Raw genomic sequence first — 55712 nt, 5'->3', positions numbered from 1 at the left:
AAAGCGGCGATGGACTCCGGCGTGGCGACGCGTCCGATTCACGATTTCGACGCGTACGTCGATAAGCTCACCGAGTTCGTCTATAAAACGAACCTGTTCATGAAGCCGATCTTCTCCCAGGCGCGCGCCGACGCGAAGCGCGTGGTGCTGGCGGAAGGGGAAGAGGCGCGCGTGCTGCACGCCACCCAGGAGCTGATCACCTTAGGCCTGGCGAAGCCGATCCTGATTGGTCGTCCGAGCGTGATTGAGATGCGTATCCAGAAGCTGGGCCTGCAGATTAAGCCGGGCGTCGACTTTGAGATCGTTAACAACGAATCCGATCCGCGCTTCAAAGAGTACTGGAGCGAATACTACGCGATCATGAAGCGCCGGGGGATCACCCAGGAGCAGGCGCAGAAAGCGGTGATCAGCAACACGACGGTGATCGGCGCGATCATGGTGCATCGCGGCGAGGCGGACGCGCTGATCTGCGGCACAATCGGCGATTACCACGAGCACTTTAGCGTGGTGCAGGAGATCTTCGGCTATCGCGACGGCGTCCATACCGCCGGGGCGATGAACGCGCTGCTGCTGCCGAGCGGCAACACCTTTATTGCGGATACTTACGTTAACGACGATCCGACCCCGGACGAGCTGGCGGAAATCACGGTGATGGCCGCCGAGACCGTGCGTCGCTTTGGTATCGAGCCGAAGGTGGCGCTGCTGTCGCACTCTAACTTTGGTTCGTCTAAATCCGCGGCGGCCTGCAAAATGCGTCAGACGCTGGAGCTGGTGCGCGAGCGTGCGCCGGAGCTGATGATTGACGGGGAAATGCACGGCGATGCCGCGCTGGTGGAAAGCATCCGTAACGAACGTATGCCGGACAGCCCGCTGAAGGGATCGGCCAATATACTGATTATGCCGAACGTGGAAGCGGCGCGTATCAGCTATAACCTGCTGCGCGTCTCCAGCTCTGAAGGGGTGACCGTAGGACCGGTACTGATGGGCGTAGCGAAACCGGTGCATGTGTTAACGCCGATTGCCTCTGTGCGCCGTATCGTGAATATGGTGGCGCTGGCGGTGGTTGAGGCGCAGACGCAGCCGCTGTAATTTTTACCCTCACCCTAACCCTCCCCCAAAGGGAGAGGGGATAAGGGCTACACCCAATCCCGAACCTGAATAAACTCACGCAAGGCAGCCTCCGGGCTGCCTTCTTTTGGTTCGTAACAGTACTCCCAGCGCACCAGCGGCGGCATCGACATCAGAATCGACTCCGTGCGCCCGCCGGTCTGCAGGCCGAACAGCGTCCCGCGATCCCACACCAGGTTGAACTCCACGTAGCGCCCGCGGCGGTAAAGCTGGAACTCGCGCTCGCGCACGCCGTAATCGGTATTTTTACGACGCTCGACAATCGGCAGATAGGCGTCGGTGTAGCCTTCGCCTACCGCGCGCATAAAGCTGAACGCGGTATCAAAATCAGGCGCGTTGAGATCGTCAAAGAACAGCCCGCCGATGCCGCGCTGCTCGTCGCGGTGCATCAGGTAAAAGTAGTCATCGCACCACTTTTTGAATTTCGGGTAGACGTCTTCGCCAAACGGCAGGCAAAGGTCCCGCGCGGTGGTGTGCCAGTGCACGGCATCCTCTTCGAAGCCGTAGTAGGGCGTTAAATCGAAACCGCCGCCGAACCACCAGACCGGGTCGGCGCCCGGTTTTTCCGCAATGAAAAAGCGCACGTTGGCATGGCTGGTGGGCACGAACGGGTTGTGCGGGTGCACTACGAGCGAGACGCCCATCGCCTCGAAGCTGCGGCCCGCGAGTTCAGGACGATGCGCCGTCGCAGACGCGGGCATGGCGTCGCCGTGAACGTGGGAAAAATTCACGCCCGCCTGTTCGAAGATGCCGCCGTTACGCAGCACCCGGCTGCGCCCGCCGCCACCGGCCTCGCGTTGCCAGGTATCTTCCTGAAATTCACCGCCGTCTGCGGCGGCGAGTTTCTGGCAGATTTCATCCTGCAGCTGCAGCAGGAAGGTTTTGACCAGTTGAGCATCGGGTTTCATCAACGTTTCCTGGAGTGCGCTTTTTGGTTATCGAACCAGTTGAAGTAACTGATAATGCCGGAGGCGATGGCGTTGGCGATCTTCTGACGAAACGCCGTGGTGCCGAGGAGCCGCTCTTCTTCCGGGTTGGTAATAAAGGACGTTTCCACCAGCACGGACGGGATGGACGGCGATTTCAGGACCACGAACGCCGCCTGCTCGGTGCCTTTGCTGTGCAGACGATGCACCGGCTTAATCTTCTTCAGAATATGCGAGCCGAGCGTCAGGCTGTTTTTGATCGTATCCGTCTGCACGAGGTCGAACAGCACCTGCTGTAGCAGGTGGTCTTTGTCAGTGGCTTTCTTCCCGGCGACTTCATCCGCGCGGTTTTCGCGGTCGGAGAGGTATTTTGCCATGGCGCTACTGGCGCCACGGTTGGAAAGCGCAAACACCGAGGCTCCGGCCGCGGAAGGGTTGGTAAAGCCGTCGGCGTGGATCGACATAAACAGATCCGCACCGTGCTGGTGGGCGATCTCAACGCGGTCATACAGCGGAATAAAGGTGTCGCCAGAGCGCGTCAGACGGGCGTCAATGCCGTTGCTGCGTAAAATTGCGCGCACGTTTTTTGCAATTGCCAGCACGACGTGTTTTTCTTTCGACCCGTTTTTGCCTATAGCGCCGGTATCAATACCGCCGTGGCCCGGGTCGAGCATCACCAGGCGCTTCGCGCCCGGCTTTTTGGTTTTCGGTTTGCTGTGTCCGTTACTGGTTTTGAGCGTGCTCTCGTCTTTTGCCTGAGCCTGCTTTGCGATGCCCGTTAACGTTAAGGCCGCCAGCCCCGCTTTGAGAACCTGACGACGCGATGTGAGTGCTTTTAATGGTTTGAATGTGCTCATGCGGCCTGAATACTAAAAAATGGGGTCCTGGTGTTATATCGTATCGTGTTTCCCGTTACGACAGTCCATATTGATAATTGTTTTACTTTTCATTTCAATACGTGACAAAGTGACATTATGCCAAATTTTGGCGAGATTTTCCCCGGTTATTGGCGAAAGGCGAGCTTCGCGCCATAATCACTGTTTTTAAACCCGAAAAGGCGGTTAATACCATGGAGATACGCGTTTTTCGCCAGGAAGATTTCGAAGAGGTGATCACCCTTTGGGAGCGCTGCGATCTGCTGCGTCCGTGGAACGATCCGGAAATGGATATCGAACGTAAGGTGAATCACGACGTCAGTCTGTTTTTGGTCGCGGAAGTCAACGGCGAGGTTGTGGGGACGGTCATGGGCGGTTATGACGGCCACCGCGGCTCGGCCTATTATCTGGGCGTCCACCCCGAATACCGTGGCCGCGGCATCGCCAATGCGCTGCTGAACCGGCTCGAGAAGAAGCTGATCGCCCGTGGCTGCCCGAAAATCCAGATCATGGTGCGGGAAGATAACGACGTGGTGCTGGGCATGTATGAGCGCCTGGGCTACGAGCATTCCGACGTGCTGAGTTTAGGAAAGCGTCTGATCGAAGATGAAGAGTACTGAGATCCACCCGGCAGACTATGACGCGCAGGGCCGCGTCAGGCTGCCCTTTTTATTCTGGTGCGTTCTGCTGCTCCAGGCCCGGACCTGGGTGCTGTTTGTGATGGCCGCCGCGTCGCGCGGGCAGGGCGACACGCTGCTGAATCTCTTTTATCCCGATCATGACGCCTTCTGGCTCGGCTTGCTGCCGGGCGTACCGGCGGTGGTCGCTTTTTTATGCAGCGGACGACGGCATGCGATCCCCCGTTTTTGGGGCGCGCTTCGCTGGCTGCTGGTCCTCGCCCAGGTTGCGCTGCTCTTCTGGCAGCCGGTACTCTGGTGGTACGGTGAACCGCTGACGGGCACCGGCGTTGCGCTGGTGGTTGCCGATATTGTGGCCCTGCTGTGGCTGCTGACCAACCCGCGTCTTCGCGCCTGTTTTGCGCATCAGGATGATTAATCCGGCACTTTTTGCCGATGTCGCACTCCAACAAGCGTTGATTTAACAAGAAAGGACGTTTCAATGAAATCGCTGCGTTTATTTTTATGCGCTCTCCCGCTGGCGTTGACCGGCTGTTCGACGCTCTCCTCCATTAACTGGTCCGCCGCGTACCCGTGGAACTGGTTTGGCTCATCAACGGAAGTGACCGAGCAGGGCGTGGGGAAAATTACCGCCGCGACGGCGCTGGATCAGGACGCTATTCAGGATGCGCTCAGCGGCGATTACCGCCTGCGCAGCGGCATGAAAACGGAGAATGGCAATATTGTTCGCTATTACGAAGCGCTGAAGGGTGACAAGCTTGCTCTGGTGATCAACGGTGACAAAGGCACCGTAAACCGTATCGCTGTGATGGATGAAGATATTCCGACGGCGAGCGGTGTAAAAGTGGGTACGCCGTTCAGCGAACTTTATAAGCAGGCTTTTGGCAACTGCACCAGCCTGCCGTCTGACGACAAAGTCGCGGTGGAATGTAAGGCTGAAGGCAGCCAGCACATCAGCTATGTCTTCACCGGAACCTGGAGCGGTCCGGAAGGACTGATGCCGTCTGACGACACGCTCAAGAGCTGGAAAGTGAGCAAAATACTCTGGAAGCAGTAATTTGCGCCTGAACAAACCGCCTCGCTGAAATCCGGGTATAATAGCCGCCATCAATGCCACGCTGACGTGGCATCTTTATTTCAGGAGGAGCGATGTCTCAGGTTCAGAGTGGCATTTTGCCAGAACATTGCCGCGCGGCGATTTGGATTGAAGCCAATGTTAAAGGGGACGTGGATGCCCTGCGTGCGGCCAGTAAAGCGTTTGTTGATAAGCTGGCAACCTTCCAGGCCAAATTCCCGGAAGCCCACCTCGGCGCCGTTGTTGCCTTTGGCAATAACGTCTGGCGTCAGCTGAGCGGTGGCGAAGGGGCGGAAGAGCTGAAAGACTTCATCCCTTACGGCAAAGGTCTGGCTCCGGCGACCCAATACGACGTGCTGATCCATATTCTCTCCCTGCGTCACGACGTGAATTTCTCCGTTGCCCAGGAGGCAGTAGCGGCTTTTGGCGACAGCATTGAGGTGCAGGAAGAGGTTCACGGCTTCCGCTGGGTGGAAGAGCGCGATCTGAGCGGCTTCGTCGACGGCACCGAAAACCCGGCGGGTGAAGAGACGCGTCGCGACGTGGCGGTGATCAAAGACGGCGTGGACGCGGGCGGCAGCTACGTGTTCGTGCAGCGCTGGGAGCACAACCTCAAGCAGCTTAACCGCATGAGCGTGCACGATCAGGAGATGATGATTGGCCGCACTAAAGAAGCCAACGAAGAGATCGACGGCGACGACCGTCCAGTAACCTCTCACCTGTCCCGCGTTGATCTCAAAGAAGACGGCAAAGGGCTGAAGATTGTTCGCCAGAGCCTGCCTTACGGCACGGCAAGCGGCACGCACGGCCTCTACTTCTGCGCGTACTGCGCGCGCCTGTATAACATTGAGCAGCAGCTGCTGAGCATGTTCGGTGATACCGACGGCAAGCGCGACGCCATGCTGCGCTTCACCAAACCGGTGACCGGCGGCTATTACTTTGCGCCGTCCGTTGAGCGTCTGCTGGCGCTGTAATTTCCTTTCTCCCTCTCCCTGCGGGAGAGGGCTGGGGTGAAGGCATCAGGCCTCACCCTTATTCCCTTTTCTGCTTCTAAATCACCAAACGGTATATAAAACCGTTACTCCTTTCATCCCCGTTATAAATATTATGACTATAAGATAGTCATCACATTTATAAGGGTGCGCAATGGCCGTTACTGTACTGAAAAAAGGAACTCTGGCGCTGGCAGGTTTACTGCTGGTGGCACAGGCGCAGGCGACTGAACTGTTAAACAGTTCGTATGACGTTTCCCGCGAGCTGTTTGCCGCCCTTAATCCCCCGTTTGAACAGCAGTGGGCTAAAGACAATAACGGCGACAAGCTGACCATCAAGCAGTCCCACGCCGGATCGTCCAAGCAGGCGCTGGCGATTTTGCAGGGCCTGAAAGCGGATGTGGTGACCTACAACCAGGTGACTGACGTGCAGATCCTGCATGACAAAGGCAAGCTCATCCCGGCGGACTGGCAGAGTCGTCTGCCGAACAACAGCTCCCCGTTCTATTCCACCATGGGCTTCCTGGTGCGTAAGGGCAACCCGAAGAATATCCACGACTGGAGCGACCTGGTGCGTTCCGACGTGAAGCTGATTTTCCCGAACCCGAAAACCTCCGGTAACGCGCGCTACACCTATTTAGCCGCGTGGGGCGCGGCCGACAAGGCTGACGGTAATGATAAAGCCAAAACCGAGCAGTTCATGACCCAGTTCCTGAAAAACGTCGAAGTGTTTGATACCGGCGGCCGCGGGGCGACAACGACCTTCGCGGAGCGCGGTCTCGGCGACGTGCTGATCAGCTTTGAATCGGAAGTGAATAACATCCGCAAACAGTATGAAGCGCAGGGCTTCGAGGTCGTTATCCCGAAAACCAACATCCTGGCCGAGTTCCCGGTGGCGTGGGTGGATAAAAACGTGCAGGCAAACGGTACCGAGAAAGCGGCAAAAGCCTATCTCAACTACCTGTACAGCCCGCAGGCGCAGACCATCATTACCGATTACTACTACCGCGTGAACAACCCGGACGTAATGAACAAGCTGAAAGATAAGTTCCCGCAGACCGATTTGTTCCGCGTGGAAGATCATTTCGGCTCCTGGCCTGATGTGATGAAAACGCATTTTGCCAGCGGCGGTGAGTTAGACAAACTGCTGGCGGCGGGGCATAAGTAATGTTTGCAGTTTCGACAAAACGCGTGCTGCCGGGCTTTACCTTAAGCCTCGGGACAAGCCTGCTGTTCGTCTGCCTGATCCTGCTGTTGCCGCTCAGCGCGCTGGTGATGCAGCTTGCTCAGATGAGCTGGGCGCAGTACTGGGACGTGGTCACCAACCCGCAGGTGGTGGCGGCCTACAAGGTGACGCTGCTGTCGGCGTTTGTTGCCTCCATTTTTAACGGCGTGTTTGGCCTGCTGATGGCGTGGATCTTAACCCGCTATCGCTTCCCGGGCCGCACGCTGCTTGACGCCCTGATGGATCTGCCGTTTGCGCTGCCGACGGCGGTGGCGGGCTTAACCCTCGCGTCGCTCTTCTCTGTGAACGGGCTGTACGGCGAGTGGCTGGCGAAATTTGATATCAAAGTGACCTACACCTGGCTCGGTATCGCGGTGGCGATGGCCTTTACCAGCATCCCGTTTGTGGTCCGTACCGTGCAGCCGGTGCTGGAAGAGTTGGGTCCGGAATACGAAGAAGCGGCGGAAACGCTGGGTGCCACGCGCTGGCAGAGCTTCCGCAAGGTGGTTCTGCCGGAGCTCTCTCCGGCGCTGATGGCGGGCGTTGCGCTGTCGTTTACCCGCAGCCTCGGTGAGTTCGGCGCGGTGATTTTTATCGCCGGGAACATCGCCTGGAAAACGGAAGTCACCTCGCTGATGATTTTCATCCGTTTGCAGGAGTTTGATTATCCGGCGGCGAGCGCGATTGCCTCGGTGATCCTGGCGGCCTCGCTGCTGCTGCTGTACTCGATTAACACTCTGCAAAGTCGCTTTGGTCGACGTGTGGTAGGTCACTGATGGCGGAAGTTACGCAATTGAAGCGATACGATGCACCCCGCATCAACTGGGGTAAATGGTTTCTGATTGGGGCGGGCGTGCTGGTTTCCGCCCTCATTCTCGTCGTGCCGACGGTTTATATCTTCGTCCAGGCGTTCAGCAAAGGGCTGATGCCCGCGCTGGAAAATCTGGCGAACCCGGATATGCTGCATGCCATCTGGCTGACGGTGCTGATTGCGCTGATCACCGTGCCGGTGAACCTCGTGTTCGGGACCCTGCTGGCCTGGCTGGTAACCCGCTTTAACTTCCCGGGACGTCAGCTGCTGCTGACCCTGCTGGACATTCCTTTCGCCGTATCGCCGGTGGTGGCGGGTCTGGTGTACCTGCTCTTTTACGGCTCCAACGGTCCGTTGGGCGGCTGGCTGGACGAGCATAACCTGCAGATCATGTTCGCCTGGCCGGGCATGGTGCTGGTCACCATCTTCGTGACCTGTCCGTTTGTGGTGCGTGAGCTGGTGCCGGTGATGTTAAGCCAGGGGAGCAACGAAGACGAAGCGGCGGTGCTGCTGGGGGCTTCGGGCTGGCAAATGTTCCGCCGCGTGACGCTGCCGAACATTCGCTGGGCGCTGCTTTACGGCGTGGTGCTGACCAACGCCCGCGCGATCGGTGAGTTTGGTGCCGTGTCCGTCGTCTCCGGCTCCATCCGGGGTGAAACCCTGTCGCTGCCGCTCCAGATTGAGCTGCTGCAGCAGGACTACAACACCATCGGCTCGTTTACTGCCGCAGCGTTGCTGACGCTGATGGCCATTTTGACCCTGTTTTTGAAGAGTGTGGTGCAGTGGCGTTTAGAAAATCAGGAAAAACGTCAGCATCAGGAGGGAAATCATGAGCATTGAGATTGCCAATATTAAGAAGTCTTTTGGTCGCACCCAGGTGCTGAATGATATCTCGCTGGATATCCCTTCCGGACAAATGGTGGCGCTGCTGGGGCCGTCCGGCTCGGGCAAAACCACGCTGCTGCGTATTATCGCCGGGCTTGAGCATCAGACCAGCGGGCACATCCGCTTTCACGGCACCGACGTGAGCCGCCTGCACGCCCGCGATCGTAAAGTAGGATTTGTATTCCAGCATTACGCGCTGTTCCGCCACATGACCGTGTTCGACAACATTGCGTTTGGCCTGACCGTGCTGCCGCGTCGCGAACGTCCGGATACTGTAACCATTAAGGCCAAAGTGACCAAACTGCTGGAGATGGTGCAGCTGGCTCACCTGGCGGACCGTTTCCCGGCCCAGCTGTCCGGCGGGCAGAAACAGCGCGTGGCGCTGGCGCGCGCGCTGGCCGTTGAGCCGCAAATTCTGCTGCTGGATGAACCCTTCGGCGCGCTGGATGCGCAGGTGCGTAAAGAGCTGCGCCGCTGGCTGCGCCAGCTGCATGAGGAGCTGAAATTCACCAGCGTCTTCGTGACCCACGACCAGGAAGAGGCGATGGAAGTCGCGGATCGCGTGGTGGTCATGAGCCAGGGCAACATTGAGCAGGTTGACGAGCCGGAGCAGCTCTGGCGTGAACCGGCGACCCGCTTCGTGCTGGAGTTTATGGGCGAGGTAAACCGTCTTCAGGGTACTATTCGCGGTGGACAGTTCCACGTGGGCGCGCACCGCTGGCCGCTGGGCTATACCTCCGCGCATCAGGGGCCGGTCGATCTGTTCCTGCGTCCGTGGGAAGTGGACGTGAGCCGCCGAACCAGCCTGGATTCACCGCTGCCGGTGCAGGTGCTGGAAGCTAGCCCTAAAGGTCACTACACCCAATTGGTGGTACAGCCGCTGGGCTGGTATACCGAGCCGCTGACCGTGGTCATGCGCGACGACGTGCCGCCGCACCGGGGTGAGCGCCTGTTTGTCGGGCTGCAGCATGCCCGGATTTATCACGGGAAGGAGCGCATCGAGACGCGCGAGGATATTGCTCTGGCGGAGTCAGCCTGATAGGTTATTAGGATGTTTATCGCCCGGTGGCGCTGCGCTGACCGGGCCTACAGTTATCACTGCGTCTTGTAGGCCGGGATCGCTGCGCGCGCCCCGGCTTTTTTATTGAGTAAAAATCGTGAATACACTCGAACACACCATCGGCAACACTCCTCTGGTCAAGCTTCAGCGCATGGGGCCGGACAACGGCAGCGAAATCTGGGTCAAACTCGAAGGCAATAACCCGGCGGGGTCGGTGAAAGACCGAGCGGCGCTGTCGATGATTGTCCAGGCCGAAAAACGCGGAGAAATTAAGCCAGGCGACGTGCTCATAGAGGCCACCAGCGGCAACACCGGTATCGCCCTGGCGATGATTGCGGCGCTGAAAGGCTACCGCATGAAGCTGCTGATGCCGGACAACATGAGTCAGGAGCGCCGCGCGGCTATGCGAGCTTACGGTGCGGAGCTGATTCTGGTGACCAAAGAGCAGGGGATGGAAGGGGCGCGTGACTTAGCGCTGGAGATGGCTGAACGCGGTGAAGGTAAGTTGCTGGATCAGTTCAACAATCCGGACAACCCGTACGCGCACTACACCACCACCGGCCCGGAAATCTGGCAGCAAACCGACGGGCGTATCACCCATTTTGTCTCCAGCATGGGCACCACCGGCACCATTACCGGGGTATCGCGTTTTCTGCGCGAGCAGGTAAAAGCCGTCACCATCGTTGGCCTCCAGCCGGAAGAGGGGAGCAGCATTCCGGGCATTCGCCGCTGGCCGGCGGAGTATATGCCCGGCATCTTTAATGCGCAGCTGGTGGATCAGGTGCTGGATCTTCACCAGCGCGAGGCGGAAAATACCATGCGTGAGCTGGCCGTGCGCGAAGGTATCTTCTGCGGCGTCAGCTCGGGCGGCGCGGTAGCGGGTGCGATTCGGGTAGCGCAGGCAAACCCGGGTGCCGTAGTGGTGGCGATTATTTGCGATCGCGGCGATCGCTATCTGTCTACCGGCGTCTTTGGTGAAGAGAGTTATTCGCAGGGGGCGGGGATTTAAGCGTCATGGAGATGATTCTATTCCGGGATAACACCCGGGCGCAGCAAACCGACATTGTCGCCGTGCAGTCGCAGGTGGTTTACGGCAGCGTGGGGAACAGCATTGCGGTACCGAATATTCGTACCCACAGGCTGAACGTTACCGCCGTGCCGACGGTACTGTTTAGCAACACGCCGCACTACGACACGTTTTATGGTGGGGTGATCCCCGACGAGTGGTTCAGCGGCTATCTTAAGGCACTGGAAGAGCGCGAGATCCTGCGCGAGCTTAAGGCGGTCACCACCGGCTATATGGGCAGCGCCAGCCAGATCGTCCTGCTGGCTCAATGGCTGAAGGCGGTCAAAGCGCAGCATCCTGACCTGCTGGTGCTGGTCGACCCGGTTATCGGCGATATCGACAGCGGTATGTACGTGAAGCCTGAGATCCCGCAGGCGTATCGGGAGCACCTGCTGCCGCTGGCGCAGGGGATCACGCCAAACGTCTATGAGCTGGAAGTGTTAAGCGGCAAACCGTGCCGTACGCCTGAGAGCGCCATCTCTGCGGCGCAGGGACTGCTCTCCGACAGCCTGAAATGGGTGGCGATCACCAGCGCGCCGGTGGCCGATGACCCGGAAAACATCCACGTAGTGCTGGTGACGAATGAAGGCGTGACCGTCAGCGCGCATCCGCGCGTAGAAACCGATCTGAAAGGGACGGGCGACCTGTTCTGTTCAGAGCTGGTGAGCGGAATTGTAGAGGGGAAAACCGTTGCCGATGCTATCCGCATGGCCGGCGATCGGGTGACTGACGTGATGCTTTATACCCAGTCGAAAGGCTACGACGAGCTTATCCTCCCCGCATAAACAAAAATGGCGCCCGAAGGCGCCATTTTTCTGTGCGGCAAGAATTACTTCTTGATGCGGATAACCGGGGTTTCACCCACGGTGACGCTGCCAGACAGTTTGATCAGTTCTTTGATTTCGTCCATGTTGGAGATAACAACCGGCGTCAGGGTAGACTTGGCTTTTTCTTCCAGCAGTGGCAGATCGAATTCAATTACCGGGTCGCCAACTTTAACACGCTGGCCTTCTTCCGCGATACGTTTGAAGCCTTCGCCTTTCAGTTCAACGGTGTCGATACCGAAGTGAACGAACAGTTCGATACCGCTATCAGATTCGATAGAGAACGCATGGTTGGTTTCAAAAATTTTACCGATGGTGCCGTCAACTGGAGCAACCATTTTGTTGCCAGTTGGTTTGATAGCAATGCCATCACCAACGATTTTCTCAGCAAACACTACATCCGGCACGTCTTCGATGTTGACGATCTCACCGGAGAGCGGAGCAACAATCTCAATAGTTCCGGAGTCTTTCTTATCATCAGAAACCAGAGATTTCAGTTTATCGAACAAACCCATGATCTTCTCCTAAGCAGTAATTTGGGCCGCATCTCGTGGATTAGCAGATTGTTTTTTCTTCAATGAACTTGTTAACCAGCGTCATTAACTCGTCCGTTGTCGGTTGAGCAAGAGCCTGCTCTGCTAACACCTTCGCATCTTCGAAGTTCGTGTTACGGATAATCTTCTTAATGCGCGGGATGGAAATGGCGCTCATAGAGAATTCGTCCAGACCCATACCCAGCAACAGAAGTGTAGCACGTTCGTCGCCTGCAAGCTCACCACACATGCCAGTCCATTTACCTTCTGCATGAGAAGCATCAATAACTTGCTTGATCAAGTTCAGTACGGACGGTGACATTGGCTGGTAGAGATGTGAAATCATATCATTACCACGGTCAACTGCCAGGGTGTACTGCGTTAAATCATTGGTGCCGATACTAAAGAAATCAACTTCTTTGGCTAAATGACGCGCAATGGTCGCCGCCGCAGGTGTTTCCACCATCACGCCGATCTCGATTGACTCGTCAAACGCTTTACCTTCGTCGCGCAGTTCCTGTTTATAGATTTCGATCTCTTTCTTCAGTGCACGCACTTCTTCAACAGAGATGATCATCGGGAACATGATGCGCAGTTTACCGAAAGCAGACGCACGCAGGATCGCGCGAACCTGGTCACGCAGGATCTCTTTACGATCCATCGCGATACGGATTGCACGCCAGCCCAGGAACGGGTTCTCTTCTTTCGGGAAGTTCATGTACGGCAGCTCTTTGTCGCCACCGATGTCCATGGTACGGACGATAACCGCCTGAGAGCCACACGCTTCAGCCACGGCTTTATAAGCAGCAAACTGCTCTTCTTCCGTTGGCAGCGCGTCGCGGTCCATGAACAGGAATTCTGTACGATAGAGACCGACGCCTTCCGCACCGTTGCGCTCAGCGCCATCAACGTCGCGGACGGTACCGATGTTTGCGCACACTTCTACCTGATGGCCGTCCAGGGTGATGGCTGGCAGGTCTTTCAGCTTAGCGAGTTCCGCTTTTTCAGTCGCAACCTGCTCCTGAACCGCGCGCAGTTTATCGATCTCTTCATTGGTTGGGTTGACGTAAACCAGATTGTTTACGGCATCCAGAATCAGATAGTCGCCGTTTTTCACCTGAGAGGTGACGCTACCGGTACCCACGATGGCTGGCAGTTCCAGAGAGCGCGCCATGATCGAGGTGTGGGAAGTACGGCCACCCGCGTCGGTGATGAAACCGAGGACCTTTTTCAGGTTCAGCTGTGCGGTTTCAGACGGAGTGAGGTCAGCGGCAACCAGGATGACTTCATCCTGAATCGCGCTCAGGTCGATGATGGCCAGACCCAGGATGTTGCGCAGCAGGCGCTTACCGATGTCACGTACGTCAGCCGCACGCTCTTTCAGGTATTCATCATCCAGTTCTTCCAGGGCAGTTGCCTGACCTTCGATAACTTCATGCGCAGCCGCGTCGGCCGTCATGCCTTTATCTTTAATCAGGGCTATGATTTCCTGCTCCAGCTCCTCATCTTCGAGCAGCATGATGTGCCCTTCGAAGATGGCTTCTTTTTCTTCACCGAAAGTTTCGCCAGCTTTAGTTTTGATTGCTTCCAGTTGCGCAGATGCCTTGGCACGACCGCTCAGAAAACGTTCAACTTCCTGATCAACCTTGTCGGCAGAAATTTTTTTCCGGTCGATGACGATCTCGTCTTCTTTCAGCAGCAGTGCTTTGCCGAAAGCGATACCCGGGGATGCTAAAATGCCTGAAATCATAACCCTACCTTACTTGTGACTGATATTTAAAAGAACCCGGAAACTTACTCGAGCTCAGCCATCAGTTTTACCAGATGCTCAACTGCTTTCTGCTCGTCTTCACCTTCTGCAGAGATGGTGACAACGGTGCCCTGAGTCAGGCCCAGAGTCTGCAGTTTGAACAGGCTTTTTGCGCTCGCGCTTTTGCCGTTGGAAGTCACAGTGATTTCAGAAGTGAAGCCTTTTGCTTCTTTAACAAACTGAGCAGCAGGGCGGGTGTGCAGACCGTTCGGAGCGGTAATGGTAACTTCTTGCTGGAACATTGTATTTCCCCAACTTATAGGTTTAGTGTTGTGGAACTAAAGTCTAGCCTGGCGACTGAACTTTAGCCTGTATTGTTAGCGCTGACGTTTCGATCGTCATTAAACATTATGCAGCGAAAGCAAGACTTGAACCAAATCATAAAATCGATTCAGCAAGGCTATTTCATTCACCGATTAATTTCACGCATCAAAATAATTGCTGGTTTAAATACCAGACCCAACGGGGTGAAGCAATGCCAGGAGGGGCAAAAGTTTGAAGCAGGCCACAAAAAAGCACCTGAAAAGGTGCTTTTTTACGCGTTATTAACATGCTGGCACTACTGTTGCAGTTCTTTTTCGGTAAACAGATCGGCAAACAGTGCGGTGCTCAGGTAACGCTCGCCCGAAGAAGGAAGGATAACCACAATATTCTTGTTGGTAAAGGCTTCATCTTCCTGAAGCTTGAGTGCTGCCGCAACGGCTGCACCGGAAGAGATACCCGCCAGAATGCCTTCTTCATCCATCAGGCGACGCGCGGTAGAAATGGCTTCTTCGTTAGTGATGGTCACCACTTTATCGATCAGCTTCAGATCCAGGTTGCCCGGAATGAAGCCTGCGCCAATACCCTGAATTTTATGCGGGCCTGGTTTAAGCTCTTCACCCGCCAGTGCCTGGGTGATAACCGGTGAGTCAGTTGGCTCAACGGCAACGGTGATCAGGTCTTTTTTACCCTTTGTGCCTTTAATATAGCGTGACACGCCGGTCAGCGTACCGCCGGTACCCACGCCGGAGATAAATACGTCAACCTGGCCGTCGGTATCTTCCCAGATTTCCGGACCGGTGGTCTTCTCGTGAATTTCCGGGTTAGCCGGGTTGCTGAACTGCTGCAGCAGCAGATATTTCGCCGGATCGCTGGCCACAATCTCTTCAGCTTTCTGAATGGCGCCCTTCATGCCCTTCGCGCCTTCGGTCAGCACCAGGTTCGCGCCCAGCGCTTTAAGCAGTTTACGACGCTCGATGCTCATGGTTTCTGGCATAGTCAGCGTCAGCTTGTAGCCGCGTGCGGCAGCCACATAGGCCAGAGCAATACCGGTGTTACCGCTGGTCGGTTCCACCAGCTCAACGCCAGGCTTCAGTACGCCACGTTTTTCAGCATCCCAAATCATGTTTGCACCGATACGGCATTTTACGCTGAAGCTCGGGTTACGTGATTCTACCTTCGCCAGAATGCGTCCATTACCGATACGGTTCAGTCGAACCAGGGGCGTATGACCGATAGTCAGCGAGTTGTCTTCATAAATCTTACTCATGGCCTGTCCTTAACTGTATGAAATTGGGATACCGACCCAGCATACCTGTTGAGCAGGTAGGGGGAAGTAAGGAATTCGCATATCTATATACTGCAAGGAAATAATGGGGATCAGTATGGAATAAGGGGCGGCATAAGCCACCCCTGCTTTACACATTTTTGCATTATTTCCATAACGCGTGCTTAGCACGGTAGCAGTCGACCCACATCGCCGTCGCGCCGCAGACGGCGACGGGCATGATGAACAGATTCAGGAAGGGAATCATGGTGAACAGGCTGGTCAGCGCGCCAAACTGCATATTGGCGACCTTCTGACTGCGCAGGGCAGTGCGCATCTCTTTAAACGGCACCTTATGGTTATCGAACGGATAGTCGCAGTACTGGATGGCCAGCATCCAGGCGCTGAACAGAAACCACAGCACCGGCGCCACCGTCTGGCCAATGCCTGGCACAAAGTAGAGGATAAGCAGCACAATCGCGCGGGGCAGGTACCAGGCAAACTTCTGCCACTCGCGCTTCATGATGCGTGGCAGGTCTTTCATGATCCCCAGCACGCCCGTGTCCGGCGGCGTCGCGCCGGTAAGCCGCGCTTCAAGCTGTTCCGCCAGCAGACCGTTAAACGGTGCGGCTATCCAGTTGGCTATCGTCGAAAAGAAGTACCCAAACACCAGCAGCACGGAAATTACCGCCACCGGCCAGAGCAGGTAGTTAAGCCACTGCAGCCAGTCCGGAACGTAACTCATCAGCGACGGGATCCAGTTCTCCAGCTTTGTGAATAGCCACCAGAACGCGCCGCCCATCAGAATAATGTTGATCAACAGCGGCAGAATCACGAAGCGTCGAATCCCCGGCAGGGAGACCAGTTTCCAGCCCTGAGAAAAATACCAGACGCCGCTGCGCGGGGGAGAAGAAGATGTTGAAACCATAGCCAGGCTGTACTCCTTTTTACACAACCAGTGGAATTGCCCGCCTATATTATCCACTTACGGAGCAATGACCAGTTCGGAAATGTTCGAAAAACCAGCAAAAAGCACGATTTCCTTCATCTTTATGCTGTGAATGCTCTGCACACACTTGCACTTGACGTAAACGGCAAATACTCTTAGTGAGTAAATGTTTGCCGTGGTGGCAAGGTGTTAGAACAACAGAGAATATAATGATGCAGGATTTGCGTCTGATATTAATCATTGTTGGCGCGATCGCCATAATCGCTTTACTGGTACATGGTTTCTGGACCAGCCGTAAAGAGCGTTCCTCGATGTTCCGCGATCGCCCACTGAAGCGCATGAAGTCCAGTCGTGACGACGATGACAGTGAAGATGACATCGACGGCAGCGATGACGACGGCGTGGGTGAAGTTCGTGTTCATCGGGTCAATACTGCGCCCGGCGCAGGCCATGGGGAGCATGAAGCGCCTCGTCCTTCGCAGCACCAGTATCAACCGCCGTATGCTTCTGCACAGCCGCGCCAGCCAGCGCCGCAGCCTGTGGAAGAACCGGTGCGCCAGCCGCCGCAACAGCCTGTTTATCAGCAGCCTGCTGCGCCACAGCCGGTTCAACAGCAGCCCGTGCAGCAACAGCCTGCTCAGCCGGTACAACAACCGCAGCAGCCTGTTCACGTACAGCCTGCGCCTCAGCCTGCTCCGGCCCCGCACGTTGAGCCTGAGCCCGTTGTAGAGCCAGAGCCGGTTGTTGAAAAACCACAGCGTAAAGAAGCGGTGATCATCATGAACGTGGCCGCGCATCACGGCAGCCATCTCAACGGTGATGTGCTGCTCAACAGTATTCAACAGGCAGGATTCAAGTTTGGCGATATGAACATTTTCCATCGCCACCTGAGCCCTGACGGTAGCGGCCCGGCGCTTTTCAGCCTGGCCAACATGGTTAACCCTGGTACCTTTGATCCGGAAATGACCGGTGATTTCGTGACCCCGGGCGTCACTATCTTTATGCAGGTACCTTCTTACGGCGACGAACTGCAAAACTTTAAGCTGATGCTGCAGTCCGCTCAGCACATCGCTGACGAAGTCGGTGGCGTGGTGCTTGACGATCAGCGTCGAATGATGACCCCGCAGAAGCTGCGCGAGTATCAGGACCGCATCCGCGAAGTTAAGGAAGCTAACGCGTAATCGTCGCGTTTACTTCAACTCCTCCTCAACCCCCGCCTGTCGGGGGTTTTTTCTCATTGATGGTGCGATATGGACTCAATCGAAAAACAACTCACTGAACTGCGAACCACGCTTCGCCATCATGAATACCTCTATCATGTTATGGACGCGCCGGAAGTCCCGGATGCGGAATATGACCGCCTGATGCGCGAGCTGCGCGAGTTAGAGGCGCAGCATCCAGAGCTCATCACGCCGGATTCCCCCACCCAGCGCGTCGGCGCTGAGCCGCTGGGCGCTTTCAGCCAGGTGCGCCATGAGGTGCCGATGCTGTCGCTGGATAACGTCTTCGATGAAGAGAGCTTCCTCGCGTTTAACAAGCGCGTGCAGGATCGCCTGAAAAGCAGCGACTCCCTCACCTGGTGCTGCGAGCTCAAGCTGGATGGCCTGGCGGTCAGCCTTCTCTACGAAAACGGCGTGCTGGTGCGTGCCGCAACGCGTGGCGACGGTACAACGGGCGAAGACATCACCACCAACGTGCGTACCATCCGCGCGATCCCGCTGAAGCTGCAGGGTGACAACATTCCCGCACGTCTGGAAGTGCGCGGCGAGGTGTTCCTGCCCCAGGCGGGCTTCGAGAAAATTAACGAAGAGGCGCGTCGCACCGGCGGAAAGGTGTTTGCTAACCCGCGTAATGCGGCGGCAGGCTCTCTGCGCCAGCTTGATCCACGTATCACCGCGAAGCGACCGCTTACTTTCTTCTGCTACGGCGTCGGTATTCTGGAGGGCGGCGAGCTGCCGGATACGCACCTCGGACGTCTGCTGCAGTTTAAAGCGTGGGGTCTGCCGGTGAGCAACCGCGTTCAGCTCTGCGACTCGCCGGAAGCGGTGCTGGCGTTCTACCACAAGGTGGAAGAGGACCGCCCGACGCTCGGTTTTGATATTGATGGCGTCGTCATCAAGGTGAATTCACTGGCGCTGCAGGAGCAGCTGGGCTTTGTGGCGCGCGCGCCGCGCTGGGCGGTGGCGTTTAAATTCCCTGCTCAGGAGCAGATGACCTTCGTTCGCGACGTGGAGTTCCAGGTAGGCCGTACGGGGGCGATTACCCCGGTCGCACGTCTGGAGCCCGTGCAGGTCGCGGGCGTGCTGGTGAGTAATGCCACGTTGCATAACGCCGATGAAATCGAACGCCTCGGCCTGCGCATTGGTGACAAAGTGGTGATTCGCCGCGCGGGCGACGTTATTCCGCAGGTGGTTAACGTCGTGGAGTCAGAGCGTCCTGCCGATACGCGCGAGATCGTCTTCCCGACCCACTGCCCGGTGTGCGGCTCCGACGTTGAGCGTGTGGAAGGCGAAGCGGTGGCGCGCTGTACGGGAGGCTTAATCTGTGGTGCGCAGCGTAAAGAGTCGCTGAAGCACTTCGTCTCCCGTCGGGCGATGGACGTCGACGGCATGGGCGACAAGATTATCGATCAGCTGGTTGAGAAAGAGTATGTCCATACGCCAGCGGATCTCTTCAGGCTGACGGCAGGAAAACTGACCGGCCTGGATCGCATGGGGCCAAAGTCAGCCCAGAATGTGGTTAACGCGCTCGAAGCCGCAAAAGAAACGACCTTTGCCCGCTTCCTTTACGCGCTGGGCATTCGTGAAGTGGGTGAGGCGACGGCGGCGGGCCTGGCGGCGTATTTTGGTACGCTGGAGGCGCTGGAAAAGGCAAGCATCGACGAGCTGCAGAAAGTCCCTGACGTTGGCATTGTGGTCGCCACGCACGTTTTTAACTTCTTCGCCGAAGAGAGCAACCGTGAAGTTATCGGCAAGCTGCTGGAAGAGGGCATTAAGTGGCCCGCGCCGGTAGTGGTTAACGCCGAAGAGATCGACAGCCCGTTCGCCGGTAAAACGGTAGTCCTGACCGGCAGCCTGAGCCAGCTTTCACGCGACGATGCGAAAGCGCGCCTGGTGGCGCTGGGGGCCAAAGTGGCGGGCAGCGTGTCGAAGAAAACCGACCTGGTGATCGCCGGGGAAGCGGCGGGCTCGAAGCTGGCGAAAGCCCAGGAGCTCGGCATTGAGGTTATCGACGAAGCGGAAATGATGCGTCTGTTAGGAGAGTAACGTGGAGAAAGAACAGCTCGTTGAGATTGCCAATACGGAGATGCCGTTCGGTAAATACAAGGGCCGTAGGCTGATTGATTTGCCGGAGGAGTATCTGCTGTGGTTTGCCCGCAAGGATGAATTCCCGGCAGGGCGACTGGGCGAGCTGATGGCTATCACGTTACTAATCAAAACCGAGGGGCTGACCCAGCTGGTTCAGCCCCTGAAACGTCCTTAAGCCTTCGCGGCGCGGGTCTCTTTCTGCGCCAGCTTTTCAGTCTGGCGCTTGTAGCGACGCGCCAGCACCGCGCAGACCATCAGCTGGATCTGGTGGAAAATCATCAGCGGCAGCACCATCATCCCAATCACCGAGGTCGGGAACAGAATATTGGCCATCGGAATACCGTTCGCCAGGCTCTTTTTGGAACCGCAGAAGACAATGGTGATTTCATCTGCTTTGCTGAAGCCGCACCTGCGTGCCACAAATACGTTTACCGCAATCACAATCGCCAGCAGAACGAGGCTGACCACCACGATAAACAGCAGCGAGCCTGCGCCCACCTTATGCCAGATCCCGTTAACCACCGCTTCGCTGAAGGCGGAATAGACCACCAGCAGAATCGACGACTGGTCGGTTTTTGAGATCCATTTCTTGTGCTTAGCCACGAACGCCCCGGTCCATGGACGGGATAGATGCCCCAGGACAAACGGCAGCAGCAGCTGCAGGCAAATTTTTCCAACCTGCTCGAGATTGCCTTCCGCGCCGTGCATGTTCATCAGCAGGCCCACCAGCAGCGGGGAAACGAAAATCCCTAACAGGCTGGATGCCGATGCCGAGCAGACCGCGGCCGCAACGTTTCCTCCCGCGAGAGAGGTAAAGGCAATGGCGGACTGCACTGTAGCCGGCAGAATACAGAGATACAGGAAACCGGTGTAGAGCGCCGGGTCGACGTTAACCGGCGCCCACCAGGCAAACAGCACTCCGAGGATTGGGAACAGAATGAACGTGCTGCACATCACCCATAGATGCAGCCGCCAGTGGCTACCGCCGGCAATAATGGCTTCGCGGGAGAGTTTTGCACCGTGCATAAAGAACAGCAGCGCGATGGCGGCCGTCGTCAGCCCTTCAAAGAACGGGACGAAAGCGCCACGAGCCGGGAAAAACGAGGCCAGTAAAACGGTAACCACCAGGGTAAGCGTGAACGGATCAAGAATACGAAATAGTTTCATAATGACTCCTGAAATCAGATGTCGCTATTGTGCTTTTTTCTATTTGAGAAATAAAATTGATTTATTGCATCCATTCATGAATGAAACAGATGAATTATTCCTTACGTCAGCTTCGTATTTTCGTCACCGTCGCTCACGCCCGCAGCTTTAGCCGGGCAGGCGAGAAGATTGGCCTGAGCCAGTCGGCGGTCAGCCACAGCGTGAAAGAGCTGGAGAATCAGACCGGGGTGAAATTGCTTGACCGCACCACGCGCGAAGTGGTGCTGACCGAAGCGGGGCAGCAGCTAGCCCTGCGCCTCGAACGGCTGCTGGATGAGCTAAACAGCACGCTCAGAGACGTGGGGAGGCTGGGGCAGCAGCTTTCGGGGACCGTGCGCGTCGCGGCCAGCCAGACGATCTCAGCGCACCTTATCCCGCAGTGTATTGCCGAGGGAAGCCACCGCTATCCGGATATTGATTTTGTCCTGCATGACAGGCCGCAGCAGTGGGTGCTGGAGAGCATCCGCCAGGGCGATGTGGATTTTGGTATTGTGATCGATCCCGGCCAGGCGAGCGATCTGGCGTGTGAAAGCGTACTTTCCGAGCCATTCTTGCTGCTCTGCCGTGACGACGACCCGCTGGCCACGTTGCCGGAAGTCAGCTGGCAGTGTCTGACGGGCGCGAACCTGGTTTTACAGGATTATGCCTCGGGCAGTCGTCCGCTGATTGATTCCGCGCTGGTGAATCAGGGCGTAAAAGCAACGATCGTGCAGGAGATTGGTCACCCGGCGACGCTGTTTCCCATGGTGGAAGCCGGCATTGGCATCAGCGTGTTGCCCGCCCTGGCGCTTCCCCTGCCGCAGGGAAGCCGGCTGGCCGTCAGGCGATTAGCGCCCGTTGTTGAGCGAAAGCTGATGCTGGTGCGGCGAAAAAATCGCTCACTCTCGGGGGCGGCGCAGGCTATCTGGGAAGTGGTGCGTATCCAGGCACAACGATTAACCGAAGCCCGCATACGCGACCCACTGTTTAACGCATCAGAAGATTAGATGTAGATATCAATCTGATTATTGTCTGAAGGGTTATTCACACCTTCCACTTTGCCCAGCTTTTGATCCTGCTTCTTTTGGGCCTCTTCTGCCTGCTGGCGCTGCAGTGAGGCGAGCTGCGCCTGAAGCACTTTGATCTGGGTCTGAATAAGTTCCTGCTGCTTCTTCTTCTCATCAGCGCTGCCGGTGCTGTTCGCCAGCTCTTTTAACTGCTGAGTCAGCTTTTTGATCTTGTCAATAATACTGCTGATCTGGGAAGCGATGTCGTTACTGCCAGAAGCACCACTCCCACCGCTGCTGGTTTGAATCATCTGGGTTGAAGCCTGAATGGTCGTCATAGTCTTTCCTCGCGTTATAAAACAGAGGTATCGGCACTAACGGGATTAGCTTGAGCAAAACTGCCATATCTGGCGGGGAGTAACATCGATACGCAATCAGTATTAATGATGCGTTACTGGAGGTCGAAAGTAGACAAACTGCGGATAGCAAAAAAGCGCCTTTAGGGCGCTTTTTTACACTGGTGGGTCGTGCAGGATTCGAACCTGCGACCAATTGATTAAAAGTCAACTGCTCTACCAACTGAGCTAACGACCCGAAATGGTGGGCGATGACGGGCTCGAACCGCCGACCCCCTCCGTGTAAAGGAGATGCTCTACCAACTGAGCTAATCGCCCATTTCGGAACTACTGCGATAAGGTGAGAATGGTGGGCGATGACGGGCTCGAACCGCCGACCCCCTCCGTGTAAAGGAGATGCTCTACCAACTGAGCTAATCGCCCAATCTCAATTCTTATCTACACTGCGAGTCTACCGAAGTAGATGGTGGGTGATGACGGGCTCGAACCGCCGACCCCCTCCGTGTAAAGGAGATGCTCTACCAACTGAGCTAATCACCCCCGCTGTGTGGAGTCGCATTATAGGGAGAGTTGAAAATGAGTCAACGCATTTTCTAAAGTTTTTATTCGTTCGTCGTAAAATTAAGCAAAACGATCGCGAAACGGGCAATGGCGCATGATTTCTAAACAAAAATCGCAAACTCGATCACGATAAAGGGATCAACATTGAGGAATCCCCCCACAGTGATAGAATATTGCCCATCGTTTTTTCCCCAGGATTTGCCGATTGCCGGCATCTTTATAACGTAAGGCCATTTCATGAAAATCAAAACTCGCTTCGCGCCGAGCCCGACAGGCTATCTGCACGTCGGTGGTGCACGTACCGCTCTCTATTCCTGGCTTTTCGCACGCCACAACAAAGGTGAGTTCGTGCTGCGTATTGAAGACACCGATCTTGAGCGCTCCACGCCGGAAGCAATTGAAGCCATTATGGATGGGATGAACTGGCTGAATCTGGAATGGGACGAAGGCCCTTATTTCCAGACCAAACGCTTTGACCGCTATAACGCCGTCATTGATGAAATGCTGGTCGCGGGCACGGCGTATAAGTGCTATTGCTCCAAAGAGCGTCTGGATGCGCTGCGCGAAGAGCAGATGGCGAATGGTGAAAAGCCGCGTTATGACGGCCGCTGCCGCCATGACCACAGCGAGCATGCTGCTGATGAGCCTTGCGTTGTGCGTTTTGCTAACCCGCAAGAGGGGTCTGTGATCTTTGACGACCAGATCCGTGGCCCGATCGAATTCAGCAACCAGGAGTTGGACGATCTGATCATCCGCCGCACCGATGGTTCCCCAACCTACAACTTCTGCGTGGTGGTTGACGACTGGGATATGGAAATTACTCACGTTGTCCGTGGTGAAGACCACATCAACAACACGCCACGTCAGATCAACATCCTGAAGGCGCTGAACGCCCCTGTGCCTGTTTATGCGCACGTCTCCATGATCAACGGCGACGACGGGAAAAAGCTGTCTAAACGTCACGGCGCGGTCAGCGTCATGCAGTATCGCGACGACGGTTATCTGCCAGAAGCGCTGCTGAACTATCTGGTGCGTCTGGGCTGGGCTCACGGTGACCAGGAGATCTTCAGCCGCGAAGAGATGATCGAACTGTTCTCTCTGAGCTCTGTAAGCAAATCAGCGAGCGCATTTAATACCGACAAGCTCCTGTGGCTGAACCATCACTACATCAACACCATGCCGCCGGAATATGTGGCGACTTACCTGCAGTGGCACATTGAGCAGGCAAATATTGATACCCGCACTGGCCCTGAGCTGGCTGACCTGGTGAAACTCCTCGGCGAGCGCTGCAAAACGCTGAAAGAGATTGCCGAAAGCTGCCGCTACTTCTATGAAGAGTTTGATACGTTCGACGCGGACGCCGCGAAGAAACACCTCCGTCCGGTTGCGCGTCAGCCGCTGGAAGTGGTGCGTGACAAGCTGGCGGCCCTTTCCGAGTGGACCGCTGAGAATGTGCATCAAGCGATTCAGGCGACGGCAGACGAGCTGGAAGTCGGTATGGGTAAAGTCGGCATGCCACTGCGCGTTGCGGTGACCGGGGCGGGGCAGTCTCCGGCGCTGGATGTGACGGTTCACGCGATCGGCAAATCACGCAGCGTGGCGCGTATTAACAAGGCGCTGGACTTTATCGCTGAACGTGAAAATCAGCAGTAATAACGTCTCAGATAAAAAAACGGCAGGGGAACCTGCCGTTTTTTTATGCCTCTTTTTCCGCGATACCGAGCCGCGTAAGAAAACCGTGTATGCCTTCGCGTTTCAATAAGGCGTCCAGACGCCTCTGTTCTGGCTGAGTCATACTCTCCAGCGTCTCAATAATGCCCGGAGACAGGTTTGAAGAGGGTTCACTGTATGAAGCGGTGACCTCAGCGAGATGGTAAACCGCCTGACGGTTACGGATCGCAGGGAGGCTCATAATATGTTCCTTCACGCGCGCATCAATATGAATGAGCCGCGCGCGACCACCCTTCACGCCGTTGAGGCCTTCGGTTTTCCATCCCTGCTGGCGTATCCAGCGATTAACCGTTTGTCTGGCAACGCCCAAACTCTCCGCCAGCTCTTCCGTGGTCATTTTGCTGCGTAATTTTTTCATATCAGTTCTGATCGCGAATCCCTAAACGTTGCAACAAGCCGGTAATCCCTTCCCGCAGTAGCAGCGATGTCATCTGTTTCTGCTCTTCCGGCGTCATTTCATTGGCCAGCGTCAGGAGCAGCGTGTGAAGCGAACTATCATGACTGCTGCCTCCAGGCAGTTCGGATGTTTCGCTTGCCCGACGTGCGCTGCGAATAAAGTCACGGACTTTGTCGTTCACATGTACCAGGCGCGCTTTCCCGCCCTGGACGCCTGGTTTTGGTGACGTAATCCAACCCTCTTTGCGTACCCATTTATTGATGGTCTGGCGGCTATAGCCAGTGAGAAGGGCTAACTCTTCTGGCGTCATTCGTTCCTTGATCATGCAATTTCCTGAATATCAGTAGGGTTAATTAACGGCTCATTTTATAGCACCGTTTTACGTGAAAACGTGACAGGCTTAACTCCTGGCTGCGAGCAGGCTCGCAAAGTGATTCATTTGCATGATTTTTCGGCGATTGAATGGCTGGGATTGATTTTGCCGTTGACACCCCGCGGCGGAATTCATATTATGCCGCCCGTCAACATGACAGCTTTACGATGGGGCTATAGCTCAGCTGGGAGAGCGCTTGCATGGCATGCAAGAGGTCAGCGGTTCGATCCCGCTTAGCTCCACCAAACTCTGAACCCAACAGAGTGCGGTCAGTAAAGTAACATGTGGGGCTATAGCTCAGCTGGGAGAGCGCTTGCATGGCATGCAAGAGGTCAGCGGTTCGATCCCGCTTAGCTCCACCAAAATTGTAAACCCTCGTCAAAAGACGAGGGTTTTTTTTATGTGTTTGTAACACACTCTCCCGCATTTTGTTATCAAAAAGAAGGTATTCCCATACCTCACCTCAATCGGCATCAATTAACCAGTCTAAAAATAGACTTGAACTTGATTCGCGCAATTAATAAACCTATTATCCATCCGGTCAATAATTCTCTCGGAAAATAACGCCCCGGTTAATGAATAGAAAAGCTTACAATAATGTAAAGATATTTATGATTGCTCTGGCTTTATGCCTGATTGCGGTGCCTGTCTCCCGTTATCTTTCTCCCCGCGCAATTGTTAATGGTCACGACGTTTATTTAGCATGGTTACCTTTAAGCGTGATGCTGGCGGTAATCCTGCTATTTGGGCGCAGGGCTATTCTTCCCATTTTGTTAGGTTTTACTGTCACTAATTTATTCTATGTAAATTTAGTAACGCTACAATATTTAGTATTACTGTTCTGTCAGACCTTTGCGTTGTTCGCGGCGTGCGGCCTTCTGCGTATCATGCTGGGTAAGCGTTGGCGTTACTGCATCCCTAACAAGCACATCGGATTACGGATATTCTGGCTCGGTTTTATGGTGCCAATAGGGATTAAGCTGTCAATGTATTTGGCAGGCTATTTGTTTGATTTTCCGGTGACAATTTCGACCTTTTTCGGCGAAGGAACGGTAATTTATAACGTTGTGGATATACAAAGCCTGATATGTGCGGCATTGATTTTTACCATGATGTTCTATTACCCGTTAAGAATGATAATTAATCCTCGTTATGCAATGAGTTTCTGGCGACGAAGCGTGAAGCCCGTGTTTTTTCACAAGAATTCATTATATATTTTTGCCTGGCTGGTGCTTTTAAGTTTCATTCTCATCATTTTATGTGGTCCTTTTGAATCTCCCGTCATTGCGGGCTATTTGATGCCGCTGATTTTTATTCTTTTTACCTTAGCGATAAGCCGACTGACCTATGCGTTGATTTCTCTGCTCTGGGCTGTATCTGCGCTCCTGCTGTTGACCTACAACTACAACTTCCTTAACGGGGTGGAATCGGGCCATTCGCTCTCTTTTATTCTGTCCGTGCTTATCTCGTTCGCGATCTGCCTGCTCTATATGTCGCGTATTTACCAGCGCAGCGAGTGGCTTAAGCGGGGCTGGCAGGGGAGGGCGCTCACCGATCCGCTGACCGGATTGCCCAATATTCGTGCGCTGGAGGATTATCTTGAGATTCACCCGGATGCAAAAGTGAGCATTCTGCGTATGGATAACCTGGAATTTTTGAGTCGCCACTATGGGATCCTGATGCGGGTCCACTGCAAACGCACGATCGCCACGTCGCTGCAGCCTCTCCTGCAAAAAGATGAGACGCTCTTCCAGCTCCCCGGAAGCGAGCTTGTGCTGGTATTACTGGGCCCGGGAACCGCTGAGCGCTTACAGCATATGGTTGATCGGCTGAACAGCCGTAAGATTTTCTGGAACAACACCGGGCTGGATATTGAATTTGGCGCGTCCTGGGGAATGGTGGAAAACGGCGAAAAGTTGCACCACACGCTGGGGCAACTGAGCTGGCTGGCCGAGCAATCCTGCGGAACAACAAACAACGTGCTTGCGCTCACGAATAGCCTCGAGGCGGCATCAGGGCAAACGACAGAGCGAGTCCTGATGCTTGCGCGGATTAAGCATGCCCTGGAGGCGGGCCAGTTCCATTTGTACGCGCAACCGATCCAGAAGGCGGACGGGAGCGGCTACTACGAAATTCTGGCGCGTATGGAGAGCGAGGGAGAGATCTTCACTCCTGACCGCTTTATTCCGTTGATTGCCCAGTTCAACCTCAGCCACCGGTTTGATATGTGCGTCATGGAGAAATTACTGCTGTGGCTGCGCGATCACCCTTCAACGCAGGCTGGCGCCCGTTTCTCCGTTAATCTGATGCCGCTCACGCTGATGCAAAAAGAGGTGGCGACCGAGATTTGCGCGCTCTTTGAACGCTACGGCGTTGCGCCTCAGTCCGTCGTGATTGAGATTACCGAAGAGCAGGCCTTCTCAAATTCAGGCTGCAGCATCCACAATATTCAGCAGCTGCGGGATTACGGTTTCCGGATTGCCATTGATGATTTTGGTACCGGCTACGCCAACTACGAGCGCCTCAGGCGCCTGCAGGCGGACATCATTAAAATTGACGGCTGCTTTGTTAAAGACATTTGTAACGATGATATGGATGCGATGATCGTGCAATCGATGTGTAATCTGGCGAAGACGAAATCGCTGTGCGTCGTAGCGGAATACGTCGAAACACCGGCGCAGCGGGAGATGCTGCTTCGTTTCGGCGTGGATTATCTGCAGGGCTACCTGATAGGCAAACCCAAGCCGCTGGAAGAATGGCGGGCATAAAAAAACCGGGAGCCAGGCTCCCGGTTTTTGTTTAACGCTAAAGGTTAGAGCACCAGTGCCGCGATAGAAGCAGACAGGACGCTCACCAGCGTAGATCCGTAAACCAGCTTCAGGCCAAAGCGAGAAACCACGTTGCCCTGTTCTTCGTTCAGACCTTTAATCGCGCCCGCGATAATCCCGATGGACGAGAAGTTCGCGAAGGAGACCAGGAACACGGACAGAATGCCTTCCGCGCGCGGAGAAAGCGTGCTGGCAATTTTCTGCAGATCCATCATCGCAACGAATTCGTTAGAAACCAGTTTGGTTGCCATGATACTGCCCACCTGCAGCGCTTCGTGAGCTGGCACACCCATCACCCATGCAACCGGGTAGAAGATGTAGCCCAGAATACCCTGGAAGGAGATACCCAGCACCGCTGCGAACAGGGCGTTCAGCGCAGAAATCAGCGCAATGAAGCCGATCAACATGGCGGCAACGATAATCGCCACTTTGAAGCCCGCCAGAATGTACTCACCCAGCATTTCGAAGAAGCTCTGGCCTTCGTGCAGGTTAGACATCTGGATGTTCTCTTCGCTGGCATCAACGCGGTACGGGTTGATCAGCGACAGAACGATAAAGGTGCTGAACATGTTCAGAACCAGCGCCGCAACAACATACTTTGGCTCCAGCATGGTCATATACGCGCCCACGATAGACATGGAAACGGTAGACATTGCGGTTGCCGCCATGGTGTACATGCGGTTGCGGGACATTTTGCCGAGAATATCTTTATACGCGATGAAGTTCTCAGACTGACCGAGGATCAGGGAACTGACGGCGTTGAAGGATTCCAGCTTGCCCATGCCGTTCACTTTGGACAACAGGAAACCAATTCCACGAATAACGAACGGCAGAACGCGGATGTGCTGCAGAATACCGATCAGCGCGGAGATGAAGACGATAGGGCAGAGAACCTTCAGGAAGAAGAACGCCAGGCCTTCGTCGTTCATTTTACCGAAGACAAAGTTGGTCCCTTCATTAGCGAATCCGAGCAGTTTTTCAAACATTTCGGAGAAGCCTTTCACGAAGCCGAGGCCTACGTTGGAGTTCAGGAAGAACCACGCAAGTAAAACTTCAATGACCAGCAGCTGGACAACATAACGGATACGAATTTTTTTGCGGTCTGTGCTGACCAGCAATGCAAGTGCAGTAACGACAACAAGTGCCAGGACAAAATGAAGGACGCGGTCCATATTTGCTCCAAATATGAGGCAGGTTTAATTTTCGTGCACATTCTATGTAACAAGCGAAAAGAAAACGAGATCGAGGACACACTATAGTTACATCCTGTGACGAGTCTCAAAAATAGTGATCCACAATACATTTTTGTTATGTTAGGTAAATGAGTGAAAAGTTAAGTTTGTGTGCTAGTCTTCACAAAAGCGCGCGCGATTTCAGTTTCTGTTAGATCGCCCCACTTACCCGCCCGTCTATCGTTCAAAGCTATCGGAGAAATCACTGCAAACAGCATAAATGATCTTGATAATCATTCTCATTTTGATAGGATTAAACATAGCAAAGGCTATATTTCAGAGGCAGAAATGACAAACAGTCGCGTAGAGGGTAGCAGTGGCAGAGCCGCGCGCAAGTTGCGGTTCGCATTAATGGGACCTGCGTTCATCGCTGCCATTGGCTATATCGATCCAGGTAACTTTGCGACCAATATTCAGGCCGGGGCCAGCTTCGGCTATAAGCTGCTGTGGGTGGTCGTCTGGGCAAACCTGATGGCGATGCTGATTCAGATGCTCTCCGCAAAGCTGGGGATTGCCACAGGTAAAAACCTGGCAGAGCAAATTCGCGACCATTATCCGCGTCCGGCCGTCTGGCTCTATTGGGTTCAGGCGGAAATCATAGCCATGGCCACTGACCTCGCTGAATTTATTGGCGCAGCGATCGGGTTTAAACTGATTCTGGGCGTGTCGCTGTTGCAGGGGGCGGTACTGACCGGGATTGCCACTTTCCTGATCCTGATGCTGCAGCGTCGAGGTCAAAAGCCGCTGGAGAAGGTTATCGGCGGTCTGCTGCTGTTTGTCGCGGCGGCCTATATCGTGGAGCTGATTTTCTCACAGCCGAATCTGGTGCAGCTCGGTAAAGGTATGGCAATCCCAAGCCTGCCAACCTCGGAAGCGGTGTTCCTGGCTGCCGGGGTATTGGGGGCGACTATCATGCCGCATGTGATTTACCTGCACTCCTCGCTGACTCAGCATCTCCACGGTGGGACGCGCAAAGAGCGTTACTCCGCCACCAAATGGGACGTGGCGATTGCCATGACCATCGCGGGGTTTGTCAATCTGGCGATGATGGCTACCGCTGCCGCCGCTTTCCACTTTAACGGCCACACCGGTATTGCCGATCTCGACCAGGCTTATCTCACGCTGGAGCCCTTACTGAGCCATGCTGCCGCCACGATATTTGGTCTCAGCCTGGTGGCTGCCGGTCTCTCTTCTACGGTGGTGGGCACGCTGGCAGGCCAGGTGGTGATGCAGGGGTTTGTCCGCTTCCATATTCCGCTGTGGGTTCGTCGCTCCGTCACCATGCTACCGTCATTTATCGTGATCCTGATGGGGCTCGATCCTACGCGAATTCTGGTCATGAGCCAGGTGCTGCTGAGTTTTGGTATCGCGCTGGCGCTGGTGCCGCTGCTGATCTTTACCAGCAACAAAAACCTGATGGGCGAACTGGTCAACTCGACCCTGGTGAAACGGACCGGGTGGGCCATCGTGGTGGTGGTAGTGGCGCTGAACCTGTGGCTGCTGGTTGGCACCGCGTTGGGTCTCTAAAAGAAAAAGGAGCCGGGAGGCTCCTTTTTGCATTAATGGTGACCGTGGCCATGACCGTGGCCGCGTCCTTTCCCGCCGCGATCCCAGCCGCCGCGACGGTCGTCACGATCGTTCCAGCCTTCGCGGTAGCCGCGCTCATACGCGTTGTCTTTATACCAGCCGCGGTGTCTGCCGTTATCATGTTTCCACCAGCGGTCTCCGCGCCACTCATAGTGACGGTTCCAGTAGTCACGGTCGCGCCAGTAGCCACCGTCCCAGTATCTGCCGTAGTCGTCACGATCGCCAATTTGTAATTTTACTGATGGCAACAGGGTGATTTCGCCCGCATTGGCGATCAGCGGGGCTGAAGCCAGTAATACCGCTGCAAGAATCAGTGACCTGAACATACTCTTTCTCCTTCACGATCGGGGCCCTTGTGGGGCCTGTTAACGCAATATTACGAGTTGGTAAAGCCTCGTTTCATCGCCTCAACTCCGAATTGCTGAATGAGAGCACTTTTTGCTAAAAGTGATTTTATTTTGAGCTGTTCAGGATTGTATCAATACGGACCAGTTCTTCAGCAGAGAAATGGCGGTTTTCCAGCATCCCCACGGCGTCATCAACCTGAGCCGTTTTACTTGCTCCAATCAGCACTGACGTCACGTTCTCATGGCGTAATACCCAGGCCAGAGCCATCTGGGACAACTTCTGACCGCGCTCTTCCGCCATGGCGTTCAGCTTTCTTACCTTCTCCAGCTTCTCTTCGGTGATCTGGTCAGGGTTCAGGAACTGACTGCCGCTTGCCGCGCGTGAGTCTGCCGGAATGCCGTTCAGATAGCGGTTTGTCAATTGTCCACCGGCCAGCGGCGAGAAGGGAATGCAGCCGACCCCTTTTTCCTGCAACACGTTCAGCAGTTCCTCTTCCGGCGCACGTTCAAAAAGAGAGTATTTCGGCTGGTGGATCAGGCAGGGCGTACCGAGATCGTCAAGGATATCAATCGCCTTGCGGGCCAGTTCTGCAGGGTAGTTGGATAACCCGACATACAGGGCTTTTCCCTGGCGCACCGCATGTTCAAGCGCTTTCATGGTTTCCAGCAGCGGCGTTTGTGGGTCAGGACGGTGATGATAGAAGATATCCACATACTCCAGCCCCATGCGCTTCAGGCTCTGATCCAGGCTTGCCAGCAGATATTTGCGTGACCCCCAGTCGCCGTAAGGGCCATCCCACATGGTATAACCTGCTTTCGTAGAGACGATCAGCTCGTCTCGCCAGGGCAGGAAATCCTCCTGCAAAATACGGCCGAAATTACGTTCGGCCGATCCCGGCGGCGGGCCATAGTTGTTGGCAAGGTCGAAATGCGTAATGCCCAGATCGAACGCGCGCTGTAAAAGTTGACGGCTGTTTTCGATAAGCGTGGTGTCGCCAAAGTTATGCCACAGCCCAAGCGAGATGGCGGGCAACCTGAGTCCGCTTTGCCCGCAGCGGCGATATTCCATTGTCCGATAACGATTTTTGTCCGGCTGATAACCCATTCTCATGACCTCTGGCGCTGAAGAAAAAATCAGTGTATGCGTTTACATTAACGCGAAAAAAAGCAGCATAGCGCAGCCTTTTTTGTAAAGCATTCTTTCCATGCTCTTCTTATCGCCAATTCTGGACAGTCATCACGCTTATTTAATACTCAAAGTGAGGTCAACATTAGAAGGATACCTGTTCATGCGTACCCCATACTGCGTCGCCGATTACCTGCTGGACCGTCTTACAGATTGTGGAGCCGATCATCTGTTTGGCGTGCCGGGCGACTATAACCTGCAGTTTCTCGACCATGTGATAGACAGCCCGGATATCTGTTGGGTGGGCTGTGCCAACGAGTTAAACGCCTCTTATGCCGCGGACGGATACGCCCGATGTAAGGGTTTTGCCGCGCTGCTGACGACATTTGGTGTAGGAGAGTTAAGCGCCATGAACGGCATTGCGGGCAGCTACGCCGAGCACGTTCCGGTGCTGCATATTGTGGGCGCGCCGGGTACGGCGTCACAGCAAAGAGGAGAGTTGCTGCACCATACGCTGGGCGACGGTGAGTTTCGTCATTTTTACCATATGAGCGAACCGATCACCGTTGCACAGGCGATTCTGACCGAACAAAACGCCTGTTACGAGATTGACCGGGTATTGACTACCATGCTCCGGGAGCGTCGTCCCGGCTATCTGATGCTGCCTGCGGATGTGGCAAAAAAAGCCGCCACGCCTCCTGTAAACGCTCTCACTCTCAGGCACGCGCATGCCGATAGCGCCTGCCTGAAAGCGTTTCGGGATGCCGCTGAGAACAGGCTGGCCATGAGCAAGCGTACTGCGCTGCTGGCCGATTTCCTTGTCCTACGCCACGGCCTGAAGCATGCCCTACAGAAATGGGTCAAGGACGTGCCGATGGCACACGCCACTATGCTGATGGGTAAAGGGATATTTGACGAGCGTCACGCCGGGTTTTACGGCACATATAGCGGTTCGGCAAGCGCCGGGGCGGTAAAAGAGGCGATTGAAGGGGCAGACACGGTGCTGTGCATCGGGACGCGATTTACCGATACCCTGACCGCCGGCTTCACGCATCAGCTAACCCCGTCACAAACAATTGAAGTTCAGCCTCATGCATCACGCGTTGGTGACGTCTGGTTTACCGGCATCCCCATGCTTCAGGCAATCGAAACGCTGGTGGAGCTGTGTAAACAGCACGTGCACGATGCGCCGGCACCGTCGTCTCAAAGCGCTATGGCCTATCCGCAGCCGGATGGCTCGCTGACGCAGGACAATTTCTGGAAAACGTTGCAGACGTTTATCCGCCCGGGAGACATCATCCTTGCGGATCAGGGCACCTCGGCCTTCGGCGCGATCGACCTTCGTCTTCCGGCTGATGTGAATTTTATCGTCCAGCCGCTGTGGGGATCGATCGGCTACACCCTGGCCGCAGCGTTTGGCGCGCAAACCGCCTGCCCAAACCGGCGCGTGATTGTGCTGACGGGGGATGGCGCGGCGCAGCTCACCATACAGGAGCTTGGCTCGATGCTGCGGGATAAACAACACCCCATCATTCTGGTCCTTAACAACGAAGGGTACACGGTGGAAAGAGCGATCCACGGGCCGGAACAGCGATATAACGATATTGCGCTATGGAACTGGACGCAAATCCCGCAGGCCCTGAGCCTTGATCCTCAGGCCCAGTGCTGGCGGGTCAGTGAAGCGGAGCAGCTGGCGGACGTCCTTGAAAAAGTGGCGCACCACGAGCGGCTCTCGTTGATTGAGGTGATGCTGCCGAAAGCGGATATCCCGCCGCTGTTGGGGGCGATCACCAAAGCGCTGGAAGCGCGCAATAGCGCCTGATTATTTGTCGTTTCGCCAGGCCATCATCATTGGTTTGCCCGCCAGCAGGAGCCAGGCGGGCAACATCACGATACAAAGCAGGGGGAAAAGCGTTGAATCCGGTACCACCACCGCAGCCATAAACAGGCTGAGCCACGCGTCGCGCGTAACCACCAGAACCAGTCCCAGAATAGAGCAGGAGACGGTAATCGCCGCCGGGACCGCATCGACATGCTCGTGCAGCATCAGCCCCAGCGCGACGCCGACAAAGACCACCGGGAAAATGCGTCCACCGCGGAAACCGCAGGCTGCAGCCACCACCAGCGCGGCCAGCTTGATCGCGGCAAACAGCAGATAGTCTGAGACGCTAAACACCTGGCTGAAGGCCAGCTGCTGCATCTCGTCCAGACCTTTGAACAGCGTCACCGGCCCGCCGATTACCCCTAAAATACCGAGAATCAAACCGCCGGCCCCCAGAACCAACACCGGGTGTTTGAGCTTATGCATCAGCCTGTGCAGGCGAGGAAGACACCATACCGCCACCATTCCCAGCGCAATGGCGATGGCGACGACGATGGCGCCGCTGAAAATATCGGCTATCTGCATCTGGCCGTAGTGGGGGAGGGAGAGTGAGAAGTGGGGATGGAAAAACAGGCTGGTCGTGAGCGCCCCGGCGGCTGCGGCCATCAGCGGGGCAAACAGCTTATCCCACAGCGGGACGTCGTTATTGCTGCTGAGCGTCTGAGAAAAGATCAGTGCTGCAGCGACGGGCGTGCCGAAAAGCGCCCCGATGGTGCCTGCGGAGGCGAGGATGGTCCAGTCCAGCGCGCCGACGCGGGGCAAAATGCGTGAACCGAGGAAAACCGCCAGGCCAATATTCACCGCCATAATTGGATGCTCCGGCCCCAGGCTGACGCCGCCGCCCAGACCGATAATCAACGCAATGAGCAGCCCGGGCAGTGCCGAAGGGGGAACCGGGGCGCCAATCAGCGGTTCCTGCGCCGGATCGGGGCCGGCATGGCCAGGACTGAAGCGGATCACCAGGCCTACCGCAATACCGGTCAACGTCAGCATCACAACGATCCAGGCTGGAGAATCAGCGGTGGCGCCTAGTTTTGTCGGAAGCGCCGTCCATAACATGGCTTGCAGCACCGACGCGACTTTCATCACGACAATGAGCACCAGACTTGAGGCCACGCCAATAATTAGCGCCGGAATTGCCAGCAACAGCATGGTTCTGGCTCGCGGGTGGAGCATGATGATTTCCTTGTACAAAACGGCATTACGTTACTTTGCACATTAAGCTTTATGGCAATAGTGCAAAAGGTGCTGAAACGGTAAAGTTATTCTGTGACGAAGATCGATAATCCATGGGCATTCACCTTATGGCCGTTGTTGTTATCACGCCTTGAATTTACAGTGTCCCAAAGATTTATTCTGACTTTAGCGGAGCAGTAGAAGAATGACAAAGTATGCTTTGGTAGGTGATGTGGGCGGCACCAACGCGCGCCTCGCATTGTGCGATGTTAGTAGCGGTGAGATTTCCCGGGCGAAAACCTATTCCGGGCTGGATTATCCAAGCCTTGAAGCCGTTGTCCGCGTCTACCTGGACGAGCATCAGGTTAGCGTTGAAGACGGCTGCATCGCGATAGCCTGCCCGATAACCGGCGACTGGGTCGCAATGACCAACCATACCTGGGCATTCTCCATCGCCGAGATGAAAAAAAACCTCGGTTTTTCACATCTTGAAATCATCAATGACTTCACCGCGGTGTCTATGGCGATCCCGATGCTGAAGCCTGAGCATCTGATCCAGTTCGGCGGCGCTGAACCGGTCGAAGGCAAACCGATTGCGGTTTACGGAGCCGGTACCGGCCTCGGCGTGTCGCATCTTGTGCATGTTGCTCAGCGCTGGGTAAGCCTGCCGGGTGAAGGCGGCCACGTTGACTTTGCTCCTAACAGCGAAGAAGAGGGCATTATCCTTGAAGAGTTACGCGCTGAGATCGGCCACGTCTCCGCCGAGCGCGTTCTTTCAGGTCCGGGGCTGGTGAATCTGTACCGCGCGATTGTGAAATCAGACGGACGTCTGCCGGAAAACCTGCAGCCGAAAGACGTCACCGAACGCGCGCTGGCGGACAGCTGCATTGACTGTCGTCGTGCCCTGTCGCTGTTTTGCGTGATCATGGGACGTTTCGGCGGCAACCTGGCACTGACTCTGGGCACCTTCGGTGGGGTCTATATCGCGGGCGGGATCGTACCGCGCTTCCTCGACTTCTTTAAAGCCTCGGGCTTCCGCGGCGGGTTTGAAGATAAAGGGCGCTTCAGAAGCTACGTGCAGGACATTCCGGTTTATCTGATCGTGCATGATAACCCAGGCCTGCTGGGCTCGGGTGCTCACCTGCGTCAGGTTCTCGGTCAAATCCTCTGACGCAAAGCCCTCTCCCGCAGGAGAGGGCTTTTTCTTTACAGATGCATGAGCTGGCGGAACTCTTTCACCTTGCTGCGGCTTACCGGCACCTGAAAATCCAGATCTTTCAGACGTAAAATGTAGGTGTTGTTAAACCACGGTTCGATCTCGCGGATCTTATTTAAATTTACGCAAAACGACCGGTGGCAGCGGAAAAAGTGGGCAGCCGGGAGCTTGCTGCAGAATTCGGTAATGTTCATCGCCATCACGTACGATTCCCGCCGGGTATAGACAAACGTCATCTTTTCGTGCGCTTCGGCGTAGTAGATATCGTTGACCGGGGTCACGATGATGCGCTCGTCTTTGACCAGATTTATGGTGTCGTTTTCGCGTACCGTCGGGCTGGCGGGGGCGGTTTGCTGCTGCCAGGCGGCCTCCAGCTTTTGCAGCATGCTGACAATCCGCGACTCCTGATAAGGCTTAAGAATATAGTCAAAAGCCTCCAGCTCGAAGGCCTCTACGGCGTGCTCTTTCCAGGCGGTAACGAAAACGATAAATGGCTTATGGGCAAACTGATTGATGTTTTGCGCCAGCAATACGCCATCCAGCGACGGGATATTGATATCCAGGAAAATGGCGTCTACCCGGTTATGCTGCAAAAATTTCAGCACGTCCAGACCATCATCAAACGTACCCACAATCTCTATCTGGCTGTGGGTTTTGATAAGCCAGGTGAGCTCCTGCTGAGCCAGGAATTCATCTTCTACGATGATAACTTTCATGGGTTACTCCACCTGGGGCAATAGTGATGTCGTCGTATGCGCGCGCGAGCGCTCATTCGGGACGTAAAAAGCAATTTCGGTGCCCGGCTCAAGACGCTGAATATGCAGTCCATCGCCGTAAAGCAGCTTGACCCGGTGGTGCACGTTCAGCAGACCGATTTTATTCCCCGGCATCTCGTTAGACTCCACGCGCTCAATGACTTTTGGATCAATCCCGTGGCCGGTATCGCGCACGGCAATCCGCACCCGGTTGCCGCTTTCGGTAACGCTGATGGTGACGACGCCTTTGCCTTTACAGGGCTGAATACCGTGAACAATTGCGTTTTCGACCAGCGGCTGGATAAGCAGGCTTGGGATCACGCAGTTGACCTCTTCATCAATATCGTAAATGACCGTGAGCTTGTCGCCAAAGCGGGCCTGCTCGATCGCGATGTAGTCCTTGATCTGATAAAGCTCTTTTTTGATGTCGATCTGCTCGTCATCTTTCAGTTCGATGTTGTAGCGCAGATAGCGCGACAGGTTAAAAATCAGCTGGCGCGCGGTGTCCGGATTTAGGCGAATGGACGAGGAGATAGCGTTCAGCGCGTTAAACAGGAAATGGGGATTGATTTTACTCTGCAGCGCGCGCAGTTCTGCCTTATTTGCCATCTCGCGCAGCTGTTCCGCCCGCGAAACCTCAAGCTGGGTGGAGATAATCTGCGACAGGCCGATGGCCATCTCCTGCAGCGTTGAGGTGATCTGATGCGCGTGGCAGTAATAAATTTTCAGCGTGCCCGTCACGACGCCTTTCTCCCACAGCGGGATGACCAGCATCGAGTGAATTTCCGGCGTTCGGTGGGCTTCATCATTGTTTTTAATAATGATTTTACCGTAGTTAATCGCCTGTCTGGTGGTCGGGCTTATGGTGTCATCGTTGTCGCGATAGTTGTGCTCCCCGACGCCAACGTAGGCCAGCACGTGATCAATATTGGTGATGGCGACGGCGTCAGCGTGGATGTCGTGGCGGATAATTTCGCAGACCTGACGCAACGATTCCGCGTTAACGTGGCGGAAGAGCGGCAGCGTTTTGTTGGCGATATCCAGCGCCAGCTTGGCCTGACGGGCGGCACTGGCCTCTTTTTCCCCTTCAACGCTTTGCACCAGCAGCACGATAAAACCGATGCACACGCTGCCCAGGATCATCGGAATACCGATTTTCGAAACGATATCCAGCCCCAGCGCGGTGGTGGGAGCCCAGACGACGACCAGGATCATGGTCAGCGTTTCGCACACCATGCCTGCGACGATCCCGGCGCGCCAGCGCTGTTTTTTCGGTATTTTGCGGCTGATCCAGCCGGAAAGCACCCCGGCGATAATGCTGGTGATAAAGCACGGCACCGCCGTTACGCCACCGATATCAATCAGGTAGCGGTGCGTCCCGGCAATCAGGCCGGTGATGACGCCGACCCACGGACCAAACAAAATTCCGCCGGACATGACGGCGATAATGCGCACGTTTACCAGCGAACCCTCTACCGGCACGCCTGACCAGGTGCTGAACAGGGCGAACAGCGAAAAGATGGCGGTAACGGCCAGCAGCTCTTTTGGCGAGTGGGCCGATTTGTGCAACAGCTCGCGAAACAGGCGAATGCGAATCAGGAAGAACAGGCAAATCAGCATTAATGCCGCACGATCAAAAACCGCCAGCAGCATAGTGAATATTTCGTGCACGAGTAGACCTGGGAAAACGGGAAAGAACCATGATAAAAAACCTGGCGCGTATTGACCAGCTATCCGTCAGGTTTATCAAATGAGGAAAAACCATAATTTACAAAGGGGATTATCTGGCGATGACCGAGGCGTCCTGTTTTTTTCTGAACGGCGCATCATCAGGTAACTGGTTTGATATCATCCTGTTAAATAACAGCTATCAGACAGCCGATCCCGAAACAGGGGCTTCCGCTTTTAGGCGCAGCCGGGTTCCGGTTTTTAGTCGAGCGCTTTTTTTTCATTTCCCTCTCGACAGCATGATTTTTTTCAGGTTATTTTCTAAACATGCCACATCGGTGGCAGCGTCGCTCGGACGGTCCGGGCGCTAACGTTAATCTGAGGAATCTATGGCTGAATTCAGTCCTGAACGCCGTTTTACGCGTATCGATCGTCTCCCCCCTTATGTTTTCAATATCACTGCTGAACTGAAAATGGCTGCGCGTCGGCGTGGCGAAGATATTATCGATTTCAGCATGGGTAACCCAGATGGCCCAACGCCACCGCATATCGTTGAAAAGCTCTGCACGGTTGCCCAGCGCCCGGATACGCACGGCTACTCAACCTCTCGCGGTATTCCCAGGTTACGCCGCGCGATCTCGCGCTGGTATCAGGATCGCTATCAGGTTGATATCGATCCTGAAAGTGAAGCGATTGTCACCATCGGCTCGAAAGAGGGGCTGGCGCACCTGATGCTGGCCACGCTGGATCACGGCGATACGGTGCTGGTGCCGAATCCAAGCTACCCGATCCATATCTACGGCGCGGTGATTGCCGGGGCGCAGGTCCGTTCTGTGCCGCTGGTGGAAGGTGTCGATTTCTTTAACGAACTGGAACGTGCGATTCGCGAAAGCTATCCGAAACCCAAGATGATGATCCTCGGTTTCCCGTCGAACCCAACGGCGCAGTGCGTGGAACTCGATTTCTTCGAGAAAGTGGTAGCCCTGGCCAAGCGTTATGACGTGCTGGTGGTTCACGATTTAGCCTATGCGGATATCGTCTATGACGGCTGGAAAGCCCCGTCGATTATGCAGGTCCCGGGCGCGCGTGACGTGGCGGTAGAGTTCTTTACCCTGTCGAAAAGCTACAACATGGCGGGCTGGCGTATTGGCTTTATGGTGGGTAACAAAACGCTGGTGAGTGCCCTGGCGCGCATTAAGAGTTATCACGACTACGGTACCTTCACGCCGCTGCAGGTCGCGGCTATCGCTGCCCTGGAAGGCGACCAGCAGTGCGTTCACGAGATTGCCGCCCAGTATAAGCGCCGCCGCGACGTGCTGGTAAAAGGGTTGCATGAAGCGGGCTGGATGGTGGAAATGCCGAAAGCGTCCATGTACGTCTGGGCAAAAATTCCGGAGCCCTATGCGGCGATGGGATCGCTGGAGTTTGCTAAAAAGCTGCTTCAGGATGCAAAAGTGTGTGTCTCGCCAGGCATTGGATTCGGTGATTATGGCGACACCCATGTGCGATTTGCCCTTATTGAAAACAGCGACCGTATTCGTCAGGCGGTGAGGGGCATCAAGAGTATGTTCCGGGCCGACGGTCTTCTGACCTCAAAGAGCGTCGCTGAACACCCCGCGTCGTCATGACATAAAAAAACAGGAGCCGATGGCTCCTGTTTTTTTGACAGCATGTTCTTCACTAGATCATCAGGGCAAAGGTTCCGGCCCAGACTAAAACAATCACCGAAATGCCCATAAAGAAATATTTCACGTTTCATCGCTCCGCGTATCTTGTGGTACGCATTTAAAAACAGAGTCCACCTGATTATAGAGAACTGAAATCCGGTTAAAATGGAAATGAGAATTTTCCCGTTACGCCGTTAACTCCAGCTCAGAATTCTGTGCTTTCCTGTTGCCAGACGGCGCTAATGTACGCTTAAAAATGAGAGGTGACAAGAGGGATTTTTTTAAATAATTTCCGTCACTTACGTGTGTCGTGGAACGGCGACAGTTTGATTTCACTTCGCAATAAATTCACTTTGGGCGACGCATTGAAAGACAGTTACTCAGCGGGAAGACAGGTCTTTGAAAAGGTTAGTTTCTTAGCGAAACTAACCTGATGAAGAGCTAAATATAGAGTGAGGCTTCGCCAAGAGGGCGGGTTTTGAAACGACGATGCATCCACAGATACTGCTCGGGCGCACGCATGATTTCAGTTTCGATAACTTTATTGATAAACGCCGCGGCTTCGCACTCATTTTCCGGATAGTTAGCCATTTCAGGAGAGATGTGCAGACGATAGCCTGACTTATCTGCTTTTCTCACCATCGTCACGGTCAGCATGGAGGCGCCCGATAAACGAGAAATGACAAAGGTGCCGTTAGTCGTCGCAACATCTTTCACCGCAAAGAAGGGGGCAAAGCTGCTGCCTTTACGTCCATAATCCTGATCGGGCGCAAACCAGACGGCCTCACCTTTCTTCAGGGCACCGACCATGCCGCGCAGGTTATTACGGCTGATCATCGCCTTATTGGAACGCATGCGGCCTCGCGTCTGCACCCACTCCATCAACGCACTGTTGTGCGGTCTGTAGGTCGCCATCATTGGCTGACAAAGCCCCATCACCCGGCCGCCCAGCTCCAGCGACATAAAGTGAACGCCGACGACCATCACGCCGCGTTTTTGCATCTGCGCGCGTTTAAGGTTATCCAGTCCTTCCACGTCAAACCATTTGCGGACACGCTCATCCGGCCAGAACCAGGCCATTCCGGTTTCAAGCAGCGCCATGCCGATAGACTTGAAGTTTTCCGCGATGAGTTTCTCGCGCTCTTCGGCATTGTACTGCGGAAAACAAAGCTCAATATTTTTACGCGCGATCGATTCGCGACGTTTCAGAAAAACGCGGGAAGCGCTGCCCAGTTTTGACCCCAGCAAGCGCAGGACAGGGTATGGAAGTTGAACCAGCAGCCAGAGCACGCCAAGACCAAACCATGTAAACCAGTAACGTGGGTGTAAAAACGCACGTTGAAATTTGGATTGAGACAAAATAGTAGAACCTATGTGAAGCCTGTAAAGGTAGCGCAGAGTTTGCGATACGACGTGCCGATAAGACCGTTCTTCAAGGTGATGGTTGCAGGCTTTACCGAACTTTACGGCGTTGCCTGGCCACTGCTGATTTGGGTGGGCGGCGTAATGTAGCACCGTTATACGATATGTGCTATTACTCGTTTTTGATTAAAAAAGCGGCGATTCTGGAGGTGTTTGATTTTCCACTGTATAAGCTCAAGAAGTGAGAGCGATTTTCATGCCTGAGGGGAGAACTGAAGCCTTTGCGTAAGCAGGAGTGAGCCGAAAAAAGAGCAGCAGTGTTTATTTTCGGACCTTAATATACGTTTTATTTTCCCTTCGAATAATAGATAAGAATTTTCTTTGTGAAAATTCTTATCTATTATTCATGCCATAAATCAATTCGTCGCTTGTATTTATTCATTAACCTCTGTCTTTTATCTGCTCGCAATAACCTGTCGCTGTTCATTCATCTTTTTTTGATATCATGCCGTGATGTAAATCAAAACAAAATGGTTTTATTAGCATCTCTCTGTTTGTGATCCTTTTTACGATACAAACATTCGCTTTGCATGAAGAAGGCAGTGTCTTTTACTAAGGCTAAAGGATAATTCGCAATAATGTCTTAGTGGAAAATTCTTAAGAAATTTCTCATTGCGGGTAAATGATCTGCATATTTGATTTTGCGTCGATCATTATTCTAATATTGCGCATCAAGAACGATACCGTGAAGTTGGCGTAGCAAAAACACAGAGGGATGATGAAATGGCTGACAGTTTTCAAAATGAGGTGCCTAAGGCACGTATAAACCTGAAGCTTGACCTGCATACGGGCGGGGCAAGTAAGAAAATGGAATTACCGTTGAAATTACTGGTTGCGGGTGATTTCAGTAATGGTCAGGAGTCTGCTCAAATATCTGAGCGTGAGAAGGTTAACATCACGAAAAATAATTTCGACAGCGTTCTTTCTGAATATTCCCCAAAACTTAATCTAACCGTTAAAAATACGCTGTCCGAGGATGGTGGTGAGGACTCTATTCAGCTGACTTTTCAGAGCATGAAAGATTTCACGCCAGAGCAGGTGGCTGCTCAGATACCAGACTGATTTCGACACGGCGGTTAAGCGCACGCCCTTCCGGGGTGTCGTTGGTTGCGACAGGGCGGCTTTCGCCATAGCCCTGCACCGCAAAACAGCTTTCCGGCACGTCGCCGGTGTCACGCATCCAGTTGCGCACCGCTTCGGCACGTTTCAGGGACAGCGTCTGGTTCAGTTGCGGAGTACCGGTGTTATCGGTATGGCCGGACACGACAATCAGCCAGCCGGGCTTCGCTTTGATACCAACCAGTGAATTCACCAGCATTTTGGTGGAACCCGCTTTCAGCACGAACTTGCCGGAATCGAACAGTGACATACTGTCGAGGCGAAGGGTTTTAGGACCCTGAATGATTTTCTTAATGACCGGCGGAGGCGGTGGTGGAGGCGCCCAGTCACTGACGGCGGCTTCAACGAGCGGAATCAGGCGCAGCCCCTGATACAACCCAAGGCGATAGCGCAGTGGCTCCCCGCGGCGCTGCCAGTCGTCCAGCAATGCGCCATCTGCTCTCAGTCGCTGTTGCGCACGCAGTTTCGGTGCCACAGGCTTTCCCGGCAGCTGGTGATACAACGCAAGGTGATCGCCCACATTACGGATGAGACGCTGGTTGTTCATCCAGGATGCCAGCATGGCAAAACGGCCCTGGTCGAAGGCCTGGCACTGCGTATTGCCGAAGGCAACGTCCCCGAATCTCTCAAACCGGTCATCCTGCGCACCCTCGACCTTGGTCTGCTGCAGGCGGGCGCCGGTGTGAAAGGCGAATTTGAACAGCGTCTGAAAAACGTCATCGACGCGGTACAGCAGTCACCGATCCCGATTTTGCTGTTTATCGACGAAGCGCACACCATCATCGGCGCGGGCACGGTCGATATGCCAATGGAGGAAAATGCGCAGTACGTGGCGGTGGCCGGGATGTTTATGTCACCGGACCAGGAGAACAATACCTGGCGTGTAGTAATGAGTCGGGATGACCTTGATCCGGATAAGGCACGCGTCATTGAGGCGGGGAACAACCAGCTGACCATGCAGGCACTGAAAGATGAATGAGACGCCCCGTTCCTCGCTGTACGAGACGCTATTTGGCAATTTTACCGGTGGGTTCGATCTGCATCAGGTCAGTGAAGAAAATCAGGTCATCCTTTCGGTTCTGGACAATATGCAGCGCGTTCTCAACTGTCGCGCCGGCACGCTGGCGCATCTGCCTGATTACGGGCTGCCCGATATGACAAAAATCCTGCAGGGGATGCCCGGAACGGCTCATGAGCTCATGAGCACATTGTCTGCCGTTCTGCTCAAATATGAGCCACGCCTGAAAAAAATAGACGTTGTTCTGCTGGAGCAGAACATTCCCGGCGAGCTGCGCTATGCCATTGACGCTGAGCTTAAAGGGATTGGCCTGGTGCGCTACGGGACTGAGTTTATGCCCGAAGGACGGGTCCTGTTGCGGCATCTCAGGCAACAGCAGTATCTCGACACAATACCTCGTATATAAGGTCAGTTAACACCATGTCAGTAAAATCACAGTTCCTGAAGAAGCTGCAGGCGCGACAACCTTCACCTGTTCCCGCAGTTAGCAAGAGTCAGGCCGATATTGCAGCGTTTCGCATGCGAATGGCTCAGCTTCAGGATCAAATAGACGCGTGGCTGACAGATACCGGACTGAATGCAGAGCCACTGACGGTATATGTTCCGGACCTGCTGGTGGAGGGCGGGGCTTTTGATATTTCCGGTATCGTCCTGCGTTATGGTAACCGGGCGGTTAAGTTTATGCCGATATTCCTGTATGGACAGGGAGTTGCAGGCTGTGTCGAGGTGACTTTTTTTTCCGGGTACAGCGCGATTTCTCAAGGACGCCTGTTCATGCGGGTGGGGAGTGTATATGACTGGATCTTTACTCCCCCTGATACATCACCTCAGTCAGGACAACTATTTGATGAAGGTGTTTTTTTCGGTCTGATTTTAGCGCTGCTGCCCTAGCAATAACATTCATTCCTTTATTAGTCATAGCATTTCTACACGCAAAATTGCTTTACACATCAACTGACGATATTAACCGACACGGATATGCAGGCCCTGCAGAATGATCAAACATATAACGTTAAAAACCGGCGGCGACCCGCGTACGCTGCCAGATTATGCCGCCCTCCGCGATGAACTCAGTAAGCTTACACATCCTGCTCGCCCTGATGTGAACTGGCAATATGTCCAAAGACTCTGTCTCTCAATGTTTGAACAGAACGGTGTGGAGTTGCAGACAGCAGCCTGGTACACCCTTGCCCGTACTCACCAGTCTGGATTAGCTGGCCTGAATGAAGGGCTGGCGATTCTGGAGGCCCTGATTAGCCGCCAGTGGGAAACTTTATGGCCGAAGACACAACACGCTCGTATGGAAATCCTTAGCGGCCTGAGCCAGCGCCTGCAGCAGCGCATGCGTATGCTTCCATTCAACAGCAGCCATCTTAGTGAGCTTTATCGTGCTGAAGCGTTACTTACCAGCCTGAGCGTGGTGCTCCAGCGCCTTGAGCTTAAACACCTAAGCCAGCTCGATACGTTACGAACGTTGATACGTTCAAATGCTGAACGGCTGGAAAGCAGTAATGAGACGTCCGATTTGAATGTGAACATGAAGCCCGATAGCGAATCGCCTCTGGAGAAAGCCGAACCGATCGAAGAGGTGAAATGGGTATATGTTGTGCATCAGGAAAATCAGCCGAATGGGGAGGATCGCACGACAGCCCCCGTGCCTGCCAGACAGTGGAAGCTCTTTTTTGCCGGGATGTGTTCCACGCTGGTGGTTTGTATCGCTGTGGCGTGGGGATGGGTTTCTTTTTCCAGACCCGACCCCCTGGCGACTCAGGCTTTTGCCTCTCTGGCTCCGTTACCCGAAGTGCTCACGCCTGTGCAGCAAAACGCGTTAACACTGCGAGGTACTTTACCGTCCACGTTTATCACAGACACGCAGCAGCAGCTTGCCCGCCTGGATAAACTGCCTCCTGACTGGAATATTTCCTACAGCCTTCAGCTGTTAAAGCAGCTCCAGACATTATGGCCGGAGGAGGCGAAACCGCTCACAATGCATTGGCAGCAAAAATTTAACGCGGCAGCGTTACCTGTCGACGCAATGAACAGCTGGTATCAGGGAATGATGACGCTTCAACAGCTGAGTCATCGGCTGAGTAGCCTGGACGAGCAAAAAGGAAAATACATCACGGTAAGCGAGCTTAAATCCGTAGTTTTTTCGACTATACAGTCATTTAACCAGACGATACCGGCTGAAGAACAACTCAGGCGCCTGTCGCAGCACCCAGCAGGAGACGCGCTTCCTGAAGCAGAAAAGACTCAACTGGAGTTGCGTCTTAAACAGCTGGCAACGCGTTACGCTCAAATAAAACAGGATTCTTCTGCTCAGTGAATTCTGGCGGTGGGCAAACGAATGTACTGGAAAAAGTGGGAGGGTAAAGTGTCCCCTGCAGACTTCGAATATGTATGGTTTATTTGTTGATAGTTAAGGTTTATTTGTTGTTAATAAAGTTAAGGGGCCCCCAATAAGGCCCCCAAAAGTTATTTTGACAGAATTCATTGAATAATAACTAACCGTCTTTGGTTCGATTCCGCTTAATAGATATCGTACTCGAAAACTTCATCTTACCATATCTCAATGAGATCCTCGTAAAAGACCTATTGCCTGTCTTGCCCTCAGAATATCGACAGCCCGAAGGTAAGGGGATTGTTCCTGCCAGCGAAATCCCTTCCTGTCGATACGGACCAGTTCGTATTTTTCCACCAGAAAATTCACGGCATCTGACAGGGTGATACCGGCATCGATATGTTGCTGTATAACAACTTCATCGCTGAATGGGGTGTCGTTTATTGTCAGACCGTAGTGCTGTTCCAGCAAACGCGCCAGTAACATTTGCCAGACAGCCACGGGTGACAGGCAGGGCTTCGCTGCCCGCTGAGTTGTTGCAGGTAAAGTTTTCATGTTTGCTCTCGTGAAGGTAATTAACGCTGAGTGGGATAAATGGCGATGTATACGTAGCCGCAACTGCCAAGGGTGTCGGCTTCACAGGTAAAACCGTTGTGGTACAGGGTGACGCAGTGGGCATGTTGGGGGCTGAGTTCACCGGTGGTCAGCATCGATTCCATCTGGCGGATAAAGTGTGGGAATGTGTCATCCAGCTTCCGGCATTCGGCGTCACTGAACATACCGGTGATGCTGGCCCGGTCAGCCAGGTAGTGCAGCCGGTTGCCCTCCTGTACCAGACGGGCTCCCAGGCGCGGCGTGATAGCCCGCTGCAGGCCCCAGATGATGTGGGTCATGGGGGCTCTCCTTTTATTGTAAGTTCAGGGTAATACTCATCAGGCAGGCATAAGGCCCGTTGCGGTCCTGGCGGCGTTCGGCGTATACCGCGAGGACTCCGGTGATATCCGGAACGTCCCTGCCGGTGTAATGACAGACGCTGCCGTGCCACTGATATTTTCCGCTGCTGTAGCGAAAGATCCGGGACTCAGGATGCTGGCGGTATATCGTCATTGCCCGGCGTTTACTGATAATTTTCATGTCATACCTCACAACAGACCGTGTTCTGCGAACGAATAGATTTGCCTGCCGCCAACAATCAGGTGGTCAGGGACGCGGATATCCACCAGCTGAAGCACCTGCACCAGTCGCTGCGTGAGGGCTTTGTCAGCCTGGCTGGGTGTTGTCTCACCGGAAGGATGGTTATGCGCCAGTATCACCGCCGCCGCGTTGAAATGCAGAGCACGTTTGACCACTTCCCGGGGATGGACTTCAGTGCGGTTAATCGTGCCGGTGAAGAGCGTTTCATGGGCAATCAACTGATTCTGGTTGTCCAGATACAGCACCCGGAACGCTTCCCGCTCAAGTGCGGCCATATGCAGTCGCAGCCATTCACGGACAGCATGGGTGGAGGTGAAGGCCACGCCGGGCTCATGCAGGTGCCGGTCCAGCGCCCTGAGCGCCCGCTGGATGAGACGCCGGTCGTGTGGCGTCATCTCGCCGGGTAAAAAGGAAAGCTGTTTCATTCGTTGTTCCTCCGGTCAGTCGATGATACGCAGAATGGCGTGGGCTTCAGGATGCTGCAGGGCGTAGTCCCGCAGGCGGTAGAAGTGTGCGGTCATTGCATCGCATTCGGTGCGACAGGCATGGTGGCTGTATTCAATCAGGCAGACCGCGATACCGGCGGCTTCTGCACTCATATCTGCATCGTTGCCATTCAGACAGTTAAACAGATGCCATTTATCGTCACTGTCATACTCGGGGGCCATAAATGCCCCGCTGTTGCTCAGGGTGTGGAACGACCAGATACCACCGCCGTAGGTCGTACAGAAGCGGTCCATCCAGGCGAAGATATGCGGCTCCAAGGTTAGCCACTGCGGTATGCTGCCGAAGTGTTGCGGCCAGAAATCGATACGCTGTTCATCGGGGACTGGCGTGACGGTCAGTTCAAATTCGGGTTGGTTAGCGGGTGCGAGGTCGTACTGCGTCTGCGTTGTCATGGATATGTCTCCGTCAATAAAAAACGCCAGCGGCGAGGGCTGGCGTATGGGGTTAACAAAGCGTGTTCGGGAAGGTGAGATGTCGCGGGTAAATGCTTCGGGGTCAGCGGGTAACGGTGTCTTTGTGGATGCCATACTGCCGGATGTAGCCGTTAAGACCTTCACCGGCATCCGGTTCAAAGTTCCATGCCCGCCAGACCGTCCGGCCTTCGGTGTCGCGAACCACCAGGCGGAAGTGACTGCCCTGGTCGTCTTCAATGGTGATATTACGGTACAGACGGATAAGGGTTTCGGCCTGCTGACGTGAGAACGAACCGGGAGGCAGGGTTAACGATTCAGTCATGGTGACTCCGGATAGTCAGCGTGTCAGGACGCTAGGTGCAGCATATTCTCCGCCATGACCCAGAGCGCCCGGTTGAGCTTCACGTCCCCGTCAATCCCCTTTACCGCACGGGTATGAGCTCGCTTGCCTTTGGTCGTTCTGCCCGGCAGACCGCCCTTAATCAGATTCTCCTGAATGCGCTGGTAGGTGGTCCACAGGTCGTTACTCTCATCCTGCCAGCGGCGTGGGGAAAGTATCTGTGATTCCGTCACCGGCTGGTGGTCTTCGCGAAAGCGGTACGTGAGCGCCGCTTTGGCCAGTGCCTGCTGTGCTGGTGGCGGTAACAAAAGCGATTGCATGGCATCGCGCTTCTCCTCCACACGGTCGAATATCCCCAGTACTTCGTAAGCCCCTTCAATGACTTTCTCCACCACATTGCCTTTATGTGGCACACGTACCTCACCAAAACTCTCACCGCAAATCAGCCCGTTCTGGCAGACTGCACGAAACAGCCCCGGCAGCATCTGGTATGAGCTGGAGCCGTCATGACTGTTAAGCAGGATGATTTCAGGGACCTGTTTGCCAGTGATCTGGCCTTCGCGACGCAGGCGCAGCATGTGTTTGGTGTGCTCTCGCTTGCTCTGGTCCCGAACCCGGGTCTGGCAGGCAAAAAATGGCTGGAAGCCTTCGCGCTGAAGGTTATCGAGAAGGGTAATGGTCGGAATACAGGTATAACGATCACTTCGGGACTCATGCTTGTCTTCGCTGAACACACTCGGTACATAATGCATTAACTCCTCACGGGTTAACGGACGGTCACGGCGAATAAGATTTACCGCACCAAAGCGGCTGGCTAATCGGGTCATGGCGAGACTCCTGTGAGAAAAAAACAAACGAAAACGGCCTGCTCAACTGAGCAGGCCGTGGTAGGGGGTTAAACAGCAAAGTGTGCGGAAGGGGGAATACCCGTCGTTGAGTTTGTCGCGGGAGGCTCAGGCCCGGATACCCAGTATGCTCATGGCGACCATAAATCCGATGAACCAGCCAATAAACTGGGGCAATACCGCCCAGAGCAGACGGGCCTGAATGACGGCACCGGTACTTCCGTAAACCGCATCCGGCATGATCCATTTTCGGATGAGATTACCCAGCCAGACGCCCAGGCCCGGCAGGACACACTGCAGCACGGCGGCCCATGCTGAATACCCGAACCCGACAATACGGGTATCAACAACCGTGATAATCAGCCCCACTAGGGTTGACAGGCTGAGACAAAGGCTCAAAGGCATAGCAGCCCTCCTTAAACATGGCAATTTCCATAAACTCAGTGAGTTAGTTTGTTCTGTCGTAAAACAGCCCGTCGTTCCGGTTGCGAAACATCATGCCTTGGCAGGTATAGGGCATGTCCAACTGGACATATTTTCGGGTGACCATACTCTGATACGTGCAGATTTTCTGTGCCCCGCCCGCGGCGCTGTTCTCCGTTCTGACCAGACGGAATGCCTCGTAATCACTGTATCCAGCCTGGGCTACGGTGGGGATAAAAAGACTGACACTGCTGAGGGCCAGGGCGCTGGCAATCATGCGACGATAACGCGGATGCATACGGTGTTTCCTTATTAAGTAGGTAATAGACAACAATGAAAGGGATGGCCTGATGGTCACCCCGTCGTGTTAGTTGCAGCAGGGCTCTTCTCCTCTGTTAAAGGTGGCGCAGAATGGGATGCAGCCATCACGTCGTGCATGACCGGGAAATGAGGCAGCGCCCGGATGAAGGCCACCTGACGGGTGAGTTGACATACCGTATCACGACGCTCGAAGCCCTCACTCAGGACGGTGATGGCGGTGATCCCGGACAGCGGCAGAACAACGATCCTTCCGTGCTGCTCACCGACCAGATACAACGCTCCCTCAAGGAAAATAAGCCGGTACGGTGCCAGGTGTTCAGCCCGCACACCGTCAGCCAGTTCCCGGATGCACTGCTGCTGAATGATGGTATCGACCAGTCGGGAAAAGAGACCGGGGCGGACGGGGGCGCTTTCGGCGTCCTCCTGCCAGACCAGACAGGATGAGATATCCTCACTGTCCGTTAGCGTGTTTACCAAGCGAAGGTCCGTTTCTGGAAACACCTGCTGAAGCCCAACATTGCGCATAAAGCACAGGGTTCCCGGGGCACGCTGTGCCATACCGGGATCTGACAACAATCGGCAGTGCCCATGACGGTACTCAAGGTTCAGATATATCAGCCGCTCACGAAAATCGCGGCGCAGGGTGCGTACCGAGACACCAAACTCGACTGCCAGTGTCTTCACGCTCAGTGTTTCGCCTGCCAGCAGACGACTGATAATGAGAGACAGTCTGACCGCCAGTCGGTCATAGCGGTGCTCAGTCTGTGACATGGCATGTTCTCCATCGTGATGAACGTATTGAAAAAGATGTGATTACTGTAAACAGGGGGAGGGTCAGGGTATGGACAGGGCGAAAAATATTTTTATCACCCGTCAGTACCGTACGGGCTGCGGCACTGACTGTATTCAGTCTGTTTTTTAACCGGATACACCACACCTAAAATGGACAGGGTGTGTCCGGCAAACGGAGAGCGAATGCAAGGTGCACACATAGTGGTGCATTTGCTCACGGGATAACGGCATTTCAGCCGTCAGAAGAAAAACCGCCAGACACTGCGGGCAACAGAGACCACCGCACTAATCACGGTACTGACCACCGCATTCACTGCGGAGGGAAGGGACAGCTCCGACAGGGTGTGTGTCATCACGTCGCTGACCGTATCGCCAAAATCCTGTTGCGCCTGCGCCTCAATTTTTTGCGTGCGGTATTGTGGTCTGATGACCGAACTGACGGCACTGCTGGCGCGGGCAGGCAGTGAGCGAAACAGCACCTCCACCAGCTCAGGCAGATGCCAGCCAGTGGCTGCTGATACGGTGATCACCGGGAGTGCCGGGTGGTTGAATAACGAGCACACCGCGCGCTGCTTTTCCTTCAGGTGTTTTAACTGTTGCTCTGAAGGTTGATTAAGAAAGCCGCTCCATTCACGGGAAGGCTCGATTTTATCGGCTTGGGTCAGGACAAACAGCACCTTATCCCTCCCAGCACTGCCTGGTGACAGCATCCGAAAATAAAAATCACAGTCGGGGGTCAGTGCCCGGTCATCGGCTTTAATCAGCCAGAGCACCAGGTCCAGCTCCGGCCAGATACGTTGATACAGTGCCTGATACTCTTCATCCCGCTCCGGGCTTTCGCCCACCCCGGGCAGATCAATCAGCGTCACCTGGCGTTCACCTGCCTGCAGCGTAAAACGCTGTGGCTCACGGGTACACGCAGTGGTATGACTGACGGCCGAGACCGTGCTGCGAAACAGTGCGTTACACAAACTCGACTTCCCAGCACCAGTCTTTCCCATTATGCCGATGATGGGCTGGTAATGAATAATGTCGTGCAGACGTTTAGTGACTTCCTCTGCAACATTGCTGGGCAGCAGACTAAGTGGCGAATACAGCTGATTTAATTCTTTATTGCATTTCATTATGTCACCTTATCAATTGATTAAGAAAGCATCGCTTGCCTCTGTCAATCTGGTGATATATATTTAAAGAAAATTTAAATCGTGAATAAAAAAATGAAAAGTCACAATCAAGAAAAAGCAAAAAAAGAAGTTCTGGAATTCATTAAAAAGAACAAAGCACTATACTCCAGGCGTATATCAACCTATAAAAAAGAAGAGTTAATGAATGCATTCTACTGCAGAGAGTTATTCTTTAACTGTGAAAGAGCAATCAAACGCATGGAAATAAACAGCATGGAGTTTGATAATAAAAAGCTTTCTGACAGCCAAAAGAGAACTCTGCGAAACAAATTCATGCAAAACGATTCAAATAAGGAAAAGTTAAAAACGTTGTCAACACGCATCGAAAACCTTGATATTTTAAAGCAAGACAATGTGGATTTAATTATCTGGAAACAAAACCCCAGACAGGCTGTGCAAAAACTTACCTTTGAAAGGATTTTTAATGAATCCAGAAATGCACATCCCAGTATAAAGGAGCACATGCGTTTTCTTGAAGCATGCCATGCATGCTTCCCCTTCACTCCTAATGATTACCCTAATGCCCGAAGCGCCAATCCTGAGTTAAGCTCTGTTTTTAATAAAATCAATCATCTGACCAGCCAAATCATTCCAGATAATTATCCTTACTCAACTGAAATGGCCTCTTTATCTAATTTATGGATTACAATTGATCTTCGTTACTCTGATTATATTCTCTCCAGCCAAATTGCAGGCATCATCAAACTCGAAAGGCAGTCATATCCAAAACAAGTGCAAAATGATATAGATAATTGGCTGAGTTTTGAAACAATAAAAAGGAAATTGCTCACACTTGACACATTCGTTATCATCGATGCTTTAATATTGAGCGCAGCTAAAGGCGTAATCTTAAAAAACACTGAAATAAACAACTCACTTAATTCCTCAGGCACTGAGTTGCGTAATATCAAGAACGCGATCGATTATTTCATGGATATACTTAGCGATGAACTTGATAATAATGAATTCACACCTCACTAGCATTTGCGAATCCACCTCGGATAGCCCTCATCGGAAATGTAGGAGGGTTTAACCGCAAAAAACTTCGCATAAATGTCTAATATACTCTCTTTAGCAGACGCAGGATCGCTAACAGATATTGACAGGTGTTTTTTACAATACCGCCTAAACAGAGATAGTGAAGAAAAAAGCGCACGTACCCTTAACATTGTTTTCTTCCCATTTTCCATTACCCACACGAACCTCTTAATTCTGGATAAAAAGCGTTCAGGATCGCCTCGCAAATAAGCATGAAAGAAAGCAAGTGCAATCATATCAAAGTAGCAGGTAATAAAAGTGACACGCTTACCTTTAAACTTAATTATTTTGTTTCGAAAAAGCTTACATATGTATTTCAGACAATAAAGGATGGTTCTTTCTTTTAAGCGAATCAGTTCCGCATTCAATAGATCAAAAATAAAAACCTGGTTGAAAACTGCGTCAGCATTTAAATATCTGCTTTGTCCATTTTTTATTCTTGGCAGCTTGCCAATTTTACAAAACAATGCATTAACTTCATCGTCTGAATAATTTCTAACGATAGAATTGATGAGACTATGCGGCATATCCTTCCTTTTCTTACTTAGAGAATGACCATTAAACATCTCAAAAGCATCATTTTCAGGGATTTTATCTTTATTCATTTTGTTTATAAATGAAGGTGCAATCATAATGTTCTCTGGTACATTCATCCCTCCTTTTGAATTTGGATACTTATGACTTAAATCCAGCTTAATAAATGGAGTTAGTTTGTGTTCATTTTTTTTGCAGTTGCCTCGTATTTTCTTTTTCAAAAAATGGCTACATGGAATCTGTAATCGGGATTTAATTCGGTATAGTGAAATGATGTTGGCGATATCCTCAAGACCGTTAATTGAATTCAATTGCAATGGATTGTTTTTAATAAACCCCTCTGTGTTAAGCCAGTACGAGTGATTATGGATTTCAGTTTTATCAGAATCCTTAAGGGTTCTCATACCAATCCCTTTGCATTTATTTGAGCAAAATTTATTATTTCTCGTTTCAGAGAAATTAGCACCACAAACTTTACAGCGAATGTCTTTCTTTACATTCCTTTTTCGGCTCAATTCCTTCCGTCTATTAAAGTGGATATAACAAAGCCTGACACCATATTCATAGCTAATAGATGCTATATTCTCTTTGCACCCTTTTCTGCAACATATTGCCATTACATACCGTCCATGTTCACTTCACGCGGTTTTCCAACCATTCGTGTATGTCACTTAGCCTCCAACGAGAACTTCTGCCAAGTTTTATTGGCTTCATAAATTTTCCGTCCTGAATTTGCTTATAAATCCATTTATCAGTGACTTTCAGCGTTGCTGCGATCCACTTCATATCTACAAGTTGCATGTCATTGTTTTCACTTCTTTCCACACTGTTCTCCTGATGTGCCGCCCTTTCGCAAGATACTGGCTGTATAGGGCCACAAAGTGCAGGCAAAAGATCGCTCTAGAAATTGTCTTGACAATTCACTTCAGTTGCGAACTAGAGGGGAGGAAACGATTGATGGTGTAGTCTTTGTAAGATGCTCCGATAAAACCGCCTAAGTTGATCATGCAAAATGATCAAATGAGACCTGCCATTAAAGTAAAAATGGTAAGATTCAGGTTGCTACCCACGCAGCATTTACTAGTATTTAAATCTTACAAACAGATCAAGATTGGAATATAAATTCAAACATTAATTAAAAACCCAGCCAATCAAACCAAATAAATAAAAATTAAAGATATATTTAAAGTCAGCGTAACCGATATATGGACAGCTATATCAAACAACATCTTGCTGCAGATTGCTGAACATTGATTGCATGTTGAATGGAAGGCATCAGCTATACCACCGCAGTAAGTTGCGACAGGTGTTACCTGCTGCTTGTTACAAGGCTGACTAATGTAGTGCTGGAAACATTACAGATTGAGTGCTGTGACCTAAATCGGCTATTGACTCTGACCTGCTCCCCGTTGATTAGTACACCCCGATGTTAGTAATGTCTTCATAAGCCACATGAGGACATCCCCATGAAGAAGCGTTTTTCCGACGAACAGA

60 protein-coding genes, 6 tRNA genes and 2 pseudogenes (1 of these 68 running past the window's edge) are annotated in these 55712 nt (G+C 53.7%); 31 read left to right on the top strand and 37 right to left on the bottom strand.

Translation table 11 applies throughout. The features are described from left to right. Positions 1-1089 carry the 3' end of an NADP-dependent oxaloacetate-decarboxylating malate dehydrogenase gene (gene maeB, locus ACMWLG_RS11680; protein WP_023308741.1) on the top strand. The gene continues 1191 nt to the left of window position 1, outside the view, so the window shows 1089 of its 2280 coding nt (coding positions 1192-2280); its start codon lies beyond the left edge, outside the window; it ends in the stop codon at positions 1087-1089. Positions 1090-1136: 47 nt separating this feature from the next. Here maeB and hemF read toward each other — a convergent pair whose 3' ends face one another. Then, positions 1137-2036, bottom strand: a complete 900-nt coding sequence (gene hemF, locus ACMWLG_RS11675; RefSeq protein WP_414762987.1) for an oxygen-dependent coproporphyrinogen oxidase — start codon at positions 2034-2036, stop codon at positions 1137-1139. After that, complete coding sequence (amiA, locus tag ACMWLG_RS11670) at positions 2036-2911, bottom strand: N-acetylmuramoyl-L-alanine amidase AmiA (protein WP_023308739.1); 876 nt, start codon at positions 2909-2911, stop codon at positions 2036-2038. The genes hemF and amiA overlap by 1 nt, the downstream gene beginning before the upstream one ends. 212 nt (positions 2912-3123) lie before the next feature. Between amiA and ACMWLG_RS11665 the strand changes: the two genes are divergently transcribed. From ACMWLG_RS11665 to pdxK, 10 genes are all read left to right on the top strand, one after another. Further along, positions 3124-3549 carry a GNAT family acetyltransferase gene (locus ACMWLG_RS11665; protein ID WP_023308738.1) on the top strand — a complete coding sequence of 142 codons (426 nt, stop codon included), beginning with the start codon at positions 3124-3126 and terminating at the stop codon, positions 3547-3549. Next, positions 3536-3985 (top strand): DUF2919 domain-containing protein, encoded by a 450-nt coding sequence (locus ACMWLG_RS11660; protein WP_023308737.1) that lies wholly within the window; start codon positions 3536-3538, stop codon positions 3983-3985. The genes ACMWLG_RS11665 and ACMWLG_RS11660 overlap by 14 nt, the downstream gene beginning before the upstream one ends. Before the next feature lie 63 nt (positions 3986-4048). Further along, complete coding sequence (locus ACMWLG_RS11655; protein WP_023308736.1) at positions 4049-4624, top strand: RpoE-regulated lipoprotein; 576 nt, start codon at positions 4049-4051, stop codon at positions 4622-4624. Between the two features lie 92 nt (positions 4625-4716). Next, a complete protein-coding gene (locus ACMWLG_RS11650) occupies positions 4717-5616 on the top strand; it encodes a Dyp-type peroxidase (protein WP_045399748.1) in 900 nt (299 codons plus the stop codon). A gap of 172 nt (positions 5617-5788) precedes the next feature. Continuing rightward, positions 5789-6802, top strand: a complete 1014-nt coding sequence (locus ACMWLG_RS11645; protein WP_023308734.1) for a sulfate ABC transporter substrate-binding protein — start codon at positions 5789-5791, stop codon at positions 6800-6802. Further along, a complete protein-coding gene (gene cysT, locus ACMWLG_RS11640) occupies positions 6802-7635 on the top strand; it encodes a sulfate/thiosulfate ABC transporter permease CysT (RefSeq protein ID WP_004123378.1) in 834 nt (277 codons plus the stop codon). Before ACMWLG_RS11645 ends, cysT begins: the two co-directional genes overlap by 1 nt. Continuing rightward, positions 7635-8510 carry a sulfate/thiosulfate ABC transporter permease CysW gene (cysW, locus tag ACMWLG_RS11635; protein WP_023308733.1) on the top strand — a complete coding sequence of 292 codons (876 nt, stop codon included), beginning with the start codon at positions 7635-7637 and terminating at the stop codon, positions 8508-8510. The genes cysT and cysW overlap by 1 nt, the downstream gene beginning before the upstream one ends. Then, positions 8500-9594, top strand: a complete 1095-nt coding sequence (cysA, locus tag ACMWLG_RS11630; RefSeq protein ID WP_045399754.1) for a sulfate/thiosulfate ABC transporter ATP-binding protein CysA — start codon at positions 8500-8502, stop codon at positions 9592-9594. The genes cysW and cysA overlap by 11 nt, the downstream gene beginning before the upstream one ends. Before the next feature lie 118 nt (positions 9595-9712). Continuing rightward, positions 9713-10624, top strand: a complete 912-nt coding sequence (gene cysM, locus ACMWLG_RS11625) for a cysteine synthase CysM (RefSeq protein WP_045399757.1) — start codon at positions 9713-9715, stop codon at positions 10622-10624. A gap of 5 nt (positions 10625-10629) precedes the next feature. Continuing rightward, entirely contained in the window at positions 10630-11466 is an 837-nt protein-coding gene (gene pdxK / locus ACMWLG_RS11620) for a pyridoxine/pyridoxal/pyridoxamine kinase (protein ID WP_039263699.1), read from the top strand. A gap of 44 nt (positions 11467-11510) precedes the next feature. On the opposite strand, the gene crr is transcribed toward pdxK, so the two are convergent. From crr to cysZ, 5 genes are all read right to left on the bottom strand, one after another. Next, on the bottom strand, positions 11511-12020 hold the full coding sequence (gene crr / locus ACMWLG_RS11615; protein ID WP_003861316.1) for a PTS glucose transporter subunit IIA: 510 nt from the start codon (positions 12018-12020) through the stop codon (positions 11511-11513). Between the two features lie 40 nt (positions 12021-12060). Beyond that, on the bottom strand, positions 12061-13788 hold the full coding sequence (gene ptsI, locus ACMWLG_RS11610; protein WP_023332954.1) for a phosphoenolpyruvate-protein phosphotransferase PtsI: 1728 nt from the start codon (positions 13786-13788) through the stop codon (positions 12061-12063). A 44-nt stretch (positions 13789-13832) separates the two neighbouring features. After that, positions 13833-14090, bottom strand: coding sequence for a phosphocarrier protein Hpr (ptsH, locus tag ACMWLG_RS11605; protein ID WP_000487600.1), 258 nt, complete (start codon positions 14088-14090; stop codon positions 13833-13835). A 317-nt stretch (positions 14091-14407) separates the two neighbouring features. Continuing rightward, positions 14408-15379, bottom strand: a complete 972-nt coding sequence (gene cysK, locus ACMWLG_RS11600; protein ID WP_014884739.1) for a cysteine synthase A — start codon at positions 15377-15379, stop codon at positions 14408-14410. Between the two features lie 163 nt (positions 15380-15542). Continuing rightward, positions 15543-16304 (bottom strand): sulfate transporter CysZ, encoded by a 762-nt coding sequence (gene cysZ, locus ACMWLG_RS11595; RefSeq protein ID WP_045399761.1) that lies wholly within the window; start codon positions 16302-16304, stop codon positions 15543-15545. A gap of 230 nt (positions 16305-16534) precedes the next feature. Between cysZ and zipA the strand changes: the two genes are divergently transcribed. The 3 genes from zipA (at position 16535) to ACMWLG_RS11580 (ending at position 19808) form a co-directional block, all read left to right on the top strand. Beyond that, positions 16535-17506: a cell division protein ZipA gene (zipA, locus tag ACMWLG_RS11590; protein ID WP_045399764.1), complete on the top strand. Its 972-nt coding sequence runs from the start codon at positions 16535-16537 to the stop codon at positions 17504-17506. Between the two features lie 69 nt (positions 17507-17575). Continuing rightward, a complete protein-coding gene (gene ligA, locus ACMWLG_RS11585) occupies positions 17576-19591 on the top strand; it encodes an NAD-dependent DNA ligase LigA (protein WP_045399767.1) in 2016 nt (671 codons plus the stop codon). 1 nt (position 19592) lies between these two features. Beyond that, positions 19593-19808, top strand: a complete 216-nt coding sequence (locus tag ACMWLG_RS11580) for a DUF3820 family protein (RefSeq protein WP_003861328.1) — start codon at positions 19593-19595, stop codon at positions 19806-19808. Here the strand turns inward: ACMWLG_RS11580 and ACMWLG_RS11575 are convergent. Beyond that, entirely contained in the window at positions 19805-20800 is a 996-nt protein-coding gene (locus tag ACMWLG_RS11575) for a bile acid:sodium symporter family protein (RefSeq protein ID WP_045399770.1), read from the bottom strand. The genes ACMWLG_RS11580 and ACMWLG_RS11575 overlap by 4 nt on opposite strands. A gap of 89 nt (positions 20801-20889) precedes the next feature. Between ACMWLG_RS11575 and ACMWLG_RS11570 the strand changes: the two genes are divergently transcribed. Then, positions 20890-21825, top strand: coding sequence for a LysR family transcriptional regulator (locus ACMWLG_RS11570; protein WP_032668258.1), 936 nt, complete (start codon positions 20890-20892; stop codon positions 21823-21825). Here ACMWLG_RS11570 and ACMWLG_RS11565 read toward each other — a convergent pair. From ACMWLG_RS11565 to ACMWLG_RS11545, 5 genes are all read right to left on the bottom strand, one after another. Continuing rightward, the gene (locus ACMWLG_RS11565; protein WP_045355365.1) at positions 21822-22163 is read right to left on the bottom strand and encodes a FlxA-like family protein; all 342 of its coding nucleotides are present in this window, start codon (positions 22161-22163) and stop codon (positions 21822-21824) included. The two genes, ACMWLG_RS11570 and ACMWLG_RS11565, sit on opposite strands and share 4 nt — an antisense overlap. Before the next feature lie 180 nt (positions 22164-22343). Continuing rightward, positions 22344-22419 (bottom strand) — tRNA-Lys (locus ACMWLG_RS11560). 4 nt (positions 22420-22423) lie between these two features. Further along, a tRNA-Val gene (locus ACMWLG_RS11555) sits at positions 22424-22499 on the bottom strand. Between the two features lie 29 nt (positions 22500-22528). Then, a tRNA-Val gene (locus ACMWLG_RS11550) sits at positions 22529-22604 on the bottom strand. Positions 22605-22645: 41 nt separating this feature from the next. After that, positions 22646-22721: transfer RNA gene (locus ACMWLG_RS11545), tRNA-Val, on the bottom strand. Positions 22722-22979: 258 nt separating this feature from the next. Here ACMWLG_RS11545 and gltX point away from each other — a divergent pair. Beyond that, complete coding sequence (gltX, locus tag ACMWLG_RS11540; RefSeq protein WP_045402600.1) at positions 22980-24395, top strand: glutamate--tRNA ligase; 1416 nt, start codon at positions 22980-22982, stop codon at positions 24393-24395. Between the two features lie 43 nt (positions 24396-24438). On the opposite strand, the gene ACMWLG_RS11535 is transcribed toward gltX, so the two are convergent. Both ACMWLG_RS11535 and ACMWLG_RS11530 read right to left on the bottom strand, forming a co-directional pair. After that, positions 24439-24831: a YfeC-like transcriptional regulator gene (locus ACMWLG_RS11535; RefSeq protein WP_045402603.1), complete on the bottom strand. Its 393-nt coding sequence runs from the start codon at positions 24829-24831 to the stop codon at positions 24439-24441. Between the two features lies 1 nt (position 24832). Next, positions 24833-25195, bottom strand: a complete 363-nt coding sequence (locus tag ACMWLG_RS11530) for a YfeC-like transcriptional regulator (protein WP_045402609.1) — start codon at positions 25193-25195, stop codon at positions 24833-24835. Positions 25196-25412: 217 nt separating this feature from the next. Here ACMWLG_RS11530 and ACMWLG_RS11525 point away from each other — a divergent pair. The 3 genes from ACMWLG_RS11525 (at position 25413) to ACMWLG_RS11515 (ending at position 28011) form a co-directional block, all read left to right on the top strand. Then, positions 25413-25488, top strand: a tRNA-Ala gene (locus ACMWLG_RS11525). Between the two features lie 41 nt (positions 25489-25529). Continuing rightward, positions 25530-25605: transfer RNA gene (locus ACMWLG_RS11520), tRNA-Ala, on the top strand. A 213-nt stretch (positions 25606-25818) separates the two neighbouring features. Further along, a complete protein-coding gene (locus tag ACMWLG_RS11515) occupies positions 25819-28011 on the top strand; it encodes an EAL domain-containing protein (RefSeq protein WP_045402612.1) in 2193 nt (730 codons plus the stop codon). Between the two features lie 44 nt (positions 28012-28055). Here ACMWLG_RS11515 and ACMWLG_RS11510 read toward each other — a convergent pair whose 3' ends face one another. After that, positions 28056-29243 carry a NupC/NupG family nucleoside CNT transporter gene (locus tag ACMWLG_RS11510; RefSeq protein WP_008501591.1) on the bottom strand — a complete coding sequence of 396 codons (1188 nt, stop codon included), beginning with the start codon at positions 29241-29243 and terminating at the stop codon, positions 28056-28058. Positions 29244-29591: 348 nt separating this feature from the next. Between ACMWLG_RS11510 and ACMWLG_RS11505 the strand changes: the two genes are divergently transcribed. After that, complete coding sequence (locus ACMWLG_RS11505) at positions 29592-30830, top strand: Nramp family divalent metal transporter (protein ID WP_023308718.1); 1239 nt, start codon at positions 29592-29594, stop codon at positions 30828-30830. 32 nt (positions 30831-30862) lie between these two features. On the opposite strand, the gene ACMWLG_RS11500 is transcribed toward ACMWLG_RS11505, so the two are convergent. Further along, positions 30863-31216 carry a DUF2502 domain-containing protein gene (locus ACMWLG_RS11500; protein WP_023308717.1) on the bottom strand — a complete coding sequence of 118 codons (354 nt, stop codon included), beginning with the start codon at positions 31214-31216 and terminating at the stop codon, positions 30863-30865. Positions 31217-31343: 127 nt separating this feature from the next. Beyond that, positions 31344-32342, bottom strand: coding sequence for an L-glyceraldehyde 3-phosphate reductase (gene mgrA / locus ACMWLG_RS11495; RefSeq protein ID WP_045402614.1), 999 nt, complete (start codon positions 32340-32342; stop codon positions 31344-31346). A 184-nt stretch (positions 32343-32526) separates the two neighbouring features. On the opposite strand from mgrA, the gene ipdC reads away from it, so the two are divergent. Continuing rightward, complete coding sequence (gene ipdC, locus ACMWLG_RS11490; RefSeq protein ID WP_045402617.1) at positions 32527-34185, top strand: indolepyruvate decarboxylase; 1659 nt, start codon at positions 32527-32529, stop codon at positions 34183-34185. Here the strand turns inward: ipdC and ACMWLG_RS11485 are convergent, their stop codons facing one another. Beyond that, positions 34186-35421 (bottom strand): ion channel protein, encoded by a 1236-nt coding sequence (locus tag ACMWLG_RS11485; protein WP_045402619.1) that lies wholly within the window; start codon positions 35419-35421, stop codon positions 34186-34188. 205 nt (positions 35422-35626) lie between these two features. Here ACMWLG_RS11485 and glk point away from each other — a divergent pair, with 205 nt between their 5' ends. After that, positions 35627-36592: a glucokinase gene (gene glk, locus ACMWLG_RS11480; protein WP_023332935.1), complete on the top strand. Its 966-nt coding sequence runs from the start codon at positions 35627-35629 to the stop codon at positions 36590-36592. Positions 36593-36627: 35 nt separating this feature from the next. On the opposite strand, the gene ACMWLG_RS11475 is transcribed toward glk, so the two are convergent. Together ACMWLG_RS11475 and ACMWLG_RS11470 are read right to left on the bottom strand one after the other, a co-directional pair. Further along, the gene (locus ACMWLG_RS11475; RefSeq protein ID WP_045402623.1) at positions 36628-37353 is read right to left on the bottom strand and encodes a LytR/AlgR family response regulator transcription factor; all 726 of its coding nucleotides are present in this window, start codon (positions 37351-37353) and stop codon (positions 36628-36630) included. Between the two features lie 3 nt (positions 37354-37356). Further along, the gene (locus ACMWLG_RS11470) at positions 37357-39063 is read right to left on the bottom strand and encodes a sensor histidine kinase (protein ID WP_023308711.1); all 1707 of its coding nucleotides are present in this window, start codon (positions 39061-39063) and stop codon (positions 37357-37359) included. 119 nt (positions 39064-39182) lie between these two features. On the opposite strand from ACMWLG_RS11470, the gene ACMWLG_RS11465 reads away from it, so the two are divergent. Together ACMWLG_RS11465 and alaC are read left to right on the top strand one after the other, a co-directional pair. Beyond that, positions 39183-39431 (top strand): hypothetical protein, encoded by a 249-nt coding sequence (locus ACMWLG_RS11465; protein WP_100245663.1) that lies wholly within the window; start codon positions 39183-39185, stop codon positions 39429-39431. An 18-nt stretch (positions 39432-39449) separates the two neighbouring features. Beyond that, entirely contained in the window at positions 39450-40688 is a 1239-nt protein-coding gene (alaC, locus tag ACMWLG_RS11460; RefSeq protein WP_023308710.1) for an alanine transaminase, read from the top strand. 52 nt (positions 40689-40740) lie between these two features. Here the strand turns inward: alaC and ypdK are convergent, their stop codons facing one another. Both ypdK and lpxP read right to left on the bottom strand, forming a co-directional pair. Further along, complete coding sequence (gene ypdK / locus ACMWLG_RS11455) at positions 40741-40812, bottom strand: membrane protein YpdK (protein WP_099458937.1); 72 nt, start codon at positions 40810-40812, stop codon at positions 40741-40743. A gap of 356 nt (positions 40813-41168) precedes the next feature. Continuing rightward, the gene (gene lpxP / locus ACMWLG_RS11450) at positions 41169-42089 is read right to left on the bottom strand and encodes a kdo(2)-lipid IV(A) palmitoleoyltransferase (protein WP_024907634.1); all 921 of its coding nucleotides are present in this window, start codon (positions 42087-42089) and stop codon (positions 41169-41171) included. A gap of 12 nt (positions 42090-42101) precedes the next feature. Here lpxP and ACMWLG_RS11445 point away from each other — a divergent pair, with 12 nt between their 5' ends. After that, the gene (locus ACMWLG_RS11445; RefSeq protein ID WP_162184392.1) at positions 42102-42239 is read left to right on the top strand and encodes a hypothetical protein; all 138 of its coding nucleotides are present in this window, start codon (positions 42102-42104) and stop codon (positions 42237-42239) included. Between the two features lie 633 nt (positions 42240-42872). Next, a pseudogene (gene tssB / locus ACMWLG_RS11440) lies at positions 42873-43205 on the top strand (type VI secretion system contractile sheath small subunit); the annotation flags it as partial. Here the strand turns inward: tssB and ACMWLG_RS11435 are convergent. Then, positions 43174-43518, bottom strand: coding sequence for an OmpA family protein (locus ACMWLG_RS11435; RefSeq protein ID WP_226855302.1), 345 nt, complete (start codon positions 43516-43518; stop codon positions 43174-43176). The pseudogene tssB and the gene ACMWLG_RS11435 overlap by 32 nt on opposite strands. A 297-nt stretch (positions 43519-43815) precedes the next feature. Here ACMWLG_RS11435 and ACMWLG_RS11430 point away from each other — a divergent pair. The 4 genes and pseudogenes from ACMWLG_RS11430 to ACMWLG_RS11415 form a co-directional block, all read left to right on the top strand. After that, positions 43816-44061, top strand: a pseudogene (locus ACMWLG_RS11430) (AAA family ATPase); the annotation flags it as partial. A 178-nt stretch (positions 44062-44239) separates the two neighbouring features. Further along, entirely contained in the window at positions 44240-44692 is a 453-nt protein-coding gene (tssE, locus tag ACMWLG_RS11425; protein WP_045402629.1) for a type VI secretion system baseplate subunit TssE, read from the top strand. Positions 44693-44706: 14 nt separating this feature from the next. Next, complete coding sequence (locus tag ACMWLG_RS11420; protein ID WP_045402632.1) at positions 44707-45177, top strand: hypothetical protein; 471 nt, start codon at positions 44707-44709, stop codon at positions 45175-45177. 103 nt (positions 45178-45280) lie between these two features. Beyond that, positions 45281-46612 (top strand): VasL domain-containing protein, encoded by a 1332-nt coding sequence (locus ACMWLG_RS11415; protein ID WP_045402634.1) that lies wholly within the window; start codon positions 45281-45283, stop codon positions 46610-46612. Positions 46613-46855: 243 nt separating this feature from the next. Here the strand turns inward: ACMWLG_RS11415 and ACMWLG_RS11410 are convergent, their stop codons facing one another. The 11 genes from ACMWLG_RS11410 to ACMWLG_RS11360 form a co-directional block, all read right to left on the bottom strand. Beyond that, entirely contained in the window at positions 46856-47182 is a 327-nt protein-coding gene (locus ACMWLG_RS11410) for a TA system toxin CbtA family protein (protein ID WP_007869731.1), read from the bottom strand. 20 nt (positions 47183-47202) lie between these two features. Next, positions 47203-47520 carry a type IV toxin-antitoxin system YeeU family antitoxin gene (locus ACMWLG_RS11405; protein WP_007869729.1) on the bottom strand — a complete coding sequence of 106 codons (318 nt, stop codon included), beginning with the start codon at positions 47518-47520 and terminating at the stop codon, positions 47203-47205. A 13-nt stretch (positions 47521-47533) separates the two neighbouring features. After that, positions 47534-47761 (bottom strand): DUF987 domain-containing protein, encoded by a 228-nt coding sequence (locus ACMWLG_RS11400; protein ID WP_013098172.1) that lies wholly within the window; start codon positions 47759-47761, stop codon positions 47534-47536. A gap of 8 nt (positions 47762-47769) precedes the next feature. After that, complete coding sequence (radC, locus tag ACMWLG_RS11395) at positions 47770-48246, bottom strand: RadC family protein (protein WP_013098171.1); 477 nt, start codon at positions 48244-48246, stop codon at positions 47770-47772. Between the two features lie 15 nt (positions 48247-48261). Next, a complete protein-coding gene (locus tag ACMWLG_RS11390; RefSeq protein ID WP_013098170.1) occupies positions 48262-48720 on the bottom strand; it encodes an antirestriction protein in 459 nt (152 codons plus the stop codon). A 103-nt stretch (positions 48721-48823) separates the two neighbouring features. Then, positions 48824-49063, bottom strand: a complete 240-nt coding sequence (locus ACMWLG_RS11385) for a DUF905 domain-containing protein (protein WP_007869725.1) — start codon at positions 49061-49063, stop codon at positions 48824-48826. Positions 49064-49086: 23 nt separating this feature from the next. Continuing rightward, on the bottom strand, positions 49087-49908 hold the full coding sequence (locus tag ACMWLG_RS11380) for a DUF932 domain-containing protein (RefSeq protein ID WP_007869723.1): 822 nt from the start codon (positions 49906-49908) through the stop codon (positions 49087-49089). 126 nt (positions 49909-50034) lie between these two features. After that, positions 50035-50331 (bottom strand): hypothetical protein, encoded by a 297-nt coding sequence (locus ACMWLG_RS11375; protein ID WP_015386464.1) that lies wholly within the window; start codon positions 50329-50331, stop codon positions 50035-50037. A 43-nt stretch (positions 50332-50374) separates the two neighbouring features. Continuing rightward, positions 50375-50647 carry a hypothetical protein gene (locus ACMWLG_RS11370; RefSeq protein ID WP_007869719.1) on the bottom strand — a complete coding sequence of 91 codons (273 nt, stop codon included), beginning with the start codon at positions 50645-50647 and terminating at the stop codon, positions 50375-50377. Positions 50648-50703: 56 nt separating this feature from the next. After that, positions 50704-51441 carry a DeoR family transcriptional regulator gene (locus ACMWLG_RS11365; protein ID WP_013098169.1) on the bottom strand — a complete coding sequence of 246 codons (738 nt, stop codon included), beginning with the start codon at positions 51439-51441 and terminating at the stop codon, positions 50704-50706. Between the two features lie 260 nt (positions 51442-51701). Continuing rightward, positions 51702-52586, bottom strand: a complete 885-nt coding sequence (locus ACMWLG_RS11360) for a GTPase family protein (RefSeq protein WP_007869717.1) — start codon at positions 52584-52586, stop codon at positions 51702-51704. An 81-nt stretch (positions 52587-52667) separates the two neighbouring features. On the opposite strand from ACMWLG_RS11360, the gene ACMWLG_RS11355 reads away from it, so the two are divergent. Continuing rightward, complete coding sequence (locus ACMWLG_RS11355; protein ID WP_007869714.1) at positions 52668-53627, top strand: hypothetical protein; 960 nt, start codon at positions 52668-52670, stop codon at positions 53625-53627. Here ACMWLG_RS11355 and ACMWLG_RS11350 read toward each other — a convergent pair. Together ACMWLG_RS11350 and ACMWLG_RS11345 are read right to left on the bottom strand one after the other, a co-directional pair. Then, positions 53624-54622, bottom strand: a complete 999-nt coding sequence (locus ACMWLG_RS11350) for a hypothetical protein (RefSeq protein ID WP_015386466.1) — start codon at positions 54620-54622, stop codon at positions 53624-53626. The genes ACMWLG_RS11355 and ACMWLG_RS11350 overlap by 4 nt on opposite strands. Positions 54623-54851: 229 nt before the next feature. After that, positions 54852-55043, bottom strand: a complete 192-nt coding sequence (locus tag ACMWLG_RS11345; protein WP_013098166.1) for a helix-turn-helix transcriptional regulator — start codon at positions 55041-55043, stop codon at positions 54852-54854. Positions 55044-55712 lie beyond the last annotated feature (669 nt).

It is taken from the genome of Enterobacter sp. 01-M-02-SI-ECC (assembly GCF_047530595.1).
Classification (GTDB): domain Bacteria; phylum Pseudomonadota; class Gammaproteobacteria; order Enterobacterales; family Enterobacteriaceae; genus Enterobacter; species Enterobacter cloacae_M.
This window is presented reverse-complemented; position numbering and strand designations above follow the sequence as displayed.

Bases quoted from the DNA above. Each gene is read 5' to 3' on its own strand.
- hemF (WP_414762987.1), bottom strand. From the start codon at position 2,036: ATGAAACCCGATGCTCAACTGGTCAAAACCTTCCTGCTGCAGCTGCAG.
- amiA (WP_023308739.1), bottom strand. From the start codon at position 2,911: ATGAGCACATTCAAACCATTAAAAGCACTCACATCGCGTCGTCAGGTT.
- ACMWLG_RS11665 (WP_023308738.1), top strand. From the start codon at position 3,124: ATGGAGATACGCGTTTTTCGCCAGGAAGATTTCGAAGAGGTGATCACC.
- ACMWLG_RS11660 (WP_023308737.1), top strand. From the start codon at position 3,536: ATGAAGAGTACTGAGATCCACCCGGCAGACTATGACGCGCAGGGCCGC.
- ACMWLG_RS11655 (WP_023308736.1), top strand. From the start codon at position 4,049: ATGAAATCGCTGCGTTTATTTTTATGCGCTCTCCCGCTGGCGTTGACC.
- ACMWLG_RS11650 (WP_045399748.1), top strand. From the start codon at position 4,717: ATGTCTCAGGTTCAGAGTGGCATTTTGCCAGAACATTGCCGCGCGGCG.
- ACMWLG_RS11645 (WP_023308734.1), top strand. From the start codon at position 5,789: ATGGCCGTTACTGTACTGAAAAAAGGAACTCTGGCGCTGGCAGGTTTA.
- cysT (WP_004123378.1), top strand. From the start codon at position 6,802: ATGTTTGCAGTTTCGACAAAACGCGTGCTGCCGGGCTTTACCTTAAGC.
- cysW (WP_023308733.1), top strand. From the start codon at position 7,635: ATGGCGGAAGTTACGCAATTGAAGCGATACGATGCACCCCGCATCAAC.
- cysA (WP_045399754.1), top strand. From the start codon at position 8,500: ATGAGCATTGAGATTGCCAATATTAAGAAGTCTTTTGGTCGCACCCAG.
- pdxK (WP_039263699.1), top strand. From the start codon at position 10,630: ATGGAGATGATTCTATTCCGGGATAACACCCGGGCGCAGCAAACCGAC.
- crr (WP_003861316.1), bottom strand. From the start codon at position 12,020: ATGGGTTTGTTCGATAAACTGAAATCTCTGGTTTCTGATGATAAGAAA.
- ptsI (WP_023332954.1), bottom strand. From the start codon at position 13,788: ATGATTTCAGGCATTTTAGCATCCCCGGGTATCGCTTTCGGCAAAGCA.
- ptsH (WP_000487600.1), bottom strand. From the start codon at position 14,090: ATGTTCCAGCAAGAAGTTACCATTACCGCTCCGAACGGTCTGCACACC.
- cysK (WP_014884739.1), bottom strand. From the start codon at position 15,379: ATGAGTAAGATTTATGAAGACAACTCGCTGACTATCGGTCATACGCCC.
- cysZ (WP_045399761.1), bottom strand. From the start codon at position 16,304: ATGGTTTCAACATCTTCTTCTCCCCCGCGCAGCGGCGTCTGGTATTTT.
- zipA (WP_045399764.1), top strand. From the start codon at position 16,535: ATGATGCAGGATTTGCGTCTGATATTAATCATTGTTGGCGCGATCGCC.
- ligA (WP_045399767.1), top strand. From the start codon at position 17,576: ATGGACTCAATCGAAAAACAACTCACTGAACTGCGAACCACGCTTCGC.
- ACMWLG_RS11575 (WP_045399770.1), bottom strand. From the start codon at position 20,800: ATGAAACTATTTCGTATTCTTGATCCGTTCACGCTTACCCTGGTGGTT.
- ACMWLG_RS11570 (WP_032668258.1), top strand. From the start codon at position 20,890: ATGAATTATTCCTTACGTCAGCTTCGTATTTTCGTCACCGTCGCTCAC.
- ACMWLG_RS11565 (WP_045355365.1), bottom strand. From the start codon at position 22,163: ATGACGACCATTCAGGCTTCAACCCAGATGATTCAAACCAGCAGCGGT.
- gltX (WP_045402600.1), top strand. From the start codon at position 22,980: ATGAAAATCAAAACTCGCTTCGCGCCGAGCCCGACAGGCTATCTGCAC.
- ACMWLG_RS11535 (WP_045402603.1), bottom strand. From the start codon at position 24,831: ATGAAAAAATTACGCAGCAAAATGACCACGGAAGAGCTGGCGGAGAGT.
- ACMWLG_RS11530 (WP_045402609.1), bottom strand. From the start codon at position 25,195: ATGATCAAGGAACGAATGACGCCAGAAGAGTTAGCCCTTCTCACTGGC.
- ACMWLG_RS11515 (WP_045402612.1), top strand. From the start codon at position 25,819: ATGAATAGAAAAGCTTACAATAATGTAAAGATATTTATGATTGCTCTG.
- ACMWLG_RS11510 (WP_008501591.1), bottom strand. From the start codon at position 29,243: ATGGACCGCGTCCTTCATTTTGTCCTGGCACTTGTTGTCGTTACTGCA.
- ACMWLG_RS11505 (WP_023308718.1), top strand. From the start codon at position 29,592: ATGACAAACAGTCGCGTAGAGGGTAGCAGTGGCAGAGCCGCGCGCAAG.
- ACMWLG_RS11500 (WP_023308717.1), bottom strand. From the start codon at position 31,216: ATGTTCAGGTCACTGATTCTTGCAGCGGTATTACTGGCTTCAGCCCCG.
- mgrA (WP_045402614.1), bottom strand. From the start codon at position 32,342: ATGGGTTATCAGCCGGACAAAAATCGTTATCGGACAATGGAATATCGC.
- ipdC (WP_045402617.1), top strand. From the start codon at position 32,527: ATGCGTACCCCATACTGCGTCGCCGATTACCTGCTGGACCGTCTTACA.
- ACMWLG_RS11485 (WP_045402619.1), bottom strand. From the start codon at position 35,421: ATGCTCCACCCGCGAGCCAGAACCATGCTGTTGCTGGCAATTCCGGCG.
- glk (WP_023332935.1), top strand. From the start codon at position 35,627: ATGACAAAGTATGCTTTGGTAGGTGATGTGGGCGGCACCAACGCGCGC.
- ACMWLG_RS11475 (WP_045402623.1), bottom strand. From the start codon at position 37,353: ATGAAAGTTATCATCGTAGAAGATGAATTCCTGGCTCAGCAGGAGCTC.
- ACMWLG_RS11465 (WP_100245663.1), top strand. From the start codon at position 39,183: ATGACCGAGGCGTCCTGTTTTTTTCTGAACGGCGCATCATCAGGTAAC.
- alaC (WP_023308710.1), top strand. From the start codon at position 39,450: ATGGCTGAATTCAGTCCTGAACGCCGTTTTACGCGTATCGATCGTCTC.
- ACMWLG_RS11435 (WP_226855302.1), bottom strand. From the start codon at position 43,518: ATGTCACTGTTCGATTCCGGCAAGTTCGTGCTGAAAGCGGGTTCCACC.
- tssE (WP_045402629.1), top strand. From the start codon at position 44,240: ATGAATGAGACGCCCCGTTCCTCGCTGTACGAGACGCTATTTGGCAAT.
- ACMWLG_RS11420 (WP_045402632.1), top strand. From the start codon at position 44,707: ATGTCAGTAAAATCACAGTTCCTGAAGAAGCTGCAGGCGCGACAACCT.
- ACMWLG_RS11415 (WP_045402634.1), top strand. From the start codon at position 45,281: ATGATCAAACATATAACGTTAAAAACCGGCGGCGACCCGCGTACGCTG.
- ACMWLG_RS11410 (WP_007869731.1), bottom strand. From the start codon at position 47,182: ATGAAAACTTTACCTGCAACAACTCAGCGGGCAGCGAAGCCCTGCCTG.
- ACMWLG_RS11405 (WP_007869729.1), bottom strand. From the start codon at position 47,520: ATGACCCACATCATCTGGGGCCTGCAGCGGGCTATCACGCCGCGCCTG.
- ACMWLG_RS11400 (WP_013098172.1), bottom strand. From the start codon at position 47,761: ATGAAAATTATCAGTAAACGCCGGGCAATGACGATATACCGCCAGCAT.
- radC (WP_013098171.1), bottom strand. From the start codon at position 48,246: ATGAAACAGCTTTCCTTTTTACCCGGCGAGATGACGCCACACGACCGG.
- ACMWLG_RS11390 (WP_013098170.1), bottom strand. From the start codon at position 48,720: ATGACAACGCAGACGCAGTACGACCTCGCACCCGCTAACCAACCCGAA.
- ACMWLG_RS11385 (WP_007869725.1), bottom strand. From the start codon at position 49,063: ATGACTGAATCGTTAACCCTGCCTCCCGGTTCGTTCTCACGTCAGCAG.
- ACMWLG_RS11380 (WP_007869723.1), bottom strand. From the start codon at position 49,908: ATGACCCGATTAGCCAGCCGCTTTGGTGCGGTAAATCTTATTCGCCGT.
- ACMWLG_RS11375 (WP_015386464.1), bottom strand. From the start codon at position 50,331: ATGCCTTTGAGCCTTTGTCTCAGCCTGTCAACCCTAGTGGGGCTGATT.
- ACMWLG_RS11370 (WP_007869719.1), bottom strand. From the start codon at position 50,647: ATGCATCCGCGTTATCGTCGCATGATTGCCAGCGCCCTGGCCCTCAGC.
- ACMWLG_RS11365 (WP_013098169.1), bottom strand. From the start codon at position 51,441: ATGTCACAGACTGAGCACCGCTATGACCGACTGGCGGTCAGACTGTCT.
- ACMWLG_RS11360 (WP_007869717.1), bottom strand. From the start codon at position 52,586: ATGAAATGCAATAAAGAATTAAATCAGCTGTATTCGCCACTTAGTCTG.
- ACMWLG_RS11350 (WP_015386466.1), bottom strand. From the start codon at position 54,622: ATGAGAACCCTTAAGGATTCTGATAAAACTGAAATCCATAATCACTCG.